This window comes from Haloferax massiliensis, from assembly GCF_001368915.1.
Lineage (GTDB): Archaea > Halobacteriota > Halobacteria > Halobacteriales > Haloferacaceae > Haloferax > Haloferax massiliensis.
Window position 1 is genome coordinate 755,250 of sequence record NZ_CSTE01000002.1, and the last position, 54,551, is coordinate 809,800.

Consider the following 54,551-nt stretch of genomic DNA (forward strand, 5'->3'; position numbering starts at 1 on the left):
GTCGGGCCGGACGCCGAAGCCGCCCGACCGAAACGTCTTCGGCTTCCCGCCGCAACTCCCGGTCGTGAGCGACGCCGCCGACAGCGACCGCGACCCCGAGTTCGCCTTCGAGCTACGGGTCTGCCGCTGGGCCGAGCGCGCGTGGCACCCCGACGGCCCGCGCCCCGCGTTCGTCGCCCGACAGCTCGGCACCCGAGAGCGCCGCTGGGACACCGTCGTCGTGGAGGTCGACCCCGAGGCGTTCGCCGCCCGGCGCGCCCTCTCGACCGACGGCTTCGACTCGGACCTGTTGCGCGTCGTCCGCCACGCGCCCGCCGAGTGGGCGTGGTACCGAGACGCCATCCCCGAACCCGACTTCCCGTGGCGACACGTCGTGCCGGCGGTCCATCGCGCCGCGGGGCTCGGACTCGTCGAGAAGCGCCGCGGCTCGCGGAACCGCGTCGAGTACCGCCGGACCGCCCCGTACCCCGACTGGGTCGAGCGCGTCGTCGCCATCGAGAACAAGCCGGACCTCGACGCCAGCGCCGCCCGCGCGCTCGCCGACCAACTCGACCACGACGTGTCGCGGGCGCTCGCCGACGAGGTCTGGGTCGCCACCGAGGTGACGGGCCGGCGGGTCGAACCCGCCCTACTGGAGGACCTGCCGGTCGAAGTCGGCATCCTCGGCGTCGACGGCGACTCGGCGGAGGTGCTGTGGCACCCGAGTTCGCTGTCGCCCGACCCGGCGGACGCCCGGCGGCGACTCGTCCTCGCCGAGCGCGCCTACGACCGCGGCTGGCGGAGCTACGTGGACACGATGCGGCCCGACTGCCGGCAGTTCGAACTCGACCGGCGCGGCCGGGCGCTCGTCCCGCGGTGCGCCGCGAAAGACTGCTATCAGAGCCAGCGCGAGTGCGCCCACTCGTGTCCGTCGTTCGAGCCGGAGCCGCCGTCGTGGCGGATGAAGGGCTGGCCTATAGAGGGAGGCCCGGGGAAGGGCGTGCGCCGGATTCTGGAAGCCAGACGCGAGCGCGCCAGAGACCGGGCCGAGCGCGGCAGTGAGAACGCCTAACTTCGCGCCCCTCGGACCGACCGATATGGAACGGTTCCAGAACACGAGTCTGCCGGACTGGGATTGGTGGGGAAAACTGTGGCCGACGCCGGGCGAGACGCTTCGGGAGCTCGGGCTGTCGGCGGGCGACACCGTCGCCGAAATCGGCTGCGGAAACGGCTACTTCGCGCTCCCCGCGGCGCGAATCGTCGCGCCGGCCCCGGTGTACGCGGTCGACCTCGACGACGGCCTCCTCGCGGAACTCGACCATCTCGCCGACCAGCAACGCATCGACAACGTGGCGACGGTCCGCGGCGACGCCCGCGAGCTATCGGCGCACCTCTCCGACCCCGTCGACGTGGCGCTCTTCGCCAACGCGTTCCACGGGGTCGACGACCGCGACGAGTTCCTGACGGAAGTCGAGTCGGTCCTCGCCGACGGCGGCCGGTTCGTCGTCGTCAACTGGCGACCCCTGCCCCGGTCGGAGACGACCGTGGCAGGCGAGCCCCGCGGCCCGCCGACCGACCTGCGACTCGGTCCCGAGGAGACCGCGGCGATGGTCGAAGAGGCGACCGACCTCGCGGTGACGGCGGAAATCGACGTTCCGCCGTACCACTACGCGCTGGTGTTCGAGCGGCGAGAATAGCATCGCGGAGCCGGGCGGTCAGACGACCTCCACGTCCACCTCGTCGCGCTCGACGGCGAGGCGGAACGTGGGGACGGTCCGGTAGACGACCTCGATGACGCCCTTGCGGCGGAGGCTCTGGAGCGCGCGGCGCACGTCGTCCACGTCGGGGTCGATGTCGAACTCCTCGCGGAGCTTGTTGAGGACGCTGACGACGCTCTCGGAGCGCTCGTCGGGGCCGGCGACGACCTCGAAGACGCGGGCTTCGAGCGAGGGGACGCGGATGACGCTCGGAACGGACTCCGCCTCGTCGTCGCCCTCGACGCCGGGTTCGACGCCGACGAGTTCGGCGGCCTCGGCCGTCGCGCGGATGAGGCTGTTGTCGTCGCGGTAGTAGTAGTCTTTGAGCTCGGATTCGAGGTAGCGGTGGACTTCGCTCCCGCTTTCGAGGTCCCAGCGGTTCTGTAACTCCTTGTTCTTCGTCGGCTGGAGCCGGACGATGTCGGCGAGGCGTTCTTTCGCCTCGTCGGAGAGCGTCATATCGGTGGATTCGACGGAGGGGGTATAACGTTGTTCTGGATTCTTCAGCGCGACCGCCGAACGTTAATTATTATCCCTGTGCCTTGCGTCGCCCCGAGTATGAGCTGGGACACCCTCCGACTCGACTGGGACGGCGACGTGGCGACCATCACCATCGACCGCCCCGAGCAGATGAACGCGCTCAACGCGGACGCGCTCGACGCGCTCGAAGCGGCGCTCGACGAGGCCGAAGACGGCGGCGCGCGGGTGGTCGTCCTCACCGGCGCGGGCGACAAGGCGTTCGTCGCGGGCGCGGACATCGGCTACATGAAAGACATCGGAACGCCCGCCGCGCAGAACTACGCCGAGCAGGGCCACCGCATCGCGACGCGCTTGGAGGAGTTCCCCGCTCCGACCGTCGCGGCCATCAACGGCTACGCCTTCGGCGGCGGCATGGAACTCGCGTTGGCGTGCGACCTCCGGGTCGCCTCCGAGCGCGCGCTCCTCGGGCAGACCGAAATCGACCTCGGTATCATGCCCGGGTGGGGCGGGAGCGTCCGCCTCCCGGCGCTCGTCGGCGACGAAGTCGCGCGGCGGCTCATCTTCTTCGGCGAGCGCATCGACGCCAGCGACGCCCACGAGTACGGTATCGTCGGCGAAGTCGTCGCCCACGACCAACTCGAATCGCACGTCGAGGACCTCGCCGCGGACCTCGCGTCGAAGCCGCGGCACGCCCTCGCGGGCGCGAAAGCCGCCATCAACATGTCCCACGACGCGCCCCGGGACGCCGCGCTCGACTTCGAGACGCGGGTCTGGAGCGGCCTGTTCGGAACCCACGACCAGCGCGAGGGGATGGAGGCGTTCCTCGACAAGCGCGACCCCGACTTCGAATAGAACCCGACTGAGACCCTCTTTCTCTGACGGAATCGGCCGGTTAGCATCACCGATTCCTCAACGTAGCCGTGCTAACACGGCTCCTACAACTGCTAATACGCTCTATGTATAATGAATAATCGTGCAAGAATCCATCACGCTCGGTCGCGTCGAATCCCGCCTCGAAGACCTGTCGTACCCGGTCTCGCGCCGGGACGCCGCGGCCGCCCTCGACGGTGTGACGGTGCTCATGGCCGACGGGAACGCCGACCTCGGTGAGTTGGTCGGAAACTGCCTCACGGCCGAGTTCGCCGACGCGAAGGACCTGTACTACGAACTGAACAACGCGATGCCGGTCGAGGCGCTCGGCGAACCGGGGCAGTCCGACGGCGACGCCTGAGCCTCCGCTTCCCCGGGCTTTTTTCAGCGCGCACCCCGCGAGCGCATCGCAATCCTGACGCTTAAGTCCCTCAAGCGGTAGGACGTACTTCATGGAGTTTTGCGACGACTGCGGGTCCCTGATGACGCCGCAAGACGGCGTCTGGGTCTGTCCGAACGGCCACGAGAAAGCCCGCGACAGCGAAAAGGAGAAGTCGATGGTCACGACCGAGGGCCAAGAGTCCAGCGAGGTCGTCGACATGTCCGACGTGGACAACGCCGACATCGGCCCGACGACGAAGGCCATCTGCCCGAAGTGCGGCCACGACGTGGCGCGCTACGAGATGAAGCAGATTCGCTCGGCCGACGAGTCCGAGACGCGTTTCTTCACCTGCGTCGAGTGCGACCACAAGTGGCGCGAAGACGACCACTGAGCGACTCGCCTTTTTCAGCCCTCCGTCCGTAACGCGGGGTATGTCCGACGCGCTCGCCCCGCCGGCGCTCCCGCCGCTCGAAGGGTGGGTCCGCGTCGACGACGCGACCGACCGCCCGTTCGAACTCGGTCCCGTCAGCGTCGTCGCCCGGACGGTCGTCTACGAGGACGCCGCCATCCGCGAGCGCGTCCCGGCGACCGCCGACGGCCCGTGGCGCTTTCTGTTCGCCAGCCGCCTCGAAATCCGACCGCACACGCCGCCGTCGAAGGCGCTGACGAAACTCGTCGGCAAGCGCGCGAGCGCCGGCTTCCGGTCGCGCCTCGAAGCCCGCGGCTTCTCGGACGTCCGCCGCGTCGAGTCGCGGACGCTCCGGGTGCGAGTCGGCGGCGGTGACGACGACGAGACCGATTCCGCCAGCGGGGCGGGGATGGACGCGGAGGCCGACGTGGTTCGGTACACCGCGACCGTCGAACTCGCGGGCGTCGAACTCGCGGCCGACGCCTACCTCGCGGTGACGCCGGTCGACGGCGAGTTCCTCCTGACCGGCGGCGCGTACCCCCGCGAGGTCCGCAGCGGCGACGCGGAGACGGCCGCGTCGCTCCGCGAGACAATCGACCCCGAACGCTTCAGAGAAGAGCTGTTTCGCGTGATTCGCGGCGTCGAGTGAGGCGACACAGTCGGGCCGAAAGAGAGGCTGGCCCGTCCGGGTCGGACCCGCTCACTCGTTGCGGGCGAACACGAGATAGCCGGTGTGGCCGACGCCGGCGGTCGAGGGGCGCGACCCCCGGTCGTTGAAGTCCATGTGTCGCTGAATCGTCTCGAACGTCTCCACGTCCGACAGGCCCGCCTCTCTGGCGGCTTCGACGGCCGCGCGCGTGCCCTCCACGAACGGGGAGTAGACGGCGAGGTAGCCGCCGGTCACGAGCAGGTCGGGCGCGTGGCGGACGACCTCGGGCGCGTTCTCGGTGTCGAGGGTGAGCGCGTCGAACGCCGCGTCCGCGAGGTCGTCGACCTCGTCTGTGATGTCGCCGGTGCGGACGTCGACGCGGTCTTCCACGCCCGCGAGCCGCATGTTCTCGCGGGCGACGTCGGCGAACTCGGCGTCGCGTTCGAACGTCGTCACGTCGACGCCGAGGCGACCGAGGTACGCCGAGAGGACGCCCGTGCCGGTCCCCGCGTCGAGGACGCGTTCGCCGGCCGCGATGCCCGTGTGACCGACGATGAGGCCGATGTCTCGCGGCATCATCGGCGCGCCGGTGCGCTCGAAGTGGTTGAAGAGGTCCGGGCCGCGCGGCTCGCGGACGAGGAACTCCTCGCCGATGTGGGTTTCGAGCGTCTGGCCGGCCTCGACGTCCTCGGGGACGGTGAGCATCCCGAGGTCGGTGTGGAGTTCGTCGCCGGGCGCTCGGAGGTACTCCCGGTCGCCGTGGACGAGGAGTATCACTCCAGTCGCGCGATGGCCGCGGCGAGGTCGCCGTCTTCGGCCTCCAGCGCTTCGCGGGCCTCGTCCTCGGGGACGCCGGCGCGCTGGGCCACGATGGCCACGTCGTCGGCCGGAATCTCGTCGGCGGCCTCGTCGCCGTCGCCGCTGTCGCCGCCGTCGTCACCGGCTCCGAGCGCGCGCGTCTCGGGTTCGCCGACGATCTGGTACGTCTCCTGGCCCTGCGCGTCCATGCGCGTGACCTGCGCGTCGCTGAAGACGAGTTCCTCGTCGGCCGTCTTGATGACGACTTCCTCGGCATCGAGCTCCGTCACGTCGATGCCCATCTGCTTCATCATCTGCTGCATTTTGCGCGGATTCATCCCGCCGCCTCCAAACATACCCGAAGCGTCGGGGTGAGCGCTCAAAAGCGTGGCGAACGTCGGTGCGCGGCGGGCGGTACGCGCGCCGGCGGTCGCGGGCTCACTCGACCCGCGTGCTGACCGAGAGGCCGCTTCCGACCGGGAGGACGATGGTCTCGTACCGCGGGTCGGCCCGGACCGCGTCGAGGAACGCCGCGATGCCGCGGGTGTCGGCGTCGGCCCCGTCGAGGGCCTCTGCTTGCCCTTCGCTCCAGTCGGTGAGCGCGCCGAAGTCGACCGGGCCGCGCATGACGTTGTCGGCGACGACGACGCCGCCTTCGGCGACGCGGTCAGAGACGAGGTCGAACGCCTCGGCGTAGCGGTGCTTCTGGTGGTCCAAGAGCACGAGGTCGAACTCGCCGTCGACGCCCTCGAACAGGTCGAGCGCGTCGCCTTCGAGGAAGGTCGTCCGGTCGGCGAGGCCGGCGCGGTCGAGGAAGTCCCGCGCCATGTCGAGTTCGTGGGCGTCGTGTTCCGTCAGGTAGAGTTCGGCGTCGTCGGCCATGCCCTCGGCGAACCACGTCGCGGAGTAGCCGAAGCCGGAGCCGAACTCGAACAGCCGCGTCGCGTCCGCGAGGTGCGCGAGGACGCGGAGGACGCCGCCCGCCTCGGGACCGATGATGGGAAAGCCGTGCTCGTCGGCGTAGGCGGCCATCTCGGCCTGTACCGCGTCGTGTTCGGGCGCGGTCGCCGCGAGGAACCGCCGCGTCTCGTCGCTCAAGATGTCCATGCGGAAGCAGGGCGCGCGAGGGACATAAAATCGGTCGCCGCGGCCGGGTTTTCGGGTGCTGTCGCGGACGGTTCTGCGGCCCGCGGTCGGCGACGGCGTACCCACCGACCCGCGTACGCTTAAGTAGAGACGAACCACATCTTCGACCATGTTTGATCCCGACGAGCTCGAAGAGATTCGGGAGGCGAAAGCCGAGTGGGAGGAGGAGACGCTGGGGCCGACCCTCGACCGCTTCGGGGAGCGCAAAGAGGAGTTCACGACGGACACGGGCGGCAACGTCGTCGAGCGGCTCTACACCCCCGACGACGCCGACGTGGACTACGACGAGGACGTGGGCTTCCCGGGCGAGAAGCCCTACACGCGCGGGGTGTATCCGACGATGCACCGCGGGCGGCTCTGGACGATGCGGCAGTACGCGGGCTTCGGGACGGCCGCCGAGACGAACGAGCGGTTCCGCTACCTCATCGACAACGGCTCGTCGGGGCTGTCGCTCGCGTTCGACCTGCCGACGCAGATGGGCTACGACTCCGACGCGATGATGGCCGCCGGCGAGGTCGGGAAGTCGGGCGTCGCCATCGACAGCCTCCACGACATGGAGACGGTGTTCGACGGCATCGACCTCGGGGAGGTCTCCACGTCGATGACCATCAACGCCCCGGCGGCCGTGTTGCTGGCGATGTACGTCGCGCTCGGCGACAAGCAGGGCGTCCCCCGCGAGGAGCTTCGCGGCACCATCCAGAACGACATCATGAAGGAGTACATCGCGCGGAACCTCTACATCTTCCCGCCGGAGCCGTCGATGCGGCTCATCACGGACATCTTCGAGTTCTGCGCGGCGGAGACGCCGAAGTTCAACACCATCTCCATCTCCGGCTACCACATCCGCGAGGCCGGGTCGACCGCCGCCCAAGAGGTCGCGTTCACCCTCGGCAACGGCATCCAGTACGTCGAGGCCGCGGTCGACGCCGGCCTCGACGTGGACGACTTCGCCCCCCAGTTGTCCTTCTTCTTCAACGCCCACAACAACATCCTCGAAGAGGTGGCGAAGTTCCGCGCCGCCCGGCGGATGTGGGCGAAAATCATGGAAGAGCGCTTCGGCGCGGAGAACCCGAAGTCGATGCAGTTGAAGTTCCACACCCAGACCGGCGGCTCGACGCTCACCGCCCAGCAGGTCGAGAACAACGTCGTCCGGGTGGCATATCAGGCGCTGGCGGCCGTCCTCGGGGGCACGCAGTCGCTCCACACCAACGGGAAGGACGAGGCGCTGTCGCTGCCGACCGAGAAGTCGGTCCGGACGGCGCTCCGCACCCAGCAGATTCTCGCCCACGAGTCGGGCGCGGCGGACACCATCGACCCGCTGGCTGGCAGTTACTACGTCGAGGCGCTGACCGACGACATCGAAGACGAGGCGTTCGACCTGCTCGACGAGGTGGACGACCGCGGCGGGATGCTCGACGCCGTCAAGAACCAGTGGGTCCAGCGGGAGATTCAGGACGTGGCCTACGAGCGCCAGCGCGAGATTGAGGAGGGCGAGCGCGTCATCGTCGGCGTCAACGAGTACCAGGTGGACGAGGAGCCGACCGTCGAGGTCCAAGAGGTCTCCGAGGAAGAAGAACAAAAGCAGGTCGAGTCGCTCGACGCCCGGAAGGACGACCGCGACGAGGAGGCCGTCGAGGCCGCCCTGGCGGACATCCGCGCCGCCGCGAACGGCGACGAGAACCTCCTCCCGCTCATCGTCACGGCGGTCAAGGCGTACGCGACCGTCGGCGAGATATGCGGCGTCCTCCGCGAGGAGTTCGGCGAGTACGAACCCGGTATGGCCTGAGTCAGCCGCGCCATTCCCGAACGACCAGCGCCGACGACCTCCCCGTTCCGTGCCAACGAGACACATAATTTATACTTTCACCCGACTGACCAGTTTTATTGTCACCCCCCGAGTGACCACAACCGAGGCTTATGATGCCGCTTACTGGATTCTAAACCCGTCACACGCCCGGTCGCCGTCAGTCGGCGCGAGGTTCGCGCCACCAGCCGCTCGGTTTTTCGAGTAGTGGCGGCCGTCGCGTTGCGGGGCTCTCCGACCGGAGAGCCCCCGGTATCGCATCCGATTGTCCACCTCACCAGACGAATGTCACGACAACGCCCCCGAGACAGTCGTACCGGCTCCGACTACCACCCCTCCCATCACCGACCCGCGCCCTCGCTGGCGACGCAGGCCGTCCTGCTCGCGTCGATGGCCGCGGTCGTCGCGGTCGTCACCTTTCCCGTAGCGTCGCTCGCGGTCGCCGTCACCGTCGCCGCCGTCGTCGCCGTCGCCCGCGTCGTCGTCACCCGGGCCGACCGCTCGATGCTGACGGTCGACGTGCCCGGCGTCCCCGTCGAGGTCACGGTCGCCCGGACCGCCCGCGACTGAGGCCCGACCGAACGCTGTGAACCCACGCCGACCCCGCTCGCGCACCTCCGACACTCACACCCCGCGACCACTCACCCCTCGCGTCCCGCTCTTGACGCGCCCTTCCGCGTTCCGTTCCGTTCCGTTCCCGACTCGTTTCGCTCCGTCCCGTCACTCCCCGGATTCGACGAACCGACGCCGAAGCCCACGAGCGACCGCCACGACGGCCATCGCTTGGAGGTAGCCGAAGACGGCGAGCGCCGGGTAGAACACCGATGTCTCGCGGACGCCGAACTCGTTGGCCGCGAGCGTGTCGAAGAAGAAGGCGGCCACGAGCGCGGGGTAGTCGACGACCCAAATCTCCTTCGGCAACACCTCGAAGAAGCCGACCGCCCACGCGGCCGCGAGGACGGCGAAGACGGCGAGCGTGGCCCGGTCCGTGGCGAGTCGGGCGAATCCGCGTGCGAGCCGCCGCGGGTCGCGGGCGGCGCGCCGGGTCGTTGTCGTCATCGTCGGATCACGCCACGTCGGCGTTCGACTCGGACGCGGGTTCCGCGTCGGCGTCGGAGCCGCCGACGAGCGTGACCGCCGTCCCGTAGGCCAGAATCTCCGCCGCGCCCTGCGCCACCTCGGCGGTCACGTACCGGACGCCGACGACGGCGTCGGCTCCCATCGCCTCCGCCTCGGCTATCATCCGTTCCGTCGCCTCGTCGCGCGCCTCGGCCATCAGCCCGGTGTAGGACTTGAGCTCGCCGCCGACGATGTTTCGGAGGCCCTGCGTGATGTCGCGGCCGACGTTCCGGGCGCGTATCGTGTTCCCGCGGACTGCTCCCAGCGTCTCCTCGATGTCGCGGCCGACGACCGACTCCGTTGTAGTTACTATCATGACACGAATATCGAACCGTCTGGGTTTATCCGTTGCGCCCGACGAACTGGAGACATGCACTTCGACCACGTCGGAATCGCCACGTCCGACGCCGCCGGACTGGCCGCGCTGTTCGCGGAGCTGTTCGACGCGCCCGTGGCCCACGAGGAGACGTTCGACGGCATGTCGGTCGTCTTCCTCGAACTCGAAAACGGCTACTTCGAACTGCTCGAACCCCACGAGGAGGGCGCCATCTCGAAGTTCCTCGACAAGCGCGGCGGCGGCATCCACCACGTCGCCGTCGAGACCGACGACATCGAGGGCGCGCTCCGGGCCGCCGAGGCCGCCGGCGTCGACCGCATCGACGAGGAGCCGCGCCCCGGCGCGTGGGGCCACGAGGTCGCCTTCTTGCATCCCAAGTCCACCGGCGGCGTCCTCGTCGAGTTCGTCTCGCACTGAGCGATGACGGGCGACTCTCCCGACGACGCGGCCGACGCCGCCGACTCCGATTCGATCAACACCGATTCGACCGACAACGACGCCGCAGCCGCCGGCGAGAGCCGCGGGTTCGCCGGGCCGATGCGCGACTGGCTCTCCCACCGGGTCGCCGCGACGCCCGACCGCCGGGCGCTCATCCACGCCGCGACCGGCGACTCGTGGACCTTCCGCGAACTCGACGCGCTCGTCGACGAGACCGCCGGCCAGCTCGCCGCCCTCGGTGTCGAGGCCGGCGACCACCTCGGCGTCGTTCTCGACCCCGGCGTCGACTACGTCCGACTCATCCACGCCGCGACGCGGCTCGGGGCCGTGCTCGTCCCCCTCGGCGACCGACTCACCGCCGACGAAATCGGTCGCAACGTCGAACTCGCGGACGTGACCACGCTGGTCTGCGGCGAGTCCACCGAGTCGACGGCGGTCGAGGCCACGACCGACGTGCCCGTCGTCTCCGTGGACGACCCGCGGTGGGAGGGCGTCATCAACCTCTCGTCCATCGCGCCGAAGCGAGTCGAACCGGCGGGCTGGTCCCTCTCGGAGACGATGCTCCTGCTTTTCACCTCGGGGACGACCGGGACGCCGAAAGCGGTGAAACTCACCATGGGCAACCTACTCGCGAACGCCGTCGCCGGGGCGTTCCGACTCGGCGTCTCTCCCGACGACCGGTGGCTCGTCACGCTCTCGTTGCACCACATGGGCGGCATCGGTCCGATCCTCCGCGGCCCGCTGTACGGGTCGACCGTCGTCCTCCGCGAGGGGTTCGACGCCGGCGGTGCGGCCGACGACATCGGCAAGTACGACGTCACGGCCGTCTCGCTCGTGCCGACGATGCTCAAGCGGATGCTCGACAGCAGGGGGACGCTCTCGGACTCGCTCCGCGTGGTGCTCCTCGGCGGCGCGCCCGCCCCCGACGAGCTCGTCGAGCGCTGTCGGAACTACTCGGTGCCGGTCCACCCGACATACGGCATGACCGAGACGGCGTCGCAGGTCGCCACCGCGACCCCGCGGGAGGCGTTCGCCGACGTGGGGACCGTCGGGCGGCCGCTCTACTTCACCGACCTCCGGGTCGTCGACGAGGACGGGACCCCCGTCGAACCCGGCACGCCGGGCGAACTCGTCGTCTCGGGGCCGACCGTCTCGCCCGGCTACTACCGGAACCCCGAGGCGACCGCCGAGGCGTTCACCGACGCCGGCCTCCGGACCGGCGACATCGGCTACCGCGACGACGACGGACTCCTGTACGTTCTGAACCGGAAGGACGACCGCATCATCACCGGCGGCGAGAACGTCGACCCAGGCGAGGTCGCGGCGGTCCTGCGGGACCACCCCGAGGTGGACGACGCCGCCGTGCTCGGTGTCCCCGACGCCGAGTGGGGCGAGCGCGTCGCCGCCCTCGTCGTTCCCGCGGACCCGGAGAACCCGCCGGACGACGACGACCTCGACGACTTCTGCCGCGAGCGACTCGCCGGGTTCAAATGCCCGCGACTGGTCGCGACCGCGGACGAACTCCCGCGGACCGTTTCGGGGACGGTCGACCGCGAGGCGGTCCGCGAGCGGCTGGTCGCGGCCGAGCCCGTCGCGGAGGCCGAACCGGAGCGCACGGCGGCCGGGGAACGCGACGAGCCGAGCGCGCCCGAGGTCGGTTCGGAAGGCGACGGCGGCGAGGCGACGCCCGCGAGCGACACCGACGAGGGCGCCGACGCGACGGTCGCGGACGGCGAACGCGGCGCTCGTCGACGACGACGGTGAGGCGAGCGCCGACGGGGACGAACACGACGACGCCGAGAGCGCGGTGGGCGACGCCGAGAGCGCAGAGAGCGACACCGATGACGGCGACGGCGGGGACGACGGGGACGACGGGGACGACGGGGACGACGGGGACGACGGCGACGAGCTCGCCTTCGACCGCGACGAGTGAGTGAACGCGCCCGCGGGTGACGCCGAATCCACAGCCCGCGTCTCGGCGGGTCGTTTCCAAACAATCATTACGTTTTGACGCAAGGGCATGGTATGGTAGGTGCTACCAACCAGACGCTTCGGCCGTTCCTGTGGCGCGCGGGGAAGCTCTATCCGGACCGCGAAATCGTCTCTCGGACCGCCGAAGGGCTGGAACGCTACACGTACGCGGAGTACGAGGGACGCGTGGCACGGCTCGCGGGGGCGCTTTCGGACGCCGGCATCGGGGACGGCGACCGGGTGGCGACGTTCTGCTGGAACCACAACCGACACTTCGAGACGTACTTCGGCGTGCCGTCGATGGGCGCGCAGTTGCACACCATCAACCCGCTTCTGCCCGACCACCACATCCAGTACATCGTCGAGAACGCCGAGGACCGCCTCGTCTTCGTGGACCCGTCGCTCGCGCCGAAACTCGCCGGCGCGGTCGACGAAGACGCGTTCGCCTCGGTCGAGCAGTTCGTCGTGATGGCCTCCGAAGTGCCGGACGACGTGGGTCTGTCCCCGGTGACGGACTACGAGTCGTTCGTCGCCGGCTACCCCGACGAGTACGACTGGCCGGACCTCCCGGAGGACCAGCCGGCGGGGATGTGTTACACCTCGGGGACGACGGGTCAGCCGAAGGGCGTCGAGTACTCCCAGCAGATGCTGTGGGCGCACACGATGGCGACGCTCCCCGAGTCCGGCCTCGATATCGGCGCGAAGGACGTCATCATGCCGGTCGTCCCGATGTTCCACGTCAACGCGTGGGGCCTGCCGTTCTCGACGACCGCGGCGGGCGCGAAACACGTCTACCCCGGCCCGTCGCCGACGCCCGAGGACCTCGCGAAACTCATCGAGGAGGAGGGCGTGACGATGACCGCGGGCGTGCCGACGGTGTGGCTCGGCCTGCTCGACTACCTCGACGAGCACGACGCGGACGTCTCGTCGCTCGAACGCATCGTCATCGGCGGGTCGGCCGCGCCCAAGTCGGTCATCCGGCGGTTCGACGAGGAGTACGACGTGGACGTGCTCCACGCGTGGGGCATGACGGAGATGTCGCCGGTCGGGACCGTCGCCCACCTCAAGCCGGGGATGGAGGACCTCCCCGCCGAAGAACAGTACGAAAAGCGCGCTAAACAGGGCCTGCTCGCGCCGGGGCTTGAGATGCGCGTCGTCGACGACGACGGGAACGAGGTCCCGTGGGACGGCGAGGAGTTCGGCGAACTGTGGGTGCGCGGCCCGTGGGTGACGACCGAGTACTTCGAGCGACCCGACGCGAACGAGGAAGATTACGAGGGTAACTGGCTGAAGACCGGCGACGTGGTCACCGTGGACGAAGACGGCTACGTCCAAATCGTCGACCGGGCGAAAGACGTCATCAAGTCCGGCGGGGAGTGGATTTCGTCGCTCGAACTGGAAAACAGCATCATGGCCCACGACGACGTGGCCGAGGCGACCGTCATCGGCGTCCCCCACGAGCGCTGGCAGGAGCGCCCCGTCGCCTTCATCGTCCCGAAGAGCGGCGTCGACGAGGACGCGCTGAAGGCCGACCTCGTCGCGCTCGTCGAAGACGAGTTCCCGAAGTGGTGGGCCCCCGACGAGGTCGTATTCATCGATGAGGTGCCGAAGACCGCGACCGGAAAGTTCGACAAGAAGGTGCTCCGCGAGCGGTACGACGACTCGTCGCTCATCGAGGGCAAGACGCCCGATTCGGAGGCCCCGTCGGACGAGTGACGGCGGCTCGGCCGACCCATCTAACAAGAAACTAGTTTGAAGTTTATACTAGTTCCATACACTATTTTTACTGTACAATCCGATAGCGCGGTATGGACCTTCTCGACGACTCCATCGTACCCGAACACGCCCGCGACCTCAAGCGGGAGGCCCGCGAGTTCGCAGAGGCGCACATCGAACCGGTCGCGGCGGACTACTACGAGTCCGGCGAGTACCCCCACGAGGTCCTCCAGGCGGGGATGGACGCGGGGCTGGTCGCGCAGGACATCTCCGAGGAGTACGGCGGGAAGGGCTTCGACCTCCAGCAGATGCTCGCCATCTCCGAGGAGTTCTACCGCGCCGACGCCGGCATCGCGCTGACGCTCCAGCTCGCCTCGTTCGGGTGCGAGATTATGGAGGACTACGGCAGCGAGGAACAGAAGGAGACGTGGCTCCGCCCGGTCGCGGAAAACGAACAGCTTTCGGGGCTCGCGGTGTCCGAACCGCAGACCGGCTCCGACATGGCCGGCATGGAGACGACCGCCGACAAGACCGACGGCGGCTACGTCCTCAACGGCGAGAAGTACTGGGTCGGAAACGCCGTCGAGGCCGACTGGCTGACGGTGTACGCCAAGACGGCCGACACCGACGACCGCTACTCGAACTACTCGATGTTCGTCGTGCCGACGGACACGCCCGGCTACGAGGCAGAACACATCCCCGAGAAGATGGGCATGCGCGCGTCCAAGCAGGGGCACATCGTCTTCGACGACTGCGAGGTGCCCGAGGAGAACCTCATCGGCACCGAGGGCGGCGGCTTCTACATGCTCGCGGACTTCTTCAACCACGGTCGCATCGTCGTCGGCGGCCACAGCCTCGGCCTCGCCGCCGCCGCCATCGAGGAGGCGTGGGAGTTCGTCCACGACCGGCAGGCGTTCGGGCGCAACGTCTCGGAGTTCCAGGCGGTCCAGCACATCCTCGCGGACATGCGAATGGAGTTCGAGGCGGCCCGCGCGCTCAACTGGCGCGCCGCCGAGAAGGTCGCAAACGGCGAGGACGCCGGCTTCTGGGCGGCCGCCGCCAAGACGAAATCGACCGAGACGGCCGTCGACGTGGCCGAACGCGGCATGCAGCTCCACGGCGGCCGGTCGGTCCTCAACGAGTACAAGATTTCGCGGGTGTACCGCGACGCGCGCATCCCCGTCATCTACGAGGGCGCGAACGAGATTCAGCGCAACCTCATCTACCGGCAGGGCGCGCTGTAAGGCGGCCCCGTCACGGCCCCCGGAACTGACAACTCGTTTTCCGGTTTGGCATCGCTTGACCGGAACGCAGTTACTATCTGAGCCTCGTACCTTGAGTCAACATCAATGGTACGCACGAGTGTTATCGGCTGCGGAAACATGGGGAGCGCCCTTCTCACCGGTCTCTGGAAGGCCGGCGGCCATTCGGTCGTCGCCTGCGACCTCGACCCCGACGCCCTCGCCGCGGTCGCCGACTACTGTGAAGCGACGACGGACGACGTGTCGCGCGCCGCCGAGGCGGACGTGGTGTTCGTCGCGGTCAAGCCCGACATCGTCGAACCCGTTCTCTCGGAACTCGACCTGTCTCCCGACCAGACGCTCGTCACGATAGCCGCGGGCGTGCCGACCTCCTTTGTCGAGGCGCGCACCGACGCCCGCGTCGTCCGCATCATGCCGAACCTCGCCGCCGAGACCCGCGACATGGCCGCGGCGGCGACCGGCGACCTGACCGACGAGGTCCGCGAACTCCTCTCGGACGTGGGCGAGTTCGTCGAGGTCGAGGAGTCGCAGATGGACATCGCGACCGCGGTCAACGGCAGCGGACCGGCCTTCGTCTTCTATCTCATCGAGGCCGTCACGCAGGCCGGCGTCGCGGGCGGACTCTCCGAGGAAGACGCCGAGATTCTCGCCGCCCAGACGTTCAAGGGCGCGGCCGAGACCGTCGTCCAGGACGACCGCACCGCCGACGAACTCATCGACGCGGTCTGCTCGCCGAACGGGACGACCATCGAGGGGATGGAGGTCCTCTGGGACAGCGCCGCCGACGACGCTGTCACCGAGGCGGTGGTCGCGGCCGAGCGCCGGTCGAAGGAGCTCGCGGAGGAGTTCGCCGATGAGTGAACTGAGCGAGACGACGGAGACGGCGGAGACGTCCGAGGTCGCCGAGCCCGACGCCGACGCGGTCGCCGCCGAGGCGGACCGCGTCATCGTCAAGGCCGGCACCAACTCGCTGACCGACGAGGACTCCAACCTCGACGACGACAAGCTCGACAAGCTCGTCGACGACATCGAATCGCTGCTCTCGCGCGGTAAGGAGGTGCTGCTCGTCTCCTCGGGCGCGGTCGGTGCCGGCATCGGCCGACTCGACCATCCCACGGCGGACCGCGACACCCTCGAAGCGTCGCAGGCGCTGTCGACGGTCGGTCAGAGTCTCCTGATGCACCGCTACACGGAGAGCTTCGAGCGCTACGACCGGAAGGTCGCCCAGATTCTCATCACCCAGCACGACCTGGAGAACCCCGAGCGGTTCACCAACTTCCGGAACACGGTCGAGACGCTGCTGGAGTGGGGCGTCGTGCCCATCATCAACGAGAACGACGCGGTCGCCACGGAGGAACTCCAAATCGGCGACAACGACATGATTTCGTCGAACATCGCGGTCGGCATCGGCGTCGACCTGCTCGTGACGCTCACCGACGTTGGCGGCGTCTACACCGGGAACCCGAAGGAGGACCCCGACGCCGAGCGCATCGAAGTCGTCGGCGACAACTACAGCGACGTCGAGGACGTCGTCACCGCGAGTTCGACCGGCGGCTTCGGCGGCATCCAGACGAAGGTCCGGGGCGCGCGCGACGCCGCCGAGTACGGCATCCCCGCCGTCATCGCGCAGTCGACCGAACCCGACGTGTTGGCGAAGATAGCCGAGCGCGAATCGGTGGGAACAATGTTCCTGCCCATCGACGGTGAGACCGATGACTGAGCGAGACACGACCGCGCAGGTCGAACGGGCACAGTCGGCGGCGCTCCGCCTCGCCAACGTCGACGCGGCCGACCGCGACGCCGCGCTCGGAGCCATCGCGGACGCCATCCGCGACAACAGCGAGGCGATTCTCGCGGCTAACCGCGAGGACGTCGAGGAGGCCGAGGCGATGCTCGCGGACGGCGAGTACACGCAGGCGCTCGTCGACCGCCTCAAACTCGACGAGGCGAAACTCGACGACATCGCCGGGATGGTCGAGTCCGTCGCCGAACAGGACGACCCCCTCGGGGAGACGCTGGAGGCGAGAGAGCTGGACGAGGACCTCGAACTGTACAAGCTCTCTGTTCCCATCGGCGTCGTCGCGACCATCTTCGAGTCGCGGCCCGACGCGCTCGTCCAAATCGCCGCGCTGGCGCTGAAGTCCGGCAACGCCGTCATCCTCAAGGGCGGCAGCGAGGCGAGCGAGTCGAACCGCGTGCTGTACGAGACGATTCTGTCCGCCACCGAGGACCTGCCGGACGGCTGGGCGACGCTCATCGAGGCCCACGAGGAGGTCGACCGCCTGCTCGAACTCGACGACATGGTCGACCTCGTGATGCCCCGCGGCTCCTCGGAGTTCGTCAGCTACATCCAGGACAACACCCAGATTCCCGTGCTCGGCCACACCGAGGGCATCTGCCACGTCTACGTCGACGAGGCGGCCGACCTCGACATGGCCGAAGACATCGCGCTCGACGCGAAGGTGCAGTACCCCGCGGTCTGCAACGCCGTCGAGACGCTCCTCGTCGACGAGGCGATCGCGGCCGACTTCCTGCCCGCGGTCGTCGAGCGCTACCGCGACGAGGGCGTCGTCCTCCGCGGCGACGAGGCGACCCGCGAACACGTCGATATCGACCCCGCGACCGACGACGACTGGGACACCGAGTACGGCGACCTCGAACTCTCCGTCAAGGTCGTCTCGGACCTGTACGACGCGGTCGACCACATCAACGCCCACGGCTCGAAGCACACGGAGTCCATCGTCACCGACGACGCCGAGCGCGCGGAGACGTTCATGACCGGCGTCGACGCCGCCAGCGTCTTCCACAACGCCTCGACCCGATTCGCCGACGGCTACCGCTACGGTCTCGGGGCCGAGGTGGGCATCTCGACGGGCAAGATTCACGCCCGCGGCCCGGTCGGTCTCGAAGGCCTGACGACCTACAAGTACTACCTCGAAGGCGACGGCCAGTTGGTCGCCACCTACGCCGGCGAGGACGCCGTCCCCTTCACCCACGAGGCGCTCGACGCCGACTGGAACCCCGGCCACCGAAGCCGACGGGACTGAGCGCGCCGGCGGTTCGGCGTCCGGTTTTTCGCGGCAAATAGAACTATATCCCTGACAGTCGCCTCTCCGGTAGAGTCGTCTCCGCTGCGACTCGGTGACTCCAATGGATCTAGACGAATTCGTCAGCACGCACGCACCGTCCGAAGGCGGCGAATCCTTCGAACTCGAAAACTCGAAACTCCTCGACGTGGCCCTCGACGGGGAGGTAATGGCGAAAGCCGGGTCGATGGTCGGCTACACCGGCGACATCTCCTTCGAGCGCAAGTCCGCCGGCGGCCTGACGGGGATGCTCAAGAAGAAGGCCACGGGCGAGGGCGACGTCATGATGCAGGCGACCGGCACCGGTCACCTCTACCTCGCGGACCAGGCCAAGGAGGTCCAGATTCTCGAACTCGACGCGGGCGAGGAACTGAGCGTCAACGGCAACGACGTGCTCGCGTTCGAGTCGAGCGTGAACTGGGACATCAAGATGCTGACGAGCATCGCCGGAACCTCCTCGGGCGGCCTGTTCAACGTCTTCCTCGAAGGTCCCGGCCACGTCGCCATCACGACCCACGGCGAGCCGGTCGTCCTCCAGACGCCGGCCAAGACCGACCCCAACGCGACCGTCGCCTGGAGCGGCAACGTCTCGCCGTCGTCGAACCGCGACATCAACATCAAAGGTCTGCTCGGCCGCTCGTCGGGCGAGTCCTACCAGCTCGAATTCGCGGGCGACGACGGCTTCGTCATCGTCCAGCCGTTCGAGGAAGTCGGCCCCGGCGAGTAGTCGTTTTCCCCGCCCCGACCGACTCCCGTTTTGCGCTCGACGGAGATGTATTGGCCGCCTGAACGGTTATGGTCGCTCCGTCCGAACCCCGGGGTATGGGTGACATCAGCGTCCACCTGGTCGACCGGGGTCGCGTTCTCACGGATATGGGTTACGTACTCGACGGGTACACCATGGGGAGCGCGTCGAACCGGAGCCCCGACCACGAAACGGCCGAGTTCGTCGTCTGGAACGCCGTCGTCGACGGCCCCGACCGGACGGTGCTGTGGGATACCGGAGCGAACCCCGAAGCGGGCGACGGCTACTGGCCCGCCCCGCTGTACGAGGCGTTCGAGTACGTCGACGCCGCGGACCACACGCTCGAAGGCGACCTCGATTCGGTCGGCTACGACCTCGCCGACATCGACGCCGTGGTGATGAGCCACCTGCACCTCGACCACGCGGGGGGTCTCGCCGAGTTCGCCGGGACGGACGTCCCGATATACGTCCACGAGGAGGAACTGAAGTTCGCGTACTACTCGGCGAAGACGACCGAGGGCTCCATCGCGTACCTCGCCTCGGACTTCGACCGCGACCTGAACTGGAACGTCGTCCACGGCGACGAACACACGCTGTTCGACGGCTTCCGGCTCGTTCACCTGCCGGGCCACACGCCCGGCGTGCTGGGCGCGCACATCGAGACGCCAGCCGGCGACGTGCTCGTCGCGGGCGACGAGTGCTACGTGGAGGGCAACTACACCGACGAGGTGCCGCTCGGCCCCGGCCTGCTCTGGAGCGAGCGCGACTGGTTCGACAGCCTCCAGAAAGTGAAGGAACTCGAACGCCGGACCGGCGGCGACGTGCTCTTCGGTCACGACCTCGCCCGCTTCGAGTCGTTCGGCGACGGCTGGAACGTCTGAAGCGGGCGGACGGCGCGCTCGTCGGGCTCGAATTTTTCTGGACTCACGCGCCGAGCGGGCGACAGCGACCGCGCTCGTCGCGTCCGAAGAAAGTGAAAAGGGGAACCGCAGGGGTGGTGTCGGGTGAGGTGGAGTTGGGTGGAGTGGTGTGGCTGATGTTGGGGTGGGGAAGTAGGGGGATTGGATTACTGGTGGAGACGACGACCCGGCCTAAATCATGAGTTGCACGTCGGCGTCGGCCATGTGCTGGAGGGCCGTCGCCGCGCCGACTCCGGTGGTGACGCCGTCGTAGAACTCGGCTTCGTCGTAGCCCATCAGTTCGATGGTCATCTGGCAGGCCTGGAGGTCGACGCCCATGTCGAGGGAGGTCTCGATGAGTTCCTCGATGGTCGCCGTCCCGTTTTCCTTGATTTTCTTTTCCATCATGCTCGTGGCGACGTTGTCCATGAAGGGCAGTGCGGCGACGGCGTTCGGCATCGGCATGCTCGGGTTGCCGACCGCGCTGAGCTTCAGGTTCTTCGACTTCTCCTCGTGGAGGATGTCGAGTCCCCAGAACGTGTGGAAGACCACGACGTCCCAGCCGAAGGCGGCCGCCGTGCTGGCGAGGATGAGCGGCGGGTACGCCATGTCGAGGGTGCCTTTGGTCGCGATGATGGTCATCGACTTCTGTCCGTCGTCGTCGGTCGCCTCCCGGAGGTCGGAGACCTCCTCCTGCAGGGCTTGGACCTGCGCACGGAGGTCTTCGACGGAGTCGGCTCCCGCGTCGACGGGCGCGTCGGCGTCCGAGCTCATTCCTTCTGGATGAAGTGGCGGAAGACCGCGTCGCCGTCTTCCTCGGCCTCTTCCTGTTCGAGCATGGCGACGCCGTCGGTGGCGTCGGCCCAGCCCTTCAGGTCGCTCATACTGCCGGAGTCGGTCGCGACGACCTGCAGAATCTCGCCGGATTCGAGCTCGTCGACCGCGCCGCGGGTCTTGACGACGGGCATCGGGCAGGACAGTCCTTTCACGTCGAGGGTCTCGGTGGGTTCGTATGTACTCATTTTCGAGGTCACCTGTGTTGGGTGTATTCCACAATATAAGGGTGCTTCGTAAAAGTGTGTCGGTTCTTGGGGAGACACCACAATACCTTATCGAACGGGTTGAAGGGCGTCAAATCGGCACTTAACGGGTTAGAGAGCCATTGTGTGCTCGCGTAGGTGCGAAATCGCACTAGTTTCGGTCGATGTCCACGGAGGGAATATTGCAAGAAATCCAAACTACCATCCGAAAGCTTAAGTCTGACCACCCGATAGTGGGTGATGAATACATGACCGTTCCAGACTTGCCGGAACTCGACGTCGACGTGCCAGTCATCGAACCCGAGGCGCTGAAAGCCCGCATCGACGAGGGCGAGGCGCTCACCATCCTCGACAACCGCGTGCCGTCGGAACACGAGGACTGGCGCATCGACGGCGAGAACGTCTCGCACGTCAACATCCCCTACTTCGAGTTCCTCGACGAGGAGCTCGACGAGTCGCTGTTCGAAGAGCTGCCCGAAGACGAGGAGTTCGTCGTCCTCTGTGCGAAGGGTCACTCCTCGGAGTACGTCGCCGGGTTGCTCATCCAGGAGGGCTACGACGCCGTGGCGCTCGAACGCGGCATGAACGGCTGGGCGAGCATCTACGAGTACACCGAACTGGAGACCGACGGCGACGCGCTCGTCGCGCAGTACCAGCGCCCCTCCAGCGGCTGTCTGGCGTACCTCGTCGTCGACGGCGACGAGGCCGCCGTCGTCGACCCGCTTCGCTACTTCGCCGACGAGTACGTCGCCGACGCGAAGGCGCTCGGCGCGGAGCTGAAGTACGCCGTCGACACGCACATCCACGCGGACCACATCAGCGGGGTCCGCACGCTGGTCGAAGACTACGGCGTCACGGGCGTCATCCCCGAGGCCGCCGAAGACCGCGGCGTCGACTACGACACGCCCTACGAGACCATCGCGGACGGCGAGTCACTCACCGTCGGCGACGCCGCCATCGAGGCCGTCCACACGCCCGGCCACACGACCGGCATGACGACCTACAAGGTCGACAACGTGCTGTTCACGGGCGACGGCCTGTTCATCGAGTCGGTCGCCCGCCCCGACCTCGAAGACGGGGACGAGGGCGCACCCGACGCGGCCGGGATGCTCTACGATTCCCTGCAGGAGCGCGTCCTCTCGCACGACGACGACGCCATCGTGGCCTCCGCGCACTTCAGCGACGCGGCAATCCCCGCCGACGACGGCAGTTACACCGCCACGCTCGGGGAACTGAAGGACACGATGGACGCACTGTCGATGCCCAGAGACGAGTTCGTTGAGTTCATCCTCTCCGATATGCCGCCGCGGCCGGCCAACTACGTCGACATCATCGAGACGAACCTCGGCGTGCAGGAGTCGGACGACGACCGCGCCTTCGAGCTCGAACTCGGGCCGAACAACTGCGCGGCCAGCAACGAAGCCCTGACGAACTAAATGTCGGGTCTGACGCCGCTCCTCGTCGACGGGCTCTTCCCGAACGGCATCGCGCACTACGCGCTCGGCGGCCTCCTCATCGGCCTCGGGACCGCCGTCATCTACCTCGGGACGGGCATCATCGCCGGCGCGAGCACCTTCCTCGAATCGACGCTGTCGTACGTCTCCGACCTCCCGCGGTTCAACAAGGCGAAGTACGTCGCCTCGCGGGACTGGCGGGTCGTGTTCACCCTGAGCATCGTCGCCGGGGCCGCGCTGTACACCGTCCTGTTCGGCGACGGCTGGTGGGTCTCCGACGTGCAAGCGTGGCGCTTCGCCGTCGGCGGCGTGCTCGTCGGCGTCGGCACCCGCATCGGGAAGGGCTGTACGTCCGGCCACGGGGTCTGCGGCGTCGGCTCGCGCTCGCGGACCTCGCTCGTCAACGTCGCCACCTTCATGCTCGTCGCCATCGGGGTCGCACAGCTCCTGAGCGCGCTGGGGGTGTCGCCGTGAGCGACGACGAACGCGGACTCGGGTTCATGCTGGTCGTCGTCGCTGGCGGCCTGATATTCGGGTTCGGCCTCGCCGTCAGCAACATGGCCCGCCCGGAGGTCGTCCTCGACTTCCTCCAGTTCGACGACTTCGGCCTCGTCTTCGTGATGGGCGGGGCAGCCGTCGTCACCGGCACCGTCTTCGCGCTCGCCGAGGCGTTCGGCGACCGCGCGCCCATCACCGGGCGCGACTACGGCCGCCGCCTGAAGTCGTTCGACAGGAACGTCGTCGTCGGCGGGGTCGTCTTCGGTGCCGGCTGGGGTATCTCCGGCATCTGTCCCGGCGCGGCCTACGCCAGCCTCGGCGTCGGCAACTACCCCATCCTCATCGCCATCGGCGGGATGTTCGTCGGCGCGTACCTGCAGGGGCTCTGGCGCGCCCGCCGCGCCGACAGCGCCGCGACCGGCACCTCCGCCGACTGAGCCGCCTCGCTGGCGTAATCAACTTCGTTCTTTTCGCGTCTCTCGGCCGCAGAGCGACGGCGACGGAGTTCTCGACTCCTGCCGCCGATCTGCCGACGCCGGCCGACGGCTCGTGCGCGTCGTCGAGCGCCGGCGCTCGCTTCCGTCGAGAGCGGGCCGTTCGGTGGTCACCGTGGGACGCCGCGAACGCCGCCGTGAGTCCCCCTCGACCGCGATTTCTCTAATGAGATATGCTTCGATATAGTCTTGCACAATAAGCAAACAACTACCTTGTCGTAGATAGCGGAGAAATATGTTCGTAACGCCCCTTGATACAAAATATACCTCGGTTGAGCGGTATTCTTATGCCCATTCTATAACTTACGAGTATGCAATAGCTATGTGGTCTTGTACAGTATTCCCAAAAGCGTTATATCCTCACTCCGGTTAGCCAGCGTTGTACAAGAAAGTATGATTCGTACAATATACACCGAGAACCCCGAGGGGTGCTGGTAAGATGTTCGGAATCGAGACGTTGAGCGGGAACGCGCAGGCGGCCGCGCTCGTCGGCATCGTTCTCGTCGAGGCGATGGTGCTGTACGTCGGCTACGGCGCGCTGACCGCCGCGGTGGGGCCGTCCGTGCGGAAGGCCATCGGTGGTGAGTGAGCGTGTTCGAGCTACTCGGAATGTCGGCAGGGATGCTGGCGCTCTTCGTCGCGTTCGGCGTCCTCATCGGCATCCTGTTCGGCTTCTTCGGCATGGGCGGGTCGTTCCTCGTGACGCCCGCGCTCCTCGTCATGGGCTATCCCTCGCGCGTGGCCGTCGGCTCCGGCCTCGCGTTCGTCTTCGGGACCTCCGTCATCGCGACGCTGAAGCACCGCGACCTCGGACAGGTCGACTACAAACTCGGTATTTCGATGATTATCGGGACCACGGTCGGCCTCGAAGTCGGGAAGGAAATCGTCCTCTACCTCGAAGAACTCGGACTCGCCGGTAACATCATCAGCGTCACGTACGTGCTGCTTCTCGGCGGTATCGGGCTGTTCGTCACCTACGAGGCGCTGAAGGGCGGAAACGGCGGCGGCGTCAGCCACGACGTGGACGGCGACGCCGACATCGACGCCGACGACATCCCCGAGCTGGCGAAGAAGATTCAAGGCTACTCGCTGCCGCCGATGATAACCCTCCGCGGCGGCGTCAAGGTCTCGCTGTGGATGATTCTGCTCGTCGCGTTCGCCACGGGGCTCCTCTCGGGGTTCCTCGGCGTCGGCGGCGGCTTCATCCGCATGCCCGCGCTGTTCTACCTCATCGGCGTCCCGGTGCCCATCGCGGTCGGGACCGACCTGTTCGAAATCATGTTCTCGGGCGGCATCGGCTCGTTCCTCTACGCGCAGTCCGGCGGCGTCGACCTCTCTATCGTCGCGCCGCTGCTCGCCGGGTCGGCGCTCGGCGCGCGCGTCGGCTCCGCCGCGACCTCCATCGTCGACGAGGACGAGATCAAGATTTACTTCGGCCTGATGCTGCTCCTCGGCGCGCTCGCGGTCGCCGTGCGGCAGGCCGGGAACTACCTCGGCATGGGCGTCCTCGACTACGTCAGCCTCGCGCTCATCCTCGGGTCGGCGCTCATGGTCTCCGGCGCGGTGCTCTACAGCGCCGTCAAGTCCATGCGAGCCCCCTCGGCGGCCGGGAGTTCGACCGCCGACTGAGGGCGACGGCTCGCACGCGAACCGCACTCGCATCGAACGCGAATCCGCGACACCGAGCGGTCGTTTCTCACTCGGTGTTGTGCAAAGCATACAAACCCTTTTGAGGGCTGACCACGTAGCCCGAACCGATAATGGCTAGCTCGATGGTCGAATACCTGCAATCGGACATGGAGTGCGAGGGGCTCCTTGAGTGTCTCCACGGACTGAAGCAACTCGACCGACGGTGTTTCGAGGTGCTCGTCGAGACCGACGAACACCTGACCGTCGACGAGGTCGCCGAAGCGGTCGAACGGGAGCGCTCGACCGCCTACCGCTCCATCCAGCGCCTGCTGCAGGCGGGGCTCATCCAGAAGGAACAGGTGAACTACGAACACGGCGGCTACTACCACGTCTACCACCCGACCGACCCCAACGAGGTCGCAGACGACATGCAGCGCATGCTCAACGACTGGTACGCCCAGATGGGCACGCTCATCCAAGAGTTCCGCGACAAGTACGACGAGAAGATCGTCCCCGCGGAGTGAGTCCCCTCGGCCGACGAGCGGCCGCCGCCTCTCGATTTGTCCGCGTCCCAAATCAATTAGGTTCCGTATTCAACGGCACACAGTCCGTAGCTACTGCCACGACCACTCTATGTCGAAGAGTAAAAGCAGTCCCCGAAACAACGAGTTCGTCGAAGAGTGCCCGTCGTGTGAGTCGCGGACGCCTCACGACGTCTCCATCGAAATCAAGACCGAGAGCCGGAAACGCGAGAACCGCGAGTTCTCCCGCGAGCCGTACCGCGTCACGCGCTGTACGCGCTGCGGGAACACGCAGTCCCAGCGCATGAACGACGCGTGAACGACGCTCCCGACCGGCGGCCGACCTCCAACCGCATCCGAGTTCGAACGACCACGCCCGCGACGCCGACGTAGCCACGGTCCGAGACATGACACAATCTCACACACCCGACGCGCCGACCGTCCTCCTCGTCGACGACGAGGCCGCCCTCGCCGACAGCCTCGCGCTGTGGCTCGAACGCCGCTACCGCGTCCGGGTCGCCTACTCCGGACACGAGGCCCTCCAGGCGTTCGACGACGACGTCGACCTCGTCTTCCTCGACCGCAACCTCCCCGGTCTCTCCGGCGAGTCCGTCCTCGAAGAACTCCGCCGCCGAGTCGACCCGTCGTCGTTCGATGTCGTCATGCTCAGCGCCTCGCCCGGCGACGAACTGGCCGCCCTCCCCGTGGACGACGTGCTCACGAAGCCGGTCACCAAACGTGACGTCTTCGACGCCGCCGCTCGACTCGTCGGCGACGCGCCCGGAGCAAAACTCGAATAAACGCCTCTCTTGCCCGTAGCTCCCGGCCGCTAATCGTTCGCCGGTGCCGGATTCAGCTCGTCGAAATACGTCTCGATGAGCTTCCGCTCCGCCGTCCGGAGATGCTCGTGGAGCGTCGGCGGTGAGATGCCGAGCGAGTCGGCGACTTCCTCGGCCGTGCTCCCGCGGGGCCACTCGAAGTAGCCGGAGACGAGCGACGTTTCGAGGACCGTCCGCTGTCGGTCGGTCAGCTTCGAGTCGAGCGCCCGCCGGAAGGAGTCCGGCGACTGGACGGACCGCTCGACCTCGCGCTTTGCGACGACGGAGACGCCCGGTGCGGCCGTCGTCACCGCCTCTACGAGCGCGCCGTGGTCGGCGTCGGCCGCGACGTGGAGCGCGAGACTCCCGCTGCCCTCCGAGAGCGTCAACCGCTCCACGCTCGCGCCGTGGTCGATGGCGGTCGAAAGTACCGTCTCGGCGTCGGTGCGGAGTTCGACGACGGACTCCTCGTCGCCGTCGGAGACGACGCGGGCCTGCGAGACGTCGTCGGACTCGATTGCGGCCGCGACCACGTCGCTCCCCGACGCGCCCGCGACGCTGACGAAACAGGTGAGGCCGTCGTCGAGGCCGGTCACGCCGTCGAGCGAAAACCGGCAGTCGAGCGCCGCCGAGAGCCGGGCGAGCACGCCGGCGTCGCAGCCGAGCTGAAACTCCAGTTCGACGACGCTGTCGCCGTTGAGAAGCTGTTTGCTCTGGGTCGCGTTGATGCCGTTGCCGACGGTCGCTCCGAGGTCTGAAAACAGCGCGGCGGCCTCGTCGTCGAAGCCGTCGGTCTCGTCGTAGACGACGAGCGCGCCGTACATCGTCTCGCGGTAGCCGATGGCGACACAGAGCGCCGACACCGCGCCGAGGTCGGCGGCGTCCTCGCCGAAGACGGCCGCGCGGTGCGCCTCCGAGACGTCCTCGAAGACGAAGCCGTCTTCGACCGTCCCGTCGATGCCGAACGCCTCGTCGACGAACGCGAGGTCGACGCCCGAGGGGTCGAGGCCGTGGCCCGCCGCCGCGGTACACCGGAGCGACCCCGCGGCGGTGCGCCTGAGGACGAACGCGGCCTCGTGGGCGCTCGCGACCGCGTCGCAGACGGTCTGTTCGATTTCGTCGCGGGTGCGCGCGTCGATGAGCGCCCGGTCGACGTCGCGGAGGAGCTCGTTGGTCCGGTTCAGGCGGTCGAGCTGCGCCTCGCGGTTTCGAATCGCCGCCTCGTGTTCGGCCCGCACCGCCTCCAAGCGGCTGCGCAGGTCGGACAGCGCCTCCGGCTCGCGGAGCTCCTCCACGTCGCGGCTGTCGAGCGCCGCCTCGGTGGATTCGAGCGCGAAGTACTCGCGGACCTCGGACTCGAACCCCGACCGTACGAGCAGTTCCTCGACCGTCTCTTTGACCTCCGACTCGGAGACGGGTTTGACGAGGTAGGCGTCGAACGGCATGTCGACGATGTCGGTGTCGGGCTCGACCGCGGTCATCATCGCCACGCGGCAGTCGAGGCCGCGCTCGCGAATCTCTTCGAGCACGTCGTCTCCCGTGACGTTCGGCATCCGGCGGTCGAGGAGGACGACGTCGACTGTGTCGTCGAGCCGGCGGAGGGCTTCTTCTCCGCCGTATGCGGTCTCGACGGCGAACCGCTCGCCGTCGAGCCAGTACCGGCAGGTGTCCGCGAGGTCCTCGTCGTCGTCGACCACGAGGACGACCTGCTCGGCGGCCCGCTGGTCGGGGCTCTCGCGCGCCGAGCGTTCGGTGACCATCGTATCGAGCACACAGTAACGGCGAACAGTAATATATCTGCCCATCGCAGAAGGTGGAATTTAGGCGGTACGGCGACCCGAATCGCCGGTCTCCGACGGTCGGTCTCCGCCGCCGAAGGCGGGGTGAACGCGGGCCGAACTCACGCTCGCGGGAGCGTGACGACGAACGTGGCCCCGCCGCGGTCGTTGTCCTCGATTCCGACCGCCCCGCCGTAGCTCTCGACGATTTCCCGGACCAGAAACAGGCCGAAGCCGTTGCCCGGGTTCGACAGGTCCTCGATGCGCTGGTCGACGATGCGGTGTTTCTCCTCGTCGGGGACGCCCGGCCCGTTGTCGGAGACGCGGAGTTCGACCACGTCGTCGCCGGCGGCAACCTCGACTTCGACCGCGGGGTTCGGCTTGTCGTTGTGCTGGACGGCGTTTTTCAGCAGGTGCTCGACGACCTCGTCCAGCAGGTCGTCGGCGACGACCGAGATGGCCGGCAGTCGCCCGACCGTGACGCTCGCGGCGTCGGACTCCCGCCGGAGCGACTCCACGCCGTGGTCGACCGCCTCGTCGATTCGCCGCGGGCGGAACTCGTGGGACTCGCGCTCGACGATGACCTTCATGAACGTCCGCATCGTCCCGACGAGTTCGGTCATCTCGCGGACGCGACCCTGTATCGTTTCGAGGTGGGTCAGCCCCGCGTCGTCCACGAAGTCCTCGACGATGTCCGCCCGCGCGCCGACCACGTTCAGCCCGTTGAGGAGGTTGTGGCGGATGATGCGGTTCACGAACTCCAGTCGCTCCTGTTCGCGGCGGAGCGCACGCTCTCGCTCCTTGCGGGCGGTGATGTCGTGGCCTTCGAGGACCAGAAACGACACCTCGCCCTCGTCGTCGTGGACCGGCGTGACGGAGAAATCGACGACGACCGGCCGGCCGGTGTTATCGCGGTCGATTTCGACCTCGTGGCGGACGAACTCCCCGTCGGCCGCGCGGTCGAGGTCCGCCCGGAGGTCGGCGACGCGCTCGTCGTGGCCGCGCCACCACGGCGTCTCCCACGCTCGAAGCCCGACGATGTCGTCGCGGTCGGCGTCGACGAGGTCGAGCGCGGCGTCGTTCACCCGGAGGACCGTCCCGTCGGGGTCGACCAGCCCGATGTGCTGGAAGGTGCTGTTGAACACCGCGTCCAGTTGCCGCTCGCGGCGCTTCCGGTCGGTCATGTCGCGGGTCACCTTGGCGAAGCCGATGACCTCGCCGGCGTCGTCGGTCAGGGCGGTGATGGTGACAGACGCCCAAAAGCGGGTGCCGTCGGCTCGGACCCGCCACCCCTCGTTTTCGACCCGGCCCTCGGTCCGCGCCCGGTCGAGGAGGCGCTCCGGCAGGCCGGCTTCGGCGTCTTCGTCGGTGTAGAACGTCTCGATGTGCTCCCCGAGTATCTCCTCCGTGTCGTAGCCCTTGATGGCCGCCGCGCCGCGGTTCCAGCTCTCGACGCGCCCCGAGGCGTCGAGCCGGAACAGCGCGTACTCCTCGATGTTCTCGACGATGCGCGAAAACGCCTGCTCGCGGCGTTCGAGTTCGCGCTCGCGCTCCCGGCGGACGCGGGTGTCGATGCCGTGGGCGACGGCGTGGCCGAGGTTCGAAATCGGCTCGGCGAGCTCGGCGGTGAACGCCCGCTCGTGCTCGGCGTACATCGTGAGCACGCCGTAGCGCGCGTCGTCGTAGACGAGCGGGACCGACGCCGCAGAGCGGTAGCCGCGTTCGAGCGCCGGTCCCCGGAACGCCCCGAACGCCGGGTCGTCGGCGACGCTCTGGGTCGCCTGCACCGCGTTCGACCGGACCGCCCGGCCGACGGGGCCGCCTCCCTCGGGGCGCTCCGCCGACACCGACACGTCTATCTCGTCGAGGTAGCCGTCTTCGACGCCGGCCCACGCGGTCGGCTCCACGTCGCCCGTCGTCTCGTCGACGACGCCGACCCACGCGAACCGGAGTTCGCCGGTCTGGACGAGTCGCTCGCAGACCTGCCGCTCGATGTCCTCGCGCTCGGCGGCGTCGACGATTATCTCGTTTACGTCCGCGACGACCTCGTTGAACGTCGCGAGGATGTCGAGCCGCTGGCGCAGTTCGCGCTCGGTGACCGACGGCTCGCCGCCCGACCGCGGAGACCCGTCTGTCATCCCGTTCGACCCCCCCGAGAACGGGCGTCCCGTCGTGCGTGCATACCCCGACTCTAACCCCCACCGACTTGTGCGTTTCTCGGTCGCCCCGAGTCGGACCTAACCACGTAGGGCCGTGAATTACTACTGACCGTTCCATTCCACTATACGGCCACAGTGACCTGCCCGGGTCACTCGTCGTGCCCGCACGGCCCCACGGTGGAATCGACAACCCACCCCCTCTCTCTCCGCCCTGGGGACGTGTCCCTGCCCAAACCCCAACTCCCTTTCCGCGAAATCGCCCGACGAGCGACGGGTGTTTCGTTCGTATCCCCGGCTCGTACATTCATTTCTCCCCGATGCAGATACAAGACCAAAAACACGCTTCACCGCGCCATTTACCCCCGATGAGCACATACGTGCAACTCATGAAGAAAAACGAGCTCATCCACGTCCACTCGCTGCTCGTGGAAATCGCCACAGACTACCGCGACCGCGGGGTGCTCACGAGCGCCGACCTCGAACCGTACAACCGACTGGGAATCGGCCCGATGGCCCTCCGGGACTGCCGCGCCGACCACGAGCGCGCCGTCCGGACGCTCACGACCGCGCTCGCGGTCTGTGCGGCCCGGGACCTCGACCGCGACGCGGAGGGGGTACCCGGCCGACACCTGCTTCAGTCCGACGAGACGGCTGGCACGGACACCGACCAACGCGCACCCTCGTACTGAATTTTCTTCGCGGGCCACCCTCGAACAGCGGCGGCACCGTCCGACGGATGGACCTAAGAGCGCCCGGTGAGACGCCCCCGGTATGCGACTCGAAGACTACTGGGGCGTCGGCCCGAAGACCTCGGACCGACTCGAATCGGCGCTCGGCAGGGAGGGGGCGGTCGCAGCCATCGAGTCGGCCGACGTGCGGGCGCTCGTCGACGCCGGCGTCACCCGCGGGCGGGCGGTTCGCATCCTCCGCCGGGCCGACGGGCAGGACGGCATCGACGCGCTGGCGACCCGGGACGCCCGCGACGTGTACGACGACCTGCTGTCGCTCGCCAGCGACCGCGCGCTGACCGAACACGCCGCCGACCGCATCCGCGTGTTGACGCCGCTTCCGACCGTCGGGGCCCGGCGCGACCGCCTCGACCGCATCCTCGCGGCGCGGGAGGCGTGGGCCGACCTCGACGGCGACGCCCGCGACGCCGTCGAGGAGGCGTTCCGCGACTACGACGAGGCCGGCGAGACCGAGCGCGCCGCCGTCCGCGCCGCGCTCGAACTCCGGGAGGCCGGCCTCCGCGGCGAGCCGTTCGACGCGCTGGCGGAGGCCGACCCCGACGCCCTCCGCGACGCGCTCGGGGCGCTCGGCTACGTCGATAAGGACGGCTCGGTCGCCGCGGGCGCCGACGACCGCCTCGACAGCCTGCGGAGCCGGCTCGACACCGCGAACGAACTCCAATCCGGCTCGTTCGACGTGCTCGAAACCATCCAGTCGCGGGGCGTCCGCTCGCTGGACGACTTCCGCGCCGCGTTCGTCCAGTACGTCGCACAGGAGACCGACCTCTCGCGCGGCGAGGTCGAGTCGGTCGCCGCCGAGGACGCCCGCGACGCGACCGACTTCGTGAGCGCGTCGCTCCGGGCGCTCGTCGAGGACCTCGAAGCCGACGTCGCCGCCCGCGAGGAGACCGTCGCCGAGGAGCTTCGGGACCGCATCTGGGCCGCCCGCGACGACGTCGACCTCGCGGTCGAGGCCGTCGACGAGGTGGCGCTGTCGCTGTCGCTCGCGCGGTTCGCAAACGAGTACGACCTGACGCCGCCGGACATCGCCGAGACCGGGCTGGCGGTCTGCGGCGCGCGAAACCTCTTTCTCGACGACCCACAGCCCGTCTCCTACGCCGTCGGCGACCACGAACTCGCGTGCGCCGGCGGACCGACGCCGCCGGTCGGCGACCGCGTGTCGGTCCTCACGGGGGCCAACAGCGGCGGGAAGACGACGCTTCTGGAGACGCTCTCGCAGGTCGCCATCCTCGCGTCGATGGGGCTTCCCGTCCCCGCCGAGTCGGCGGTCGTCGGCCGGTTCGACTCGGTCGTGTTCCACCGCCGGCACGCGAGCTTCAACGCGGGCGTGCTCGAATCGACGCTCAAGTCCATCGTTCCGCCGCTTTCGGGCGGCGGGCGGACGCTGATGCTCGTCGACGAGTTCGAGGCCATCACCGAACCGGGTCGCGCGGCCGACCTGCTCAACGGACTGGTGAACCTCACCGTCGAGCGCGACGCCTTCGGCGTCTACGTCACGCACCTCGCGGACGAGCTGAGCCCGCTCCCGCCGGAGGCCCGCATCGACGGCATCTTCGCCGAGGGGCTGACCGACGAGCTGGAACTGCGCGTGGACTACCAGCCGCGGTTCGGGACGGTCGGCAAGTCCACGCCGGAGTTCATCGTCTCGCGGCTGGTGGCGAACGCCCGCGACCGCGCCGAGCGGCAGGGATTCGAAGCGCTGGCGGCGGCAGTGGGCGAAGAGGCGGTACAAAAGACGCTGTCCGACGCCGAGTTCGTCGGCTGAGTCGACCCGGCGTCGGAGGGGGCTCGCGGCGGCGACGACGCTCGTCGGTTTCGCGGCGACCGGGCCGGCGTCGACTCAGCACATCTCGTCGAGCGAGACGAACGCGTCGGCGTCGGCGGTCAGCCACGCCTCCATCTGGTCGCGACAACTGTCGCGCCGGGGGTAGACGGTCACTTGGTCCGGGCTCCCTCGATAGGTGACGACGACGCTATGGAGGAGGCAATCCCCGGTGGTATCCGCGCCGGCGCGGTCAGCGGTCCCTGCAACCGAGTTCTGAGATGCGGGCAGTTCGGACATTCGCCGTCACGTAGACAAACGCGACCGTGATTACATAACCTTCACTAAGTGTGGTAGTCATTGACAATATCCGTGGGTTACAAAACGTTGCACCAAGTGGGAGTACGGAGTGATACATAGCCGCGAACACCGACGCGCAGGTGTGGATTCCTCAGTTTCGCGGCATCGGTCGGGCTGTCGGGCGACTTCTGCCGGCGGAGACGGGTTGAAGTGCCCGGGACCGCCATCTGGGTGTCGATGGTCGATCCCACGTCCGATTTGGAAGCAAACGTAGACCCAGAAGACGCCCCGACCTGCGCGACGTGCGGGGAGCCGATTGCCAACAACCCGACACACCGCGTCGTCACGTGGGTCGAAGACGACACTGTGCAGGCGCGGCACTTCTGCGACGACGACTGCCGGGACGCGTGGGACGACGAACGCTGACGCTCTCCTGACGACACGTCTGGCACTCGGCACGCCGGCCGCGACGCGGCCCACCCGCGACTACTCGACCGACGACCAGAACCGGTCGAGACCGAAGCCGAGCATGTCCGGACTGACGGGTCTGAACTCCTCGCGCTCCTGTTCCGGCAGGTAGTCGCGGACGCCGTTCCACGAGTCGCGGGCGTACCGGGCGTCGACGAAGACGCGGACGCCGACCTCGTCGGTGCCGCGGATGACGCGCCCGATGGCCTGTCGCGCCTTTCTGACCGCGGGGACGGTCAGGGCCGTCTCGAACCCGTTCCCGAACTCGCGGTCGTAGGCCGTCTTCACCGCGCGGGTCCGCGGCGACGACGTGTTGATGAGCGGGACGCCGCAGACGACGGCCGCCGAGAGCTTGTCGCCGCTGTAGTCGACGCCCTCGGTGAGCGTGCCGCGGAGGCTCGTCACGAGCACCTTCCCCTCGCCGCCGAAGAAATCGCGCTTGAGCCGCTCCGTGGCCCCGTCGTCGGACGACTCGTCGAGGAGCACGGGCTTGTCGACGCGGGCTTCGAGCGCGCCCGCCATCCACTCCGCCTCGGCGTAGTTCGGCATCCCGACGAGGACGTTCCCCGGCGACCGCTCGCACACCTCGACGGCGGCGTCGGTGTACGCGAGCCGCGTCTCGTTTTCCTCGCCGGGCGGCCCGCGGTTGCTGTGGGTGAACTTCGGCACGTCGACGGCGAAGCTCGCGCGGTTCGACTCGGGGAAGCCGAGGCCGAACGTCCGCTCGGCCACCGGGCGGCCGTCGTCGGCGAGGGCGTCGAGGCCGGTCACGCGCCGGAACACGTCGATGGGTTCGAGCGTCGCGCTCATGAGGACGCCGCCGCCGAAGTCGCCGAGGCGCTCGGCGATGGCCTCGCCGGGGACGCAGTTGTGGACCGACAGCCGGGCGTTGTACGCGCGCCGCCACGACTCCGGCGGCTCCATCTCGTCCCACGTCCGTTCGAGCTCGATTTCGCGGAAGTGCTTCTCGTGGTCCGCGTAGGCCCACGTCGAAAGCGCCCGCCCCGCCGCGGGCGCGGCCCGGCGCTTGTCGTCGTCCTCCACCGAGTCGAGGATGCGGGCGACCGCCGAGCCGGTCGCCTCGGCGCGGACCCACGTCCCCTCGTCGTGGCCGCTCTCCTCGGCCCACTCGGTGAGTTCGTCGACGCCGGGGTCCTCGGGGTCGCGCAGCGGGAGCTCCTCGTCGTCGAGTTCGGTGAGGTCGGCGCGCCAGCCGACGTACTCGCGGTCGAGGTGCGCGGTCACGCGCCGGTCGAGCTCCTCGCGGAGGTCGCGGATGAAGTCCCGGGTCTCCTCCAGTTCGCGGAGCGTCACGTCGGCCTCCTGTAGCTCCCCGCGGACGAGGTCGGCGTCGACGGTGGACTTGCCGGCGTCGTCGAACTTCACGGGCTGGATGACGCGCGTGAACTCGCTTTCGGCGTCGCGGAGCGTCCGGTCGCCGACGCCGACGGAGACGAGGTCGCGGACGCGGGGTTCGAGCATGTGCGCCTCGTCGCAGATGACGAACGTCGAGTCGTCGACGAGCGCGCCGGTGAACGTGCCGACGGTCGTCGGGTCGAACGCGTGGTAGTAGTTGCCGACGACGACCTCGACGTGGGGCAACAGCGCGCCCATCACGGAGTGGGGACACGACCCCGCGCCCGCGGCCAGCGAGACGAGGTCCTCGGTCCCGATGAGTCCCTTCTCGTCGAACTCGAAGGGGACGGCCTCGATTGGGTCGCCGTCCTCGGGGAGGTCCGCGAGGAAGTTCGCGTAGAACGGGCAGTACTCCACGTCCTCGTACTCCGGCATCGACGTCGGGTACGGCGTCGGGTCGCCCGCGGTTTCGAGGTAGTCCGGCCCCGCGGTCGTCGAGCCGGTGTCGAGGAGGCCGGTCTGTTGCTCGCGGGCGTCTTTGGCGAGCGCCTCGGCGCTGGTCCGCCCGCCGTCGCCGACGAGTCCGCGGGTCCGGTCGCGGAGGGCCTCACAGCGGTCGTAGACGGTCGCGTCGTCGATGCCGCCGCGGCCCTCGCGGCTGTAGGGACACACGTCGGACTTGCCGACGAGCGTGAGCCCCGAGACGGGCTTCCAGTCGCTCGGGAGGTTCTCGTTGATGGTTCGGAGGTCGGCCTCGAACTGCCGGAGCTGTTGCTTGACGCTCGTGAGGACGAAGACGCGCTCGTAGTCGGAGTCGGGGTCGCGGACGAGGTCGATGCCGGCGGTGAGCGCGAGCATCGTCTTGCCGGTCCCGCACGCGCCCTCCACGACGGCGAAGCCGTCGTCGCGGGCGGTCTGTATCGCGGTCTCGATTCCGTCGGCCTGCTCCGGGTACGCCTCCGGGTGGCCGAACACCTCCTGCCAGGTCACGCTCTGTGGTCCAGTTGCGACGGCCATAGGGGTGTCGGTGAGTGGCCGCGGACTCGCACTTGAACGTTCGCGAGAGAGCCTGCCGGCACGCGGACCGCGCCGACGCTATTCGAGGAAGGAGGCGATTGCCTCGGCGAAGGCCTCTCGGTCCCCGCCGTCGCCGCCGACGCAGACGACGAACGGCGCGGCGGCGGCGTACACCTTCATCTCGCGGCCCTTCTCGGAGTAGCGGGTGTCGGCGACGCGGACGAGGTCGGCCTCGATGAGGTTTCCGAGGTGGTGGCGGGCGTTCTGGACGGAGGTCTCGACCCGCTTCGAGAGTTCGGTCGCCGTCGCCGGCGAGTCCTGCAGACACGACAGCAGGTCGCGGGCGGTGTCACAAGAGAGGCAGCCGAGGAGTTGCGCCGTCTCGTCGTCGTCGAGCCAGTGAACCCGAGGGTCGGCCTCACCGCTCGAATCGACGGTCCCGTCGGACGGGAGCAACCCTGACATACAATCGACATTTCGGTGCGGGAAGTAAACCGTTTCGGGAGGTCAGGCGCTCGACGGCTCGGTGCGGTCGACGCCGGGGAGTCGGTTCACCGCGTAGAGGACGGCGAGCGCGGCGACGAACACCGCGAGGCCGCCGGCGAGCGTCCGGAAGACGGCCTCGAAGGCGTAGTTCGCCTCGGTCAGGAAGCCGACCGCGCCGCTCCCGTTGGCCTCCAAGAGGAGCGCCGCGCCGCTGAAGACGGCGTAGGCGCTCCCGCGGGCGTCGCTCGGCAGCGACGAGAGCATGAACGTGTCCAGCGCGGGAAACAGGCTGTGGACGACGTAGCCGAGCACCGCGACGACGACGGCGACGGCGACGAAGCCCTGCGCGTACGTCAGGGCAACGAGCGCGCCGATGAAGGCGACGAGCAGGCCGAAGATGTACGGGACGTGCGGGAGGTTGTCGGCGAGGCGGCCCGAAAGCGAGAACGCGGGGACGCCGGCCGCGAAGACGATGGTGAGCATCGTGCTCGCCGTGGCGGCGTCGAACGCCTTCGCTTGGGTCATGTACGACACGAGGAAGTTGAACAGGCCCTGCCAGACGAACCCCGCGGGCGCGATGAGGAGGATGCCCGTGAGGATGAGCTTCCAGTGACCGAGCGCGGCGGAGAAGTCGCGGTCCGCGCCCGTGCCGGCCCCCGCGCTTCCGTCTCGGGAGACGGCGTAGAGGAGGAGCGTCACGAGCGCGCCGGCGGCCGCCAGCACCCAGAACGTCTCGCGCCACGAGTACGACGCGAGGATGAAGACGACGACGGGCGCGGCGACGACGGCGGCGACCTGACTGGCCGCGCCGTGGATACCGACCATGCGGCCGACGCGCTCGGGGAACAGTTCGCCGACGAGCGGGGTCGCGGAGACGAAGTACGCGCCGGAGGCGAGCCCGAGGCCGAACGCGCCGATTTGGAGCGTCAGCACCGACGTCGCGCTCGCGGTGAACGCCGCGGCGACGACGAGCAGCGTGCCCGACCCGAGGACGACCTTCGACCGCGAGACGCGCGTGAGGAGGTAGCCGACGGGGATGCGCGGGATGGCGGTCCCGAGCCAGACGAGGCTCGTCACGACGCCGATGGTCGCCGGGCCGACCGAGAACTGCGTCTGGAGCGTCTCGACGAGCGGCGGGAACGCGACGCGGCCGAAGTTGACGAGGAAGACGAGTCCGCAGAGAGTTCCGAAGAGGCGGCGAGTCACTACCCCGGATTCAGTCGCCGCCGTGTCAAGCGTTGCGAATCCGACCCGCGACCACATGTGTTAACGCGCCGCCGGGCAAACGGGGGCGTATGATTACGAGTCGACGCATGGCCGCGGTCGACCTGAACGCCGAGGCGCTCGGCGTGCCGCGGAAACAGCTCATGGAGTCGAGCGGGAACGCCGTCGCGCGGGCGTGTCGCGACCTCGCGGACCCCGGCGCGTCGGTCGCAGTCGTCGCCGGGCGCGGCAACAACGGCGGCGACGCCCTCGCCGCCGCGCGGTTCCTGAAGGCGTACGACGTGACCGTCCACCTGCTCGGCCGCCCCGAGACGATTTCGACCGACATCGCCCGCGAGAACTGGGACGCCCTCGTCGCGGGCGAGGCCGACCACCGGACCGTCACCGACTCGGCCGGCTTCGACCTCGGCGACCCGGACCTCGTCGTGGACGCGATGCTCGGCACCGGCGTCACCGGCGCGCTCCGCGAACCCGAGGCGACGGCCGCGCGCGCCATCAACGACTCCTCGGCGACCGTCCTCGCGGTGGACGTGCCCTCCGGCGTCGACGCCGATACGGGCGACGCGGCGGGCCTCGCGGTCGACGCCGACCGGGTCGTCACCTTCCACGACGACAAGCCCGGCCTCGGCGACCTCGACTGCGAGGTCGTCGTCGCCGACATCGGCATCCCCGAGGCCGCGGAGCTGTTCACCGGTCCCGGCGACCTCCTCGCGCTCGACCGCGACGCCCAGAGCCACAAGGGCGACCACGGCGACGTGCTCGTCGTCGGCGGCGGTCCGTACACCGGCGCGCCCGCGCTCGCCGCGCAGTCGGCCCTCAGAGCCGGCGCTGACCTCGCCCGCGTCGCCTGCCCCGAGGCCGTCGCCCGCGAGGTACAGGGCTACTCCGAGAACCTCATCGTCCGCGGCTTTTCGGGCGACCGACTCGCGCCCGAACACGTCCCGGACCTGCTCGATTTCGCCGCCGACCGCGACGCGGTCGTCTTCGGCCCCGGCCTCGGCGACGCCGACGAGTCGCTCGCCGCGGTTCGCGAGTTCCTCGCCGCCTACGACGGGACCGCCGTCGTCGACGCCGACGCCCTGCAGGTCGTCCCCGACGTGGACACCGAGGCGACGCTCATCTGTACGCCCCATCAGGGCGAGTTGCGGAAGATGGGCGGCGAGACCGACTCCGACTGGGAGGTCCGGAGCGACCTCGTCCGCGAGTTCGCCGCCGACCTCGGCCACACGCTCCTCGTGAAGGGCGCGTACGACGTGGTTTCGGACGGCGACGCGGTCCGCGTCAACCGAACCGGGAACCCCGGCATGACCGTCGGCGGCACCGGCGACGTGCTGGCGGGCGCGACCGGCGCGCTCGCGGCCCTCCTCGCCGCCGAGGCGTTCGGCGGCGGCCTCGTCGCCACCGACCTCTTGGAACGACTGCCCGCGGCCCTGCGAGGTGACGAAGCATGAGCGACGAGCGCGCCGGTGCGGAGTCGAACGAATCGGTTGACCGCGACGACAGCGACCTGACCCACGTTGACGAGGAAGGCAACGTCCAGATGGTCGACGTGGGCGCGAAGCCCGACAGCCGCCGCCGGGCGGTCGCCCGCGGGACCATCCACCTCAGCGCCTCGACGGTTCGGGCCATCCGCGACGACGAAATCGGGAAGGGCGACGTGTTGGCGACCGCCCGAATCGGCGCGATTCAGGCCGTCAAGCACACGTGGGAGACGATTCCGATGTGCCACCAGATACCCATCACGAACGTCGACACCGAGTTCGAGGTGGCCGACGAGTCGGTCACGCTCTCCGTGACGGTCGGGACGACCGGCAAGACGGGCTGTGAGATGGAGGCGCTAGAGGGCGTGACGACCGGCCTCAACGTCGTCTGGGACATGGTGAAAGCCGCGGAGAAAGACGACGACGGCCAGTATCCGGGGACGCGAATCTCGGACGTGGAGGTCGTCACGAAGGAAAAAGCGACGCTCGACTGAGTCGAAACCGGCGGGTCGGGTCGAGTCCGCGACGGACCAAAGCGTGGTGGGCGCGACTCGGCGCAGGCCGCTCAGGCCGAGTCGGCCGGCACGGAGAGGTCGGCGGCCTTCGCCCGCGCCTTCTCGACGATAGCGGGGCGCGCCTCGAACTCGACGTGGACCTGTTCGCCCTCGTACTCCTCGGTCTCGACGTGGGCGTGGTCGTAGAGCCACGAGACGAGGCTCATCGTGTCGTCGGCCATCGGCAACAGGAGGCGCTCGCGCTCCCACGGGGGGAGTTCGTCCTCGACGCGGGCGGCCAGTTCCTCGACGTTCTCGCCGGTCAGCCCCGAGACGGCGACGGGGTTGGGCGCGAGCGCCGACAGCGCCGCGCGCTTTTCGTCGAGCTCCTCGGCCGCGACCTTGTCCACCTTGTTGAACACGGTCACGATGGGCGCTTCGTTGCGCTCGTAGAGTGTGTCGTGGCTCGTGACGAGCTTCTCGCGCATCTCTTCGACGGGCTCGGAGGCGTCAACGACGAGCAACACGAGGTCGGCCCGGTAGACCGAATCGAGCGTGGACTTGAACGACTCGACGAGCCAGTGGGGGAGGTCCGAGACGAACCCGACGGTGTCGGTGAGAAGCACGTCTCGCTTGCCCGTTTCGGCGCGCCGGGTGGTCGTCCCGAGGGTCGTAAACAGCTTGTCCTGTGACTCCGCGGTCGGGTCGAGGTCCGGGTGGAGGTCGTCGTTCTGGCCGACTTCGAGGTCGGCGGCGAGCCGTTGCATCAGCGTCGACTTCCCGGCGTTCGTGTAGCCCGCGAGGGCCACGAGGTCGAAGCCGGACTCGCGGCGCTGTTCGCGCCGGGTCTCCTCCTTGTCCGCGATGGCGTCCAGTTCGTTCTTGATGCGCGAAATCTGGGCCTTGATGTCCTGCTCGCGGCTCTCGTCGTACTCGCCGAGGCCCATGAAGCCGGGGCGCTCGTCGCGCTTCGCCAGCGACGCCTTCGCCTCGGCGCGAGGCAGTTCGTAGCGGAGTTCGGCGAGTTCGACCTGCAACTGCGCCTTGCGGGTGTTCGCCCGCTGGCCGAAGATGTCGAGGATGAGCGTGAAGCGGTCGATGACCTCCGCGTCGTCGGGGAGCTTCTGGGCGATGTTGTACGTCTGGTAGGGGCCCAGCCGGTTGTCGAAGACGACGGCGGCGGCGTCCTCGCGAGCGACGAGCGACGCTAACTCGCCGACTTTCCCCTCCCCGAAGTGGAACGCGGCGTCCTCCTCGCGGGTCTGGGTGAGTTCGCCGACGACCTCGTAGCCCGCGGCGCGGGCGAGGTCGGAAATCTCCGTGAGGTCGGCGTCTCCGCGGTCGACGCGCTTCGCGACGACGACGCGACTCATCGCCGCACCTCGATTGTGGGGTACGTTGCCTGCACTGTGTCAGTCGGTACTAGCCGCCGGAGGCACTTAAGCCCCGCTCGGCCGGGGTCACGCGTCGAGATGGCGTCCCGTCACCTCCCGTTCCATGGCCGCGTTTGGACGCCGGGACTCTTGTAGGTTGCCCGGCCGCGACCTGACAGTTCGGCGACGACGACAGTCACCCCACAAATCACTTATACCGATAGGCGGGATGTTCGCCGTATGGACCCCTTACAACTGAGCATCGACCCCCAACAGCTCGGCATCGAGTTCGGGAGCGGGGCCGTCATCGGCGGCATCATCGGCTTCGCGGCCAAGAAAATCGCGAAGCTCATCGCCGTCATCGTGGGCCTCGAACTCGCCGTGTTCAAGTTCCTCGAATCGCGGGGCATCATCACCGTCGACTGGGAGCGCCTCACCGGCGGCCTCGTGAGCGCCACGCAGGACGCCGCGAGCGGCGCGCCGCCGGACTGGATTTCGACGATTCTCTCGACGCTGTCCGTCTCCGCCGGCTTCTCCGGCGGCTTCCTCGTCGGCTTCAAGAAGGGATAGTTCGCGTTCGCGTTCGCGTCTCGGCCGTGCCGACCCGTCTCAGAGCTCGTCTTCGTCCTTGACGATGCGCGTCTCGGCCGTGCCGCTCGTGATGTTGTTCACCTTGTCGTAGAAGTCGTTTTGCATCCCCGCGGGGAACGTGATGACGCCGACCCACGAGCCGTCGTTCTGCCACTCCTCGCGTTCGAGGTCGCCGTAGCTCCGAATCTGCGCCTGTCCGCTGCCGGCGTACTCGGCGGGGAGTTGGACGGCGACGGTGACCTCGGCGAACTTGATGGGCAACACGGGTCGGAGCGCGTCGAGGGCGTCGTCGACCTGCGACTCGACCGGCTCCATCGGGTCGATTTTGAAGCCGGCCTCTTCGAGCGCGCGCTCGATTCGCTCCGGCGGGTGCGGCGAGTCGTTCATCTGCGGGTTCACCGCGTTGCGCGCGATGCGGTTGATGAGCGACTTGCGCTTCTGTTCTTGCATCTCGCGGCGCTGTTCGGCCGTGATCTGAATCTCCCCTTTCTTGACGACCTGGGGGATTATCTCCAGCGGGTCGGTCGTCCCGAAGACCTCTTCGAGGTCGTTCTCGGCGGGGCGGTCGCCGCGGGAGGCGTCCTCGAACACGTCTTCGGCGGCGATGACCTCTTCGAGGTCGCCGTCGAACTCACCGCGCTTTATCGAGAGCGCCGCGTCGGGGTCGATGAGCACCTCGAACCGCGCGCCGTGAGATTCCAGGCGGGCCGTGACTGCCTCGTCGAGTGAAATCATAGGTTCCGATACTCTCTCCGTGGTAAAAAGCCCTCGCCGACCGACTCACCCGACAGCGTCTCGCGAAATTCGCCGCGACCTCGTTCGGAGCAATCGTTATGCTCGCCCGCACCCCACGTCTCGGTATGAGTTCGCAGACGTCGGAGAAGTCCCTCGAAGAACGGCTCGACCTGTTCATGCGGCGGAACTTCCCCCAGATAGAGATGCACGGCGGCGACGCGGGTATCGAGGCCATCGACGACGAGACCGGCGAAGTGTGGATCTCCCTCACCGGCGCGTGTTCCGGCTGCGGCATCTCGCCGATGACGATTCAGGCGTTGAAGGCGCGCATGGTCGCCGAGTTCGAGGAGATAGACGCGGTCCACGCCTCGACCGGCGGCTTCTACGACGACGACCCGGGCGCGGGGTTCGAACCCGACGTGTCCGACGCGCCCTTCTGAGCCGCCTTCTGACTCCGCTTTTCGACCGAACCGTCCCCACGAGCGACGACGCCCGGAGCGCGCGCCGTCGCTCGCCGTGATAGATAAACAGAGAATCGAACCGAGCGAAGCGGACGCCCGCTTACGCGGCGGCTTCGATGATGTCGACGAGGTCCTCTTTGCTCTGGACGCCGATGACCTCCTTCACCTGCTCGCCGCCGGCGTAGAACTGCAGGGTCGGGACGCTTCGAATCCCCTGTTCGCGGGCCAGCTCTTGGAGTTCGTCGATGTCGACCTTGGCGACGACGGCGTCGGTCTCCTCGGCGATTTCCTTCACGGTGGGTTCGAGCATCTTACACGGGCCGCACCACTCGGCGTGGTAGTCCACGAGGACGACCCCGCTGTCGGCGATGAGTTCGTCGAGTTCGTCCGAACTCTCGATGTGGACGGGCGCATCGGTTGTCTTCGGAGTGCTCATGTCTCCACGTATCGGCGCGACACTCTTACCCATTGCGCCTGTTTGCGTGACGGCGCACGACCGCGAAGCTCCGCGCTCGCGGCGAAATCGGCCGGATTCGAGGAACGAGGCTCAGCAGTCGTAGGTCAGGAGCACCCCGTCGTCGACGCGCTCGACACCGCGGAGCGACAGTCGGGGGAAGTCGGCGACGAAGCCCTCCCCGTCGGCGAGGGTCGGCGCATCGCGGCCGCCGATGACCATCGAGCCGACGTAGAGCGTGAGTTCGTCGACGAGGCCGGCCTCGAACAGCGAGAAGATGAGTTCGCCGCCGCCCTCGACCATGAGTCGGTCGACGCCGCGCGATTCGAGCGCGCCGAGGGCGTCGGGGAGCGACACCCGCTTTTCGCCCGCGACGACGAGTTCCGCGCCGGCGGATTCGAGCGCGTCGCGGCGGGCGTCGGGCGCGGCTTCGGAGACGAGCACGTAGGTCGTCGCCGCGTCGTCCAGAACCCGGGCGTCGGTCGGGGTCCGAGCGCGCGAGTCAGCAACGACGCGGGCGGGGTGCGGCGAGTCGCCTCGGTCCTCGCGGGCGGTGACGAGGTCGGGGTCGTCGAGCGTGAGGTGCGGGTCGTCGGCGAGGACGGTCCCGACGCCGACGGCGACGGCGTCGGCGGCCGCGCGAATCTCGTCCACGCGGGCGAAGTCGTCGTCGCCGCTTATCCGCACCTGCTCGCGGCGGCGCGAGGAGAGCTTGCCGTCGAGACTCGCGGCGGCGTTGACGTGGACGTGCATACTCGCGGGTCGTCGCCGCGGCGAAAACGCCTTTCGGTGGGTCGTCGCCGGAGTATTGCCGGACAGGAATTAAATAGGCATCTGTGGTACATTGTGTCATCTATGACTGCCAAGGTCCTGATGCTGGGGTGGGGGTTTCCGCCGAACGTCAGCGGCGGGCTCGACACGCACGTCGGCGAGATGTTCGAACGTCTCGAAGAGCGGGAGGACGTGGACATCGAACTCGTGCTTCCGGCCGAGTACGCGCCGGACCGCGATGGAATCGTGGGCGTCCCGACGGGCGAGGGCGACATCATCACGCGCATCGGGCGGCTGGGGTCGACGTTCGCGGAGCGCGCGGCCGACGCCGACATCGTCCACACGCACGACTGGTTCGGCTACGGCCCGGGGTCGCGCGCGAAGTCGAACAACGAGGACGTGGAGTGGGTGACCACGTTCCACTCGCTTTCGTCCGACCGCAACATCGACCCGCCGCAGCGGGAGGTCGAGACCGAGCGCCGCATCGCCGAGCGCTGCGACCACCTGCTCGCGGTGAGCGAACTCCTCGCGGACAAGGTCAAACGGGAGTACGGCGGCGACTGCCACGTCATCTACAACGGCTTTTCGGAGTGCGAGACGACGGGCCGCGACCTCAAGGCGGAGCTCGGCATCGACGGGAAGATGCTGTTTTTCGTCGGCCGCCACACCGACCAGAAGGGCATCTCGCACCTCGTCTACGCGATGGAGAAACTCGCCCGCGACGACGTGACGCTCGTCATGGGCGGGTCGGGCCACCTCACCGCCCAACTCAAGCGCTTCGCCGAACTGCTCGGCGTCGAAGACCGCATCAAGTGGGCCGGCTACGTCCCCGAGGAGGCGCTCGGTGACTACTACGCCTCCGCGGACCTGTTCGTCTCGCCGTCGCTGTCAGAGCCGTTCGGCATCACCATCGTCGAGGCGCTCTCGACCGGCACGCGCGTCGTCGCCACCGAGAGCGGCGCGGCGGAGGTCCTCCCCGAGGACTGCGTCATCGAGGTCGAACCCGACTCGCGCTCTATCGCCGACGGTATCGAGTACGGCCTCTCGCTGGAGGGGAAACCGGAGTACGAACCGTACACGTGGGACCGCGTCGTCGACGAGACGGTCGACTACTACCACAGCATCCTCGACGACGACGCCGACCCCTCGGCCGGCGCGGAGAACGAAGTGACCGCGGACGCCGACGCGGACGCCGCCGAGTCGGACGCGAACTGAACAGGACAACGGGCGGCGTCAGAAGCGAGGGGCGGCGCTCGGCGGGGAGAACGGGGGGAGCGACCCGCGTTCAGCGGAGGAGTCGCACGTCGGTCACCGGCTCGGGGTGGCGAATCCGGTAGCCGCCGCGGGTCGGGACCATCCCCTCTCGCGGCATCGTGCCGCGGGCGGACTGGTACGGCGAGTCGTCGGTCTGGACCGACTGGTACGGCGAGTCGTACGCCGACTGGTAGGGGCTGTCCGACGGCTGGTACGCGCTGTCGGTCGCCGCCTCGGCGTCGAACCCCTCCGGCGGGAGGTAGATTCGCTCGCCGGACGCCGAGCGGACGACGACTGCGGTGTCTTTGTCGCCTTCCATCACGATGGTCGTCCACCCGTCCTCGATGGTCACCGAGAAAGAGACGTCCTCGTCGGCGTCGGCGGCCTCCGGGGCCTCGTCGTTCGACATACGAGTCTAACTGGCACGCGAACACTTAGTGATTCGCCCGCGGCCGGTCGCCCGGCCGCCCGGCAACACTTTTTATCCGACGGGGGCGAATCCCGACTCGATGGAACTCGACCAGCATGCCGAGGAGCTCGCCTCCGCCCTCGGTGTCGACAAAGAGGAGGTCAAATCCGACCTGCAGAACCTGCTGCAGTACAGCGTCCCGCTCGACGAGGCGAAACAGAGCGTCCGCCGCAAACACGGCGGCGGAAGCTCCGGCGGGAGCGACGGCGCGCCCTCGACGAAGCGAATCGCCGACATCGACCCCGACGGCGGCAACGTCTCGGTGACGGTTCGCGTGCTCACCGTGGGCACCCGTTCTATCGTCTATCAGGGCGACGAACAGACCATCCGTGAGGGGGAACTCGCCGACGAGTCCGGCGTCATCTCCTACACCGCGTGGCAGGACTTCGGCTTCGAACCGGGCGACTCCGTCGTCATCGGTAACGCCGGCGTCCGCGAGTGGGACGGCAAGCCCGAACTGAACATCGGCGCGTCCTCGACGGTCGGCGTGGAGTCCGAGACGGTCGAGACGCCCTACGACGACCGCATCGGCGGCGAGGCCGACCTCATCGACCTGCAGGCCGGCGACCGCGGCCGAACCGTCGAGGTCCGCGTCCTCGAAGTCGACTCGCGCACCATCGACGGACGAAACGGCGAGACGACCATCCTCTCGGGCGTCGTCGCCGACGAGACGGGACGGCTTCCCTTCACCGACTGGGCACCCCGCCCCGACGTGGAGGAGGGCGCGAGCCTCCGCCTGTCGGACGTGTACGTCCGGGAGTTCCGCGGCGTGCCGCAGGTGAACCTCTCGGAGTTCACATCGCTCGAAGTGCTCGACGACCCCGTTTCCGTGACGGACTCCGCGCCGCGACTGAAAGTCGGCGAGGCCGTCGACGCCGGCGGGATGTTCGACGTGGAAGTGCTCGGGAACGTCCTCGAAGTGCGCGACGGCTCCGGGCTCATCGAGCGCTGTCCCGACTGTAGCCGCGTCGTTCAGAACGGCCAGTGCCGACAGCACGGCGAGGTCGACGGCGAGGACGACATGCGCGTGAAGGCGATTCTCGACGACGGCACCGGCACGGTGACCGCCATCCTCGACCGCGACCTCACCGAAGAGATCTACGGCGGGACGATGGCCGACGCGATGGAGGCCGCCCGCGAGGCGATGGACAAGGAGGTCGTCGCCGAGGACATCGCCGACACGCTCGTCGGCCGCGAGTACCGCGTCCGCGGGAACCTCTCGGTTGACGAGTACGGCGCGAACCTCGAAGCCGACGAGTTCGAGGAGACCGACGACGACCCGGCCGAACGCGCGGCCGCCCTCCTCACGGAGGTGCGCGCATGAGCGCCTCGCCGGTCGTCGGCACGCGGGAAATCGCCTACCGCGTCTTCGCCGCCGAGTTCGACGACGCGTCGCTTTCGTACTCCGAGAGCGACGAGGAGCGCGCGCCGAACTACGTGGTCACGCCCACCGGCGCGCGACTCAACCGGACGTTCGTCGCCGGCGTGCTCACCGAGGTCGAACACGTCAACGACGAGGTGCTCCGCGGGCGCATTGCGGACCCGACGGGCGCGTTCGTCACCTACGCCGGCCAGTACCAGCCCGAACCGATGGCCTACCTCGACGCGGCGACGCCCCCGGCGTTCGTCTCGCTCGCGGGGAAGGCCCGGACGTACGAGCCGGACGACGCCGACGTGGTCTACTCCTCGGTCCGCCCCGAGAGCGTCAACACCGTCGACGCCGACGTGCGCGACCGCTGGATCGTCTCGGCCGCCGAGGCGACCCTCCGACGCATCGCGGTGTTCGACGAGGCGCTGTCGATGCCCTACCGCGGCGACGACCTGACCCGCGCGCTCGAAGCCCGCGGCGTCGACTCGACGCTCGCGGCGGGCGTCCCCCGCGCAATCGACCACTACGGGACGACCCGAACCTATCTCGAAGCCCTGCGCGAAGTCGCCGTGCAGGCGCTCGAACTCGTCGCGGGCGACCGCGACCAGGTGGACTCCCTCGACGTCGCCCCCGGCGACGGCGGCGACGCGGTGCTCGGCCCGCTCCCCGAACTCGACCTCGAACCGGCCGACAGCGTCGATATCGAGGTCGGCGACGCGGACGCTGACGACGGCGACGAACTCGGCGATCCGGAGCCCGACGCTGTCGAGGCGGAAGCCGACCCGGACGAGTTCGAGACCGAATCCGATTCCGAACCGACTGCAACGCCCGACGCGGGTCCGGAACCCGCCGACGGTGCCGAGTCCGACGCCGTCGAGCCGGAGTCTGAATCCGAGCCCGTCACAGAACCTGAATCCGAACCCGTCGCGGAAACCGACCCCGAGCCGGTCGCCGCCGAGACGACGGCCACGACTGAGAGCGAGCCGTCCGCGACGGTCGATGCCGAGTCCGAGTCGGAACCTGACGCGGAACCCGACCTCACGTCCGAACCCGAACCGGCGACCGACTCGCTTGACGCCGATTCGGAGCCCGGCTTCGACGCCGGTGCCGACGACGGCACGCTCGGCGACTTCGACGACGACGCCCCCGACGCGGGCGCGACCGACACCGAGTCGTTCGACGGTTCGGAAGGCGGAACCCTCGGCGACTTCGACGACGGCTTCGACGACCCAGAACCAGAGGCGGAGGCGACCGATTCGACCGACTCGGTCGACCCCGACGGGATGTACGAACTCGACGAGGACGAGCGAGCCGAAATCGAGTCCGAGTTCGGCACGGAGTTCACCTCCGGCGCGGACGTCGACCCCGCCGGCGAGGCGGACATCGACGTGCCCGACGCGGACGACCTCACCGAACAGCTCGAAGACGAGCCCGCCGACGCCGAACCGGAACCGGAACCCGCGGCCGACGCCGCCGCGGAACCCGAACCGGCGGTCGAGTCCGAGCCTGAACCCGAACCCGAGCCGACGCCCGACGCGGCGTCGGCCGGGGACGAAGACGAGACCGAGGCCGACGCCGACGACGCCGCCGAGGACATCGACCTCGAATCGGTCGTCGTGGACGCCATGGACGACCTCGACGGGGGCGACGGCGCGGACCACGACGAGGTCGTCGCCGCCGTCGTCGACGAGTACGGCGCGGACCCCGGCGCGGTCGAAGACGCCATCCAAGAGGCGCTCCTCGGCGGTCGGTGCTACGAGCCGCAGGACGGCGTGCTGAAGGCCATCTGAGGCCGTGTCGGGACCGCTCGTCGAACCGATTCCCGGCCATCCCGCCGCGGTGGCGGAGACGAGCAGACGCGGGTTCCCCGAGCGCTCGCTCGTCGTCGCCGACTACCACGCCGGCATCGAGGCCGGCCTGCGGTACGAACGCGGGGTGGAACTCCCGTCGAAGGCCGCGGTCCGCCGCGAGCGCCTGCTGTCGCTTCTCGACCGGGCCGACGCCGACCGACTGGTCGTCCTCGGCGACCTCGGCCACCGCATCGGCGACCAGAAGGGAGACGAGGCCGAGGAACTGCGCGCCCTCGCGGCCGCCGTGGCCGACCGCGCGGAACTGACGGTCGTCCCCGGCAACCACGACGGCGGCCTCGCGGACTTCTTCGGCGACGACGTGGAGGTGACCGACCCCGCTGGCGTCCGCCTCGGCGACGTGGGCTTCTGCCACGGCCACACGTGGCCCTCGCGGGAGGTGCTCGCCGCCGACGTGGTCTGTTCGGCCCACGAACACCCGGCGGTCAGGCTGGAAGACGAGGTCGGCGGCGCGCGGAAAGAGCGCGTCTGGCTCCGCGGCTCCCTCGCGCCCGCGGTGTTCGCGGAACACTACGAGGTCGCCCCCGCGGAGGTGGCGCGAGCAGACGCCGAACTCGTGGTGTTCCCGGCGTTCAACGACACCTCGGGCGGGACGTGGGTCAACGTCGCCGGACAGGGCTTTCTCTCGCCGTTTCTGCCCGACGGCCTCGCTGACGGCGAGGCCTACCTGCTCGACGGCACGCGGTTGGGCGACTACCGGAACGTCTGAGCCTAAGCAGAGCCGACGCTAGGCAAAGACGAACGTGAGCGTACCGAGGACGAACACGGCGACGCTCGCCACGCGGGCGAGTCGTTGCCAGCCGGTCCACTCGCGGAAGAACTCCGGCACGCCCTCCTCCCGTTCTCGAACGGCGTAGCCGACGAACCAGAGGGTCGAAAGCACCAGCACTGCGGCGAAGACCAGTTGCCACGCCGCGAGGTCGCCCCGTTGGTTGCCGAGGACGAGAAGCAGGTTCCCGGCCGTGAATCCCGCCTGCGACAGCCAAAAGGACCGCTCGGGAGTCACGTCACCACCGAGTACAGTTGGAGTGCGACGCCGAACGCGTAGAGCGCCGCGCCGACGATGACGAGGTAGACGAGCGGGCCCCAGTCCGACGGGACTCGGGCGCGTTCGGGGTCGCGGAGGGCGACGACCGACGCGTAGCCGACTGCGAGCACGCCCGCGGTCGCCGCCGCCGTGTTGATGCCCACGTCTCCCGCGAAAACGTCGAGCGCGATGTCGATGGCGGCACAGAGACCGAAGACGAGGAACGCGGACCAGTAGACTCGTTTCGGGGACACGCCCGAAATTGATTCGTGTGCGACATGAATCTCCCGGTGGGGACCGCCCCGAGCGGTGCGCTTAATCGCCTCGAACCGCTAGCTGGGGCGATGCCAGACGGCGAGGCCGCCGCCGGAATGGACGCCTTCGCGACGCTCTCGTCGCCCGTTCGGAACGCGCTCTCGGAGCGCGGCTTCACGACGCCCACCGAGCCGCAGCGCCGGGCGATTCCCCCGCTGTCCGACGGAAAAAACGGCCTCATTATCGCGCCCACGGGCACCGGCAAGACGGAGACGGCGATGCTGCCGGTCTTTTCGGCCATCGCCGACGCCGAGGACCGATTCGGTATCTCGGCGCTCTACATCACCCCGCTTCGGGCGCTGAACCGCGACATGCGCGAGCGACTCGACTGGTGGGGCGAACAGCTCGATATCGACATCGACGTTCGCCACGGCGACACCACGCAGTACCAGCGCCAAAAACAGGCGAACGACCCGCCGGACGTGCTGGTGACGACGCCCGAGACGTTGCAGGCGATGCTCACGGGGAAGAAGCTCAGGACGGCGCTTTCGGACGTGCACCACGTCGTCGTCGACGAGGTCCACGAACTCACGTCGGCCAAGCGCGGCGCGCAGTTGACAATCGGACTGGAGCGCCTCCGCGAGTTGGCCGGGGCGTTCCAGCGAATCGGACTCTCGGCGACGGTCGGGTCGCCCGAGGAGGTCGGGAAGTTCCTGACCGGCGACCGCCCGTTCGAGGTCATCGAGGTGGACGTGGACAACCGCGTCGAGTTCGAAGTCGTCCGCCCCGAGGTGACGAACGAGGACGAGGCGCTGGCCGGGAAACTCGCCACCGACCCCGAGATAGCGAGCCACGTCCGGACGATTCGGGACATCGTCCGCGACCACGAGTCGGTGCTCGTCTTCGTCAACACCAGACAGACCGCGGAGGCGCTCGGCTCGCGGTTCAAGGCGCTCGGCGACCCCATCGAGGTCCACCACGGCTCGCTGTCGAAGGACGTTCGCATCGACGTGGAAGACCGCTTCAAGGCCGGCGAGCTGGACGCCCTCATCTGCACGTCGTCGATGGAACTCGGCATCGACGTGGGCCGGGTCGACCACGTCGTCCAGTACAACAGCCCCCGCGAGGTGTCGCGGCTCCTCCAGCGGGTCGGCCGCGCGGGCCACCGCTTGGGCGTCGTCTCCCGCGGGACCGTCGTCACCGACCACCCCGACGACACGCTCGAAGCGCTCGCCATCGCCCGGCGGGCCGTCTCCGGCGAGGTCGAACCCGCCCGCGTCCACCACGGGAGCCTCGACACCGTCGCCAACCAAATCGTCGGCGTCGTCATGGATTACGGCGACGTGTCGGCCCGCCGCGCCTACGAGATTATCACGCGGGCGTACCCCTTCCGCGACCTCGCAGAGGACGACTTCCGCGCCGTCGTCCGCGAGCTTTCGGGGAACCACCTCCTCTGGCTCGACGAGGACAAGGACCTCCTCGAAAAGTCCGGCGGCACGTGGCAGTACTTCTACGCCAACCTCTCGATGATTCCCGACGAGGAGACCTACGACGTCCACGACATCTCCTCGCGCCGGCAGATCGGGACGCTCGACGAGAAGTTCGTCCTCAACTTCGCCGCGCCGGGCGCGACGTTCATCCAGCGCGGCGAGATGTGGCGCGTCAACGACGTGGACGACGAGGAGGCGCGGGTGAACGTCTCGCCCATCGAGGACCCCGGCGGCGAGGTGCCGTCGTGGGTCGGCTCGGAGATTCCGGTGCCCGCGCCGGTCGCCGGCGAGGTGGGCGAACTCCGCGACGTGGCCGCGCCGCAGTTCGAGTCCGGGGCCGACCGCGAGGCCGTCGCCCGCGACGTCGCCATGCGCTACCCGACAGACGAGGCCACGGTCCGGTCGGCGCTCGGCCCCATCGAGAAACAGGTTGAGGCCGGCGCGCCGATTCCGACCGCGAACCGGCTCGTCCTCGAAGGCTCGCCCCGGAAGGTGACGCTGAACTCGCCGTACGGCCACCGGGTGAACGAGACCCTCGGGCGGCTCCTGTCGGCGCTCATCGGCCAGCGGACCGGCTCCTCGGTCGGCATGGAGGTCGACCCCTACCGCGTCGAGTTCGACGTGCCCGGAAAGGTCCGCCCGACGACGTTCGCCGAGGTGCTCCGCGAGACCGACCCCGACCACGTCGAGGCCCTGCTCGAACTCGCGCTCAAGCGGTCGGACTCGCTGAAGTTCACGCTCGCGCAGGTGGCCGCGAAGTTCGGCGCGCTCAAGCGCTATCAGGGCAAGGGCCGCTTCGGCGGCGACCGCCTCCTCGCCGCGTTGGAGGACACGCCCGTCTACGACGAGGCCGTCCGCGAGGTGTTCCACACCGACCTCGCCGTCGAGGAGACCGTCGAACTGCTCCGCCGCCTCCGCGACGGCGACGCGGAACTCGCCGTCGCCCGCGAACCGACCGCCATCGGCACCGGCGGCCGCGGGTCGGGCACCGACCTGCTCGTCCCCGAGAACGCCGACGCCAGCGTCATCGAGACGGTTCGGGACCGGATTCAGAACGACCGCGTGCTGTTGGCGTGTCTCCACTGCAAGGACTGGACCCGCAAGACGAAGGTCAAACGCGTCCGCGAGCCGGTGGAGTGCCCCGAGTGCGGCGCGACCCGCGTCGCCGCGCTCAACCCGTGGGACGACGAGACGGTGAAAGCGGTCCGCGCGCCGGAGAAAGACGACGAACAGGAGCGACTGACGAAGCGGGCGTACCGCTCGGCGAGTCTGGTGCAGGCCCACGGCAAGCGGGCGGTCGTCGCGCTCGCGGCCCGCGGGGTCGGCCCGCACAACGCCGCGCGCATCATCAACAAGCTCCGCGATGACGAGGACGACTTCTACCGCGACATCCTCGAACGGGAGCGCGAGTACGCCCGGACCCAGTCGTTCTGGGACTGACGGGGTCGGTTCCGGGCCCGACGCTTACTCCTCGATGGCCCACTCGTCGAGAATCTCGGTCGTCGCGGCCGCCAGCGCCTCGAAGTCCTGCATCGAGATGCCGTCGGTCGTGACGAAGACGCCGAAGTCCTCGACGGTGATTCGGACGAGATAGCCGTTTTCGAACACGCGAATCGTGTACTCGTAGTCGCCGAGTTCGGACCCGCGGTAGGCGTCCTGTGTCATCTTGAAGTCGTGCCACTCGTTGCCGATAAAGGAGTTCAGGTCGGCCTCCTGTTCGAGGTCCTCGCGGAGGTACACCTGCACGTAGTCGAAGCGACTGAAGTACGTGAGCGAGCGGAGGCTGTCGCCGACGGCCGTGCGGCAGACGGTGACGAGCTTTTCCTGTGCTTCCTCGGGGAGGAGATTGGACATCGCTTCAGCCTGTGCGAGCGAGCGCCAAATAGGCGGCGGCTTCGGCAGTCACGGGGCGAGAACTAAGACGCGGCGACCGCCCGAGACGCCGCTACTCCGACGCGTAGGCGTCCCGGTAGTCGCGCTCGCGCCGGATGAGCTCCTCGACGCCGTGTTCGAGGATGTCGGAGCCGAGCGACGTGGCGCGGTAGTACGAAAACAGCCCGTCGTCGTCGGCTTTCGTCCGCTTTCGCTTCTCGACCAAGCCGGCGTCGACGAGCTTGTTGAGGTGGTAGTGGAGCGTGTTCGCCGGCACGCCGAGCGCCTCGGCCAACGCCTTCGGGCTCCGCTCGCCGAAGTGGACCAGTCGGTACAGCAGGGTGAACCGCGTCCGGTCGCCGAGTGCGGCCTGCATGTCGAGGTACTCGTCCAGCGTGAGGACGCTCGTCGGCGGCAGCAACTCGGCGGGGTCCTCGGGCAGCCCGTCCGAATCGACCGGGTCGTTCGTCGCCATCTCGGTTCGAGAGACGCGGCGCGGCGGTTTAACAGTTCTTGAGTCGAACTCCACTGAAAAATCCTGATTTTATATACTCTCGCGCGGTACCTGTGCCCATGACGGACGCCATCTCGCGCGACGAGATACGAGCGGCGCTCGGGCGGACGACCTACGACCGGTTTCTCGTCTACGTGATGGGTCCGTACAAATCGTTCAACCTCAACTACGTCCTCTCGGAGGAGGAGCTCGCCGCCATCGACATCGAGGACCTCCCCGGTCCGATTCGGAAGCTGTTCGCCGCGCGGGACGAGGTCGACGACGCGCTCGCGCTCCTCCGGCGCGTGCAGGGAACGCTCCGCGCCGACCCGGGCGTGAACGCCTTTCTCGCCGTCGACGCGGACCTCAGCACCGACGAGGTGGACGCCGCGACGCAGTCGCTCGCGTTCGCCGAGGCGAGCAACGCGACCGTGTTCGTCCTGCCGTTTCTCGGCCACAACTTCGGCGTCGGCGAGGAGGCGGGGTCGATACTC

60 protein-coding genes and 1 pseudogene (1 of these 61 only partly in view) are annotated in these 54,551 nt (G+C 68.6%); 38 read left to right on the plus strand and 23 right to left on the minus strand.

Annotated elements, in window-relative coordinates:
* Positions 1-64: 64 nt before the first annotated feature.
* Both BN996_RS07815 and BN996_RS07820 read left to right on the plus strand, forming a co-directional pair.
* Positions 65-1,051, plus strand: coding sequence for a DUF5787 family protein (locus BN996_RS07815; RefSeq protein ID WP_089779872.1), 987 nt, complete (start codon positions 65-67; stop codon positions 1,049-1,051).
* A gap of 25 nt (positions 1,052-1,076) precedes the next feature.
* Positions 1,077-1,676: a class I SAM-dependent methyltransferase gene (locus BN996_RS07820; protein WP_089778044.1), complete on the plus strand. Its 600-nt coding sequence runs from the start codon at positions 1,077-1,079 to the stop codon at positions 1,674-1,676.
* 18 nt (positions 1,677-1,694) lie between these two features.
* Here the strand turns inward: BN996_RS07820 and BN996_RS07825 are convergent, their stop codons facing one another.
* Entirely contained in the window at positions 1,695-2,195 is a 501-nt protein-coding gene (locus BN996_RS07825; protein ID WP_004969904.1) for a DUF5797 family protein, read from the minus strand.
* A 99-nt stretch (positions 2,196-2,294) separates the two neighbouring features.
* Between BN996_RS07825 and BN996_RS07830 the strand changes: the two genes are divergently transcribed.
* The 4 genes from BN996_RS07830 (at position 2,295) to BN996_RS07845 (ending at position 4,526) form a co-directional block, all read left to right on the plus strand.
* On the plus strand, positions 2,295-3,068 hold the full coding sequence (locus tag BN996_RS07830) for an enoyl-CoA hydratase/isomerase family protein (RefSeq protein WP_089778046.1): 774 nt from the start codon (positions 2,295-2,297) through the stop codon (positions 3,066-3,068).
* Between the two features lie 121 nt (positions 3,069-3,189).
* The gene (locus BN996_RS07835; RefSeq protein WP_089778048.1) at positions 3,190-3,447 is read left to right on the plus strand and encodes a DUF5789 family protein; all 258 of its coding nucleotides are present in this window, start codon (positions 3,190-3,192) and stop codon (positions 3,445-3,447) included.
* A 91-nt stretch (positions 3,448-3,538) separates the two neighbouring features.
* Entirely contained in the window at positions 3,539-3,859 is a 321-nt protein-coding gene (locus BN996_RS07840) for a transcription factor S (protein WP_008574128.1), read from the plus strand.
* A gap of 40 nt (positions 3,860-3,899) precedes the next feature.
* Positions 3,900-4,526 carry a DUF6517 family protein gene (locus BN996_RS07845; RefSeq protein ID WP_089778050.1) on the plus strand — a complete coding sequence of 209 codons (627 nt, stop codon included), beginning with the start codon at positions 3,900-3,902 and terminating at the stop codon, positions 4,524-4,526.
* Between the two features lie 51 nt (positions 4,527-4,577).
* Here BN996_RS07845 and BN996_RS07850 read toward each other — a convergent pair whose 3' ends face one another.
* The 3 genes from BN996_RS07850 to BN996_RS07860 all read right to left on the minus strand — a co-directional run bounded on the left by BN996_RS07850 (position 4,578) and on the right by BN996_RS07860 (position 6,431).
* Positions 4,578-5,303 (minus strand): methyltransferase domain-containing protein, encoded by a 726-nt coding sequence (locus BN996_RS07850; protein WP_089778052.1) that lies wholly within the window; start codon positions 5,301-5,303, stop codon positions 4,578-4,580.
* The gene (locus BN996_RS07855) at positions 5,300-5,680 is read right to left on the minus strand and encodes a nascent polypeptide-associated complex protein (protein ID WP_089778054.1); all 381 of its coding nucleotides are present in this window, start codon (positions 5,678-5,680) and stop codon (positions 5,300-5,302) included. The genes BN996_RS07850 and BN996_RS07855 overlap by 4 nt, the downstream gene beginning before the upstream one ends.
* An 82-nt stretch (positions 5,681-5,762) precedes the next feature.
* Positions 5,763-6,431 carry an O-methyltransferase gene (locus tag BN996_RS07860; RefSeq protein ID WP_089778056.1) on the minus strand — a complete coding sequence of 223 codons (669 nt, stop codon included), beginning with the start codon at positions 6,429-6,431 and terminating at the stop codon, positions 5,763-5,765.
* Positions 6,432-6,579: 148 nt separating this feature from the next.
* Here BN996_RS07860 and BN996_RS07865 point away from each other — a divergent pair, with 148 nt between their 5' ends.
* Complete coding sequence (locus BN996_RS07865) at positions 6,580-8,256, plus strand: acyl-CoA mutase large subunit family protein (RefSeq protein ID WP_089778058.1); 1,677 nt, start codon at positions 6,580-6,582, stop codon at positions 8,254-8,256.
* Positions 8,257-8,559: 303 nt separating this feature from the next.
* The gene (locus tag BN996_RS20500; RefSeq protein WP_226908723.1) at positions 8,560-8,844 is read left to right on the plus strand and encodes a hypothetical protein; all 285 of its coding nucleotides are present in this window, start codon (positions 8,560-8,562) and stop codon (positions 8,842-8,844) included.
* A 150-nt stretch (positions 8,845-8,994) separates the two neighbouring features.
* Here BN996_RS20500 and BN996_RS07875 read toward each other — a convergent pair whose 3' ends face one another.
* Positions 8,995-9,333 carry a hypothetical protein gene (locus BN996_RS07875; protein WP_089778060.1) on the minus strand — a complete coding sequence of 113 codons (339 nt, stop codon included), beginning with the start codon at positions 9,331-9,333 and terminating at the stop codon, positions 8,995-8,997.
* Positions 9,334-9,340: 7 nt separating this feature from the next.
* On the minus strand, positions 9,341-9,709 hold the full coding sequence (locus tag BN996_RS07880) for a YbjQ family protein (RefSeq protein ID WP_089778062.1): 369 nt from the start codon (positions 9,707-9,709) through the stop codon (positions 9,341-9,343).
* Between the two features lie 54 nt (positions 9,710-9,763).
* Between BN996_RS07880 and mce the strand changes: the two genes are divergently transcribed.
* From mce to BN996_RS07925, 9 genes and pseudogenes are all read left to right on the plus strand, one after another.
* The gene (mce, locus tag BN996_RS07885) at positions 9,764-10,147 is read left to right on the plus strand and encodes a methylmalonyl-CoA epimerase (RefSeq protein ID WP_089778064.1); all 384 of its coding nucleotides are present in this window, start codon (positions 9,764-9,766) and stop codon (positions 10,145-10,147) included.
* Positions 10,148-10,150: 3 nt separating this feature from the next.
* Positions 10,151-12,101 (plus strand): annotated as a pseudogene (menE, locus tag BN996_RS07890) (o-succinylbenzoate--CoA ligase).
* A 92-nt stretch (positions 12,102-12,193) separates the two neighbouring features.
* On the plus strand, positions 12,194-13,855 hold the full coding sequence (locus BN996_RS07895; RefSeq protein ID WP_089778066.1) for a long-chain fatty acid--CoA ligase: 1,662 nt from the start codon (positions 12,194-12,196) through the stop codon (positions 13,853-13,855).
* A gap of 92 nt (positions 13,856-13,947) precedes the next feature.
* Positions 13,948-15,099 (plus strand): acyl-CoA dehydrogenase family protein, encoded by a 1,152-nt coding sequence (locus BN996_RS07900; RefSeq protein ID WP_089778068.1) that lies wholly within the window; start codon positions 13,948-13,950, stop codon positions 15,097-15,099.
* A 105-nt stretch (positions 15,100-15,204) separates the two neighbouring features.
* Entirely contained in the window at positions 15,205-15,978 is a 774-nt protein-coding gene (gene proC, locus BN996_RS07905; protein WP_089778070.1) for a pyrroline-5-carboxylate reductase, read from the plus strand.
* Entirely contained in the window at positions 15,971-16,837 is an 867-nt protein-coding gene (proB, locus tag BN996_RS07910) for a glutamate 5-kinase (protein WP_089778072.1), read from the plus strand. The genes proC and proB overlap by 8 nt, the downstream gene beginning before the upstream one ends.
* On the plus strand, positions 16,830-18,164 hold the full coding sequence (locus BN996_RS07915) for a glutamate-5-semialdehyde dehydrogenase (protein ID WP_089778074.1): 1,335 nt from the start codon (positions 16,830-16,832) through the stop codon (positions 18,162-18,164). Before proB ends, BN996_RS07915 begins: the two co-directional genes overlap by 8 nt.
* 103 nt (positions 18,165-18,267) lie before the next feature.
* Positions 18,268-18,930 carry an AIM24 family protein gene (locus tag BN996_RS07920; RefSeq protein WP_089778075.1) on the plus strand — a complete coding sequence of 221 codons (663 nt, stop codon included), beginning with the start codon at positions 18,268-18,270 and terminating at the stop codon, positions 18,928-18,930.
* A gap of 95 nt (positions 18,931-19,025) precedes the next feature.
* Entirely contained in the window at positions 19,026-19,829 is an 804-nt protein-coding gene (locus BN996_RS07925) for an N-acyl homoserine lactonase family protein (RefSeq protein ID WP_089778077.1), read from the plus strand.
* Positions 19,830-20,039: 210 nt separating this feature from the next.
* Here BN996_RS07925 and BN996_RS07930 read toward each other — a convergent pair whose 3' ends face one another.
* Both BN996_RS07930 and BN996_RS07935 read right to left on the minus strand, forming a co-directional pair.
* Complete coding sequence (locus tag BN996_RS07930; protein ID WP_004968143.1) at positions 20,040-20,621, minus strand: DsrE/DsrF/DrsH-like family protein; 582 nt, start codon at positions 20,619-20,621, stop codon at positions 20,040-20,042.
* Positions 20,618-20,869 (minus strand): sulfurtransferase TusA family protein, encoded by a 252-nt coding sequence (locus BN996_RS07935; protein ID WP_049920402.1) that lies wholly within the window; start codon positions 20,867-20,869, stop codon positions 20,618-20,620. The genes BN996_RS07930 and BN996_RS07935 overlap by 4 nt, the downstream gene beginning before the upstream one ends.
* Before the next feature lie 266 nt (positions 20,870-21,135).
* Between BN996_RS07935 and BN996_RS07940 the strand changes: the two genes are divergently transcribed.
* The 8 genes from BN996_RS07940 to BN996_RS07970 all read left to right on the plus strand — a co-directional run bounded on the left by BN996_RS07940 (position 21,136) and on the right by BN996_RS07970 (position 26,283).
* Positions 21,136-22,323 (plus strand): MBL fold metallo-hydrolase, encoded by a 1,188-nt coding sequence (locus tag BN996_RS07940; RefSeq protein WP_089778079.1) that lies wholly within the window; start codon positions 21,136-21,138, stop codon positions 22,321-22,323.
* Entirely contained in the window at positions 22,324-22,815 is a 492-nt protein-coding gene (locus BN996_RS07945; protein ID WP_089778081.1) for a YeeE/YedE family protein, read from the plus strand.
* Positions 22,812-23,276, plus strand: a complete 465-nt coding sequence (locus BN996_RS07950) for a DUF6691 family protein (protein WP_089778083.1) — start codon at positions 22,812-22,814, stop codon at positions 23,274-23,276. The genes BN996_RS07945 and BN996_RS07950 overlap by 4 nt, the downstream gene beginning before the upstream one ends.
* A gap of 496 nt (positions 23,277-23,772) precedes the next feature.
* The gene (locus BN996_RS20075; RefSeq protein ID WP_167344116.1) at positions 23,773-23,922 is read left to right on the plus strand and encodes a DUF7512 family protein; all 150 of its coding nucleotides are present in this window, start codon (positions 23,773-23,775) and stop codon (positions 23,920-23,922) included.
* Entirely contained in the window at positions 23,919-24,962 is a 1,044-nt protein-coding gene (locus tag BN996_RS07955) for a sulfite exporter TauE/SafE family protein (RefSeq protein ID WP_209446886.1), read from the plus strand. Before BN996_RS20075 ends, BN996_RS07955 begins: the two co-directional genes overlap by 4 nt.
* Positions 24,963-25,105: 143 nt before the next feature.
* A complete protein-coding gene (locus tag BN996_RS07960) occupies positions 25,106-25,486 on the plus strand; it encodes a helix-turn-helix domain-containing protein (RefSeq protein WP_004977164.1) in 381 nt (126 codons plus the stop codon).
* Between the two features lie 109 nt (positions 25,487-25,595).
* A complete protein-coding gene (locus BN996_RS07965) occupies positions 25,596-25,802 on the plus strand; it encodes a DUF7835 family putative zinc beta-ribbon protein (protein ID WP_089778085.1) in 207 nt (68 codons plus the stop codon).
* 88 nt (positions 25,803-25,890) lie between these two features.
* Complete coding sequence (locus tag BN996_RS07970) at positions 25,891-26,283, plus strand: response regulator transcription factor (RefSeq protein WP_089778087.1); 393 nt, start codon at positions 25,891-25,893, stop codon at positions 26,281-26,283.
* Positions 26,284-26,312: 29 nt separating this feature from the next.
* On the opposite strand, the gene BN996_RS07975 is transcribed toward BN996_RS07970, so the two are convergent.
* Both BN996_RS07975 and BN996_RS07980 read right to left on the minus strand, forming a co-directional pair.
* Positions 26,313-28,061: a bacterio-opsin activator domain-containing protein gene (locus BN996_RS07975; RefSeq protein WP_089778089.1), complete on the minus strand. Its 1,749-nt coding sequence runs from the start codon at positions 28,059-28,061 to the stop codon at positions 26,313-26,315.
* A gap of 140 nt (positions 28,062-28,201) precedes the next feature.
* Positions 28,202-30,217 carry a PAS domain S-box protein gene (locus BN996_RS07980; protein WP_089778091.1) on the minus strand — a complete coding sequence of 672 codons (2,016 nt, stop codon included), beginning with the start codon at positions 30,215-30,217 and terminating at the stop codon, positions 28,202-28,204.
* A 407-nt stretch (positions 30,218-30,624) separates the two neighbouring features.
* Between BN996_RS07980 and BN996_RS07985 the strand changes: the two genes are divergently transcribed.
* Positions 30,625-30,927, plus strand: a complete 303-nt coding sequence (locus tag BN996_RS07985) for a UPF0058 family protein (RefSeq protein ID WP_089778093.1) — start codon at positions 30,625-30,627, stop codon at positions 30,925-30,927.
* Between the two features lie 82 nt (positions 30,928-31,009).
* Entirely contained in the window at positions 31,010-32,752 is a 1,743-nt protein-coding gene (locus BN996_RS07990) for a DNA mismatch repair protein (RefSeq protein ID WP_089778095.1), read from the plus strand.
* Positions 32,753-32,827: 75 nt separating this feature from the next.
* Here BN996_RS07990 and BN996_RS07995 read toward each other — a convergent pair whose 3' ends face one another.
* Entirely contained in the window at positions 32,828-33,049 is a 222-nt protein-coding gene (locus BN996_RS07995; RefSeq protein WP_089778097.1) for a DUF7511 domain-containing protein, read from the minus strand.
* A 237-nt stretch (positions 33,050-33,286) separates the two neighbouring features.
* Here BN996_RS07995 and BN996_RS08000 point away from each other — a divergent pair, with 237 nt between their 5' ends.
* The gene (locus tag BN996_RS08000) at positions 33,287-33,475 is read left to right on the plus strand and encodes a DUF7576 family protein (protein WP_089779878.1); all 189 of its coding nucleotides are present in this window, start codon (positions 33,287-33,289) and stop codon (positions 33,473-33,475) included.
* A gap of 60 nt (positions 33,476-33,535) precedes the next feature.
* Here BN996_RS08000 and BN996_RS08005 read toward each other — a convergent pair whose 3' ends face one another.
* From BN996_RS08005 to BN996_RS08015, 3 genes are all read right to left on the minus strand, one after another.
* Complete coding sequence (locus tag BN996_RS08005; RefSeq protein ID WP_089778099.1) at positions 33,536-35,890, minus strand: ATP-dependent DNA helicase; 2,355 nt, start codon at positions 35,888-35,890, stop codon at positions 33,536-33,538.
* Between the two features lie 78 nt (positions 35,891-35,968).
* Positions 35,969-36,355 carry an ArsR/SmtB family transcription factor gene (locus BN996_RS08010; protein ID WP_089778102.1) on the minus strand — a complete coding sequence of 129 codons (387 nt, stop codon included), beginning with the start codon at positions 36,353-36,355 and terminating at the stop codon, positions 35,969-35,971.
* 42 nt (positions 36,356-36,397) lie between these two features.
* Positions 36,398-37,582, minus strand: coding sequence for an MFS transporter (locus BN996_RS08015; protein ID WP_167344117.1), 1,185 nt, complete (start codon positions 37,580-37,582; stop codon positions 36,398-36,400).
* Positions 37,583-37,671: 89 nt separating this feature from the next.
* On the opposite strand from BN996_RS08015, the gene BN996_RS08020 reads away from it, so the two are divergent.
* Together BN996_RS08020 and moaC are read left to right on the plus strand one after the other, a co-directional pair.
* Positions 37,672-39,051 (plus strand): NAD(P)H-hydrate dehydratase, encoded by a 1,380-nt coding sequence (locus BN996_RS08020; RefSeq protein WP_264371804.1) that lies wholly within the window; start codon positions 37,672-37,674, stop codon positions 39,049-39,051.
* A complete protein-coding gene (gene moaC / locus BN996_RS08025; RefSeq protein WP_007273842.1) occupies positions 39,048-39,575 on the plus strand; it encodes a cyclic pyranopterin monophosphate synthase MoaC in 528 nt (175 codons plus the stop codon). Before BN996_RS08020 ends, moaC begins: the two co-directional genes overlap by 4 nt.
* 71 nt (positions 39,576-39,646) lie before the next feature.
* Here moaC and hflX read toward each other — a convergent pair whose 3' ends face one another.
* The gene (gene hflX / locus BN996_RS08030) at positions 39,647-40,948 is read right to left on the minus strand and encodes a GTPase HflX (protein WP_007273843.1); all 1,302 of its coding nucleotides are present in this window, start codon (positions 40,946-40,948) and stop codon (positions 39,647-39,649) included.
* 240 nt (positions 40,949-41,188) lie between these two features.
* Between hflX and BN996_RS08035 the strand changes: the two genes are divergently transcribed.
* Positions 41,189-41,518 (plus strand): FUN14 domain-containing protein, encoded by a 330-nt coding sequence (locus BN996_RS08035; protein ID WP_007273844.1) that lies wholly within the window; start codon positions 41,189-41,191, stop codon positions 41,516-41,518.
* A gap of 39 nt (positions 41,519-41,557) precedes the next feature.
* Here BN996_RS08035 and BN996_RS08040 read toward each other — a convergent pair whose 3' ends face one another.
* Positions 41,558-42,274: a ribosome assembly factor SBDS gene (locus BN996_RS08040; RefSeq protein WP_004968119.1), complete on the minus strand. Its 717-nt coding sequence runs from the start codon at positions 42,272-42,274 to the stop codon at positions 41,558-41,560.
* Between the two features lie 125 nt (positions 42,275-42,399).
* On the opposite strand from BN996_RS08040, the gene BN996_RS08045 reads away from it, so the two are divergent.
* Positions 42,400-42,714 carry a NifU family protein gene (locus tag BN996_RS08045; RefSeq protein WP_089778107.1) on the plus strand — a complete coding sequence of 105 codons (315 nt, stop codon included), beginning with the start codon at positions 42,400-42,402 and terminating at the stop codon, positions 42,712-42,714.
* Between the two features lie 121 nt (positions 42,715-42,835).
* Here the strand turns inward: BN996_RS08045 and trxA are convergent, their stop codons facing one another.
* Positions 42,836-43,171 carry a thioredoxin gene (gene trxA, locus BN996_RS08050; RefSeq protein ID WP_089778109.1) on the minus strand — a complete coding sequence of 112 codons (336 nt, stop codon included), beginning with the start codon at positions 43,169-43,171 and terminating at the stop codon, positions 42,836-42,838.
* Between the two features lie 111 nt (positions 43,172-43,282).
* Positions 43,283-43,942, minus strand: coding sequence for a 2,5-diamino-6-(ribosylamino)-4(3H)-pyrimidinone 5'-phosphate reductase (locus tag BN996_RS08055; protein WP_089778111.1), 660 nt, complete (start codon positions 43,940-43,942; stop codon positions 43,283-43,285).
* A 120-nt stretch (positions 43,943-44,062) separates the two neighbouring features.
* Here BN996_RS08055 and BN996_RS08060 point away from each other — a divergent pair, with 120 nt between their 5' ends.
* Positions 44,063-45,175, plus strand: coding sequence for a glycosyltransferase family 4 protein (locus BN996_RS08060; RefSeq protein WP_089779880.1), 1,113 nt, complete (start codon positions 44,063-44,065; stop codon positions 45,173-45,175).
* 70 nt (positions 45,176-45,245) lie between these two features.
* Here BN996_RS08060 and BN996_RS08065 read toward each other — a convergent pair whose 3' ends face one another.
* The gene (locus BN996_RS08065; RefSeq protein WP_089778114.1) at positions 45,246-45,623 is read right to left on the minus strand and encodes a DUF7510 family protein; all 378 of its coding nucleotides are present in this window, start codon (positions 45,621-45,623) and stop codon (positions 45,246-45,248) included.
* Positions 45,624-45,723: 100 nt separating this feature from the next.
* On the opposite strand from BN996_RS08065, the gene BN996_RS08070 reads away from it, so the two are divergent.
* From BN996_RS08070 to BN996_RS08080, 3 genes are read left to right on the plus strand one after another with little or no spacing between them, the layout of a single operon-like run.
* Entirely contained in the window at positions 45,724-47,007 is a 1,284-nt protein-coding gene (locus BN996_RS08070; RefSeq protein ID WP_089778116.1) for a Single-stranded DNA binding protein, read from the plus strand.
* Entirely contained in the window at positions 47,004-48,842 is a 1,839-nt protein-coding gene (locus BN996_RS08075; protein ID WP_089778118.1) for a rpa-associated protein, read from the plus strand. Before BN996_RS08070 ends, BN996_RS08075 begins: the two co-directional genes overlap by 4 nt.
* A gap of 4 nt (positions 48,843-48,846) precedes the next feature.
* Positions 48,847-49,629: a metallophosphoesterase gene (locus tag BN996_RS08080; protein WP_089778119.1), complete on the plus strand. Its 783-nt coding sequence runs from the start codon at positions 48,847-48,849 to the stop codon at positions 49,627-49,629.
* Positions 49,630-49,647: 18 nt separating this feature from the next.
* Here BN996_RS08080 and BN996_RS08085 read toward each other — a convergent pair whose 3' ends face one another.
* A complete protein-coding gene (locus BN996_RS08085) occupies positions 49,648-49,926 on the minus strand; it encodes a hypothetical protein (RefSeq protein ID WP_089778121.1) in 279 nt (92 codons plus the stop codon).
* A complete protein-coding gene (locus tag BN996_RS08090; RefSeq protein ID WP_089778123.1) occupies positions 49,923-50,201 on the minus strand; it encodes a hypothetical protein in 279 nt (92 codons plus the stop codon). Before BN996_RS08090 ends, BN996_RS08085 begins: the two co-directional genes overlap by 4 nt.
* A gap of 90 nt (positions 50,202-50,291) precedes the next feature.
* Between BN996_RS08090 and BN996_RS08095 the strand changes: the two genes are divergently transcribed.
* Entirely contained in the window at positions 50,292-53,132 is a 2,841-nt protein-coding gene (locus BN996_RS08095) for a DEAD/DEAH box helicase (protein WP_089778125.1), read from the plus strand.
* A gap of 24 nt (positions 53,133-53,156) precedes the next feature.
* Here the strand turns inward: BN996_RS08095 and BN996_RS08100 are convergent, their stop codons facing one another.
* Both BN996_RS08100 and BN996_RS08105 read right to left on the minus strand, forming a co-directional pair.
* A complete protein-coding gene (locus tag BN996_RS08100; protein ID WP_007273857.1) occupies positions 53,157-53,546 on the minus strand; it encodes a DUF7522 family protein in 390 nt (129 codons plus the stop codon).
* Between the two features lie 91 nt (positions 53,547-53,637).
* A complete protein-coding gene (locus BN996_RS08105; protein ID WP_089778127.1) occupies positions 53,638-54,039 on the minus strand; it encodes a winged helix-turn-helix domain-containing protein in 402 nt (133 codons plus the stop codon).
* A 98-nt stretch (positions 54,040-54,137) separates the two neighbouring features.
* On the opposite strand from BN996_RS08105, the gene BN996_RS08110 reads away from it, so the two are divergent.
* A protein-coding gene (locus BN996_RS08110) for a DUF7509 family protein (RefSeq protein WP_089778128.1) crosses the window boundary here: on the plus strand, positions 54,138-54,551 show its 5' portion. The gene runs 207 nt beyond the window's last position; the window shows 414 of its 621 coding nt (coding positions 1-414); it begins with the start codon at positions 54,138-54,140; its stop codon lies off the right edge, out of view.

Bases quoted from the DNA above. Each gene is read 5' to 3' on its own strand.
- BN996_RS07965 (WP_089778085.1), top strand. From the start codon at position 25,596: ATGTCGAAGAGTAAAAGCAGTCCCCGAAACAACGAGTTCGTCGAAGAG.
- BN996_RS07820 (WP_089778044.1), top strand. From the start codon at position 1,077: ATGGAACGGTTCCAGAACACGAGTCTGCCGGACTGGGATTGGTGGGGA.
- BN996_RS08065 (WP_089778114.1), bottom strand. From the start codon at position 45,623: ATGTCGAACGACGAGGCCCCGGAGGCCGCCGACGCCGACGAGGACGTC.
- BN996_RS07900 (WP_089778068.1), top strand. From the start codon at position 13,948: ATGGACCTTCTCGACGACTCCATCGTACCCGAACACGCCCGCGACCTC.
- BN996_RS07990 (WP_089778095.1), top strand. From the start codon at position 31,010: ATGCGACTCGAAGACTACTGGGGCGTCGGCCCGAAGACCTCGGACCGA.
- BN996_RS20075 (WP_167344116.1), top strand. From the start codon at position 23,773: ATGTTCGGAATCGAGACGTTGAGCGGGAACGCGCAGGCGGCCGCGCTC.
- BN996_RS08000 (WP_089779878.1), top strand. From the start codon at position 33,287: ATGGTCGATCCCACGTCCGATTTGGAAGCAAACGTAGACCCAGAAGAC.
- BN996_RS07970 (WP_089778087.1), top strand. From the start codon at position 25,891: ATGACACAATCTCACACACCCGACGCGCCGACCGTCCTCCTCGTCGAC.
- BN996_RS07830 (WP_089778046.1), top strand. From the start codon at position 2,295: ATGAGCTGGGACACCCTCCGACTCGACTGGGACGGCGACGTGGCGACC.
- BN996_RS08055 (WP_089778111.1), bottom strand. From the start codon at position 43,942: ATGCACGTCCACGTCAACGCCGCCGCGAGTCTCGACGGCAAGCTCTCC.
- BN996_RS08035 (WP_007273844.1), top strand. From the start codon at position 41,189: ATGGACCCCTTACAACTGAGCATCGACCCCCAACAGCTCGGCATCGAG.
- BN996_RS07935 (WP_049920402.1), bottom strand. From the start codon at position 20,869: ATGAGTACATACGAACCCACCGAGACCCTCGACGTGAAAGGACTGTCC.
- BN996_RS07915 (WP_089778074.1), top strand. From the start codon at position 16,830: ATGACTGAGCGAGACACGACCGCGCAGGTCGAACGGGCACAGTCGGCG.
- hflX (WP_007273843.1), bottom strand. From the start codon at position 40,948: ATGAGTCGCGTCGTCGTCGCGAAGCGCGTCGACCGCGGAGACGCCGAC.
- BN996_RS08070 (WP_089778116.1), top strand. From the start codon at position 45,724: ATGGAACTCGACCAGCATGCCGAGGAGCTCGCCTCCGCCCTCGGTGTC.
- BN996_RS07960 (WP_004977164.1), top strand. From the start codon at position 25,106: ATGGTCGAATACCTGCAATCGGACATGGAGTGCGAGGGGCTCCTTGAG.
- proB (WP_089778072.1), top strand. From the start codon at position 15,971: ATGAGTGAACTGAGCGAGACGACGGAGACGGCGGAGACGTCCGAGGTC.
- proC (WP_089778070.1), top strand. From the start codon at position 15,205: ATGGTACGCACGAGTGTTATCGGCTGCGGAAACATGGGGAGCGCCCTT.
- BN996_RS07875 (WP_089778060.1), bottom strand. From the start codon at position 9,333: ATGACGACAACGACCCGGCGCGCCGCCCGCGACCCGCGGCGGCTCGCA.
- BN996_RS08095 (WP_089778125.1), top strand. From the start codon at position 50,292: ATGCCAGACGGCGAGGCCGCCGCCGGAATGGACGCCTTCGCGACGCTC.
- BN996_RS07895 (WP_089778066.1), top strand. From the start codon at position 12,194: ATGGTAGGTGCTACCAACCAGACGCTTCGGCCGTTCCTGTGGCGCGCG.
- BN996_RS07880 (WP_089778062.1), bottom strand. From the start codon at position 9,709: ATGATAGTAACTACAACGGAGTCGGTCGTCGGCCGCGACATCGAGGAG.
- BN996_RS08100 (WP_007273857.1), bottom strand. From the start codon at position 53,546: ATGTCCAATCTCCTCCCCGAGGAAGCACAGGAAAAGCTCGTCACCGTC.
- BN996_RS20500 (WP_226908723.1), top strand. From the start codon at position 8,560: ATGTCACGACAACGCCCCCGAGACAGTCGTACCGGCTCCGACTACCAC.
- BN996_RS08075 (WP_089778118.1), top strand. From the start codon at position 47,004: ATGAGCGCCTCGCCGGTCGTCGGCACGCGGGAAATCGCCTACCGCGTC.
- BN996_RS08010 (WP_089778102.1), bottom strand. From the start codon at position 36,355: ATGTCAGGGTTGCTCCCGTCCGACGGGACCGTCGATTCGAGCGGTGAG.
- BN996_RS08040 (WP_004968119.1), bottom strand. From the start codon at position 42,274: ATGATTTCACTCGACGAGGCAGTCACGGCCCGCCTGGAATCTCACGGC.
- BN996_RS07865 (WP_089778058.1), top strand. From the start codon at position 6,580: ATGTTTGATCCCGACGAGCTCGAAGAGATTCGGGAGGCGAAAGCCGAG.
- BN996_RS07920 (WP_089778075.1), top strand. From the start codon at position 18,268: ATGGATCTAGACGAATTCGTCAGCACGCACGCACCGTCCGAAGGCGGC.
- BN996_RS07980 (WP_089778091.1), bottom strand. From the start codon at position 30,217: ATGACAGACGGGTCTCCGCGGTCGGGCGGCGAGCCGTCGGTCACCGAG.
- BN996_RS08105 (WP_089778127.1), bottom strand. From the start codon at position 54,039: ATGGCGACGAACGACCCGGTCGATTCGGACGGGCTGCCCGAGGACCCC.
- BN996_RS08020 (WP_264371804.1), top strand. From the start codon at position 37,672: ATGATTACGAGTCGACGCATGGCCGCGGTCGACCTGAACGCCGAGGCG.
- trxA (WP_089778109.1), bottom strand. From the start codon at position 43,171: ATGAGCACTCCGAAGACAACCGATGCGCCCGTCCACATCGAGAGTTCG.
- BN996_RS07975 (WP_089778089.1), bottom strand. From the start codon at position 28,061: ATGGTCACCGAACGCTCGGCGCGCGAGAGCCCCGACCAGCGGGCCGCC.
- BN996_RS07840 (WP_008574128.1), top strand. From the start codon at position 3,539: ATGGAGTTTTGCGACGACTGCGGGTCCCTGATGACGCCGCAAGACGGC.
- BN996_RS07860 (WP_089778056.1), bottom strand. From the start codon at position 6,431: ATGGACATCTTGAGCGACGAGACGCGGCGGTTCCTCGCGGCGACCGCG.
- BN996_RS07845 (WP_089778050.1), top strand. From the start codon at position 3,900: ATGTCCGACGCGCTCGCCCCGCCGGCGCTCCCGCCGCTCGAAGGGTGG.
- BN996_RS07930 (WP_004968143.1), bottom strand. From the start codon at position 20,621: ATGAGCTCGGACGCCGACGCGCCCGTCGACGCGGGAGCCGACTCCGTC.
- BN996_RS07995 (WP_089778097.1), bottom strand. From the start codon at position 33,049: ATGTCCGAACTGCCCGCATCTCAGAACTCGGTTGCAGGGACCGCTGAC.
- mce (WP_089778064.1), top strand. From the start codon at position 9,764: ATGCACTTCGACCACGTCGGAATCGCCACGTCCGACGCCGCCGGACTG.
- BN996_RS07985 (WP_089778093.1), top strand. From the start codon at position 30,625: ATGAAGAAAAACGAGCTCATCCACGTCCACTCGCTGCTCGTGGAAATC.
- BN996_RS07825 (WP_004969904.1), bottom strand. From the start codon at position 2,195: ATGACGCTCTCCGACGAGGCGAAAGAACGCCTCGCCGACATCGTCCGG.
- moaC (WP_007273842.1), top strand. From the start codon at position 39,048: ATGAGCGACGAGCGCGCCGGTGCGGAGTCGAACGAATCGGTTGACCGC.
- BN996_RS08060 (WP_089779880.1), top strand. From the start codon at position 44,063: ATGCTGGGGTGGGGGTTTCCGCCGAACGTCAGCGGCGGGCTCGACACG.
- BN996_RS07945 (WP_089778081.1), top strand. From the start codon at position 22,324: ATGTCGGGTCTGACGCCGCTCCTCGTCGACGGGCTCTTCCCGAACGGC.
- BN996_RS08005 (WP_089778099.1), bottom strand. From the start codon at position 35,890: ATGGCCGTCGCAACTGGACCACAGAGCGTGACCTGGCAGGAGGTGTTC.
- BN996_RS07855 (WP_089778054.1), bottom strand. From the start codon at position 5,680: ATGTTTGGAGGCGGCGGGATGAATCCGCGCAAAATGCAGCAGATGATG.
- BN996_RS08045 (WP_089778107.1), top strand. From the start codon at position 42,400: ATGAGTTCGCAGACGTCGGAGAAGTCCCTCGAAGAACGGCTCGACCTG.
- BN996_RS07940 (WP_089778079.1), top strand. From the start codon at position 21,136: ATGACCGTTCCAGACTTGCCGGAACTCGACGTCGACGTGCCAGTCATC.
- BN996_RS07925 (WP_089778077.1), top strand. From the start codon at position 19,026: ATGGGTGACATCAGCGTCCACCTGGTCGACCGGGGTCGCGTTCTCACG.